Annotated in this window: 56 protein-coding genes and 3 tRNA genes (2 of these 59 cut by a window edge); 35 read left to right on the forward strand and 24 right to left on the reverse strand. The window is 54.7% G+C overall.

Annotated elements, in window-relative coordinates:
* The 9 genes from E3E37_RS01510 to E3E37_RS11630 form a co-directional block, all read left to right on the forward strand.
* A protein-coding gene (locus E3E37_RS01510) for an HD domain-containing protein (protein WP_167714496.1) crosses the window boundary here: on the forward strand, positions 1–50 show its final stretch. 571 nt of this gene lie to the left of the window's left edge; only the last 50 of its 621 coding nucleotides appear in the window; the start codon falls outside the window, past its left edge; the stop codon is at positions 48–50.
* 100 nt (positions 51–150) lie between these two features.
* Positions 151–663 carry a KH domain-containing protein gene (locus E3E37_RS01515; RefSeq protein ID WP_167714497.1) on the forward strand — a complete coding sequence of 171 codons (513 nt, stop codon included), beginning with the start codon at positions 151–153 and terminating at the stop codon, positions 661–663.
* Between the two features lie 27 nt (positions 664–690).
* Positions 691–2,007, forward strand: a complete 1,317-nt coding sequence (gene aspS, locus E3E37_RS01520) for an aspartate--tRNA(Asn) ligase (RefSeq protein ID WP_167714498.1) — start codon at positions 691–693, stop codon at positions 2,005–2,007.
* Positions 2,008–2,067: 60 nt separating this feature from the next.
* On the forward strand, positions 2,068–4,110 hold the full coding sequence (locus E3E37_RS01525; RefSeq protein ID WP_167714499.1) for a hypothetical protein: 2,043 nt from the start codon (positions 2,068–2,070) through the stop codon (positions 4,108–4,110).
* Between the two features lie 54 nt (positions 4,111–4,164).
* Positions 4,165–4,521 (forward strand): peptidyl-tRNA hydrolase Pth2, encoded by a 357-nt coding sequence (pth2, locus tag E3E37_RS01530; protein ID WP_167714500.1) that lies wholly within the window; start codon positions 4,165–4,167, stop codon positions 4,519–4,521.
* 3 nt (positions 4,522–4,524) lie between these two features.
* Positions 4,525–5,775: a tRNA pseudouridine(13) synthase TruD gene (truD, locus tag E3E37_RS01535; RefSeq protein ID WP_167714501.1), complete on the forward strand. Its 1,251-nt coding sequence runs from the start codon at positions 4,525–4,527 to the stop codon at positions 5,773–5,775.
* Positions 5,776–5,825: 50 nt separating this feature from the next.
* Positions 5,826–6,533: a phosphoglycolate phosphatase gene (locus tag E3E37_RS01540; RefSeq protein ID WP_167714502.1), complete on the forward strand. Its 708-nt coding sequence runs from the start codon at positions 5,826–5,828 to the stop codon at positions 6,531–6,533.
* Between the two features lie 5 nt (positions 6,534–6,538).
* Entirely contained in the window at positions 6,539–6,976 is a 438-nt protein-coding gene (locus tag E3E37_RS11625; RefSeq protein WP_240921881.1) for a GNAT family N-acetyltransferase, read from the forward strand.
* A 63-nt stretch (positions 6,977–7,039) separates the two neighbouring features.
* Positions 7,040–7,384 (forward strand): hypothetical protein, encoded by a 345-nt coding sequence (locus tag E3E37_RS11630; protein ID WP_240921882.1) that lies wholly within the window; start codon positions 7,040–7,042, stop codon positions 7,382–7,384.
* Here the strand turns inward: E3E37_RS11630 and E3E37_RS01550 are convergent.
* The 3 genes from E3E37_RS01550 to E3E37_RS01560 form a co-directional block, all read right to left on the reverse strand.
* Positions 7,377–8,522, reverse strand: coding sequence for a M20 family metallopeptidase (locus E3E37_RS01550; RefSeq protein WP_167714503.1), 1,146 nt, complete (start codon positions 8,520–8,522; stop codon positions 7,377–7,379). The two genes, E3E37_RS11630 and E3E37_RS01550, sit on opposite strands and share 8 nt — an antisense overlap.
* A 738-nt stretch (positions 8,523–9,260) precedes the next feature.
* Positions 9,261–9,338, reverse strand: a tRNA-Val gene (locus E3E37_RS01555).
* A 9-nt stretch (positions 9,339–9,347) separates the two neighbouring features.
* Positions 9,348–9,425 (reverse strand) — tRNA-Ala (locus tag E3E37_RS01560).
* Positions 9,426–9,685: 260 nt separating this feature from the next.
* On the opposite strand from E3E37_RS01560, the gene E3E37_RS01565 reads away from it, so the two are divergent.
* Both E3E37_RS01565 and E3E37_RS01570 read left to right on the forward strand, forming a co-directional pair.
* Positions 9,686–9,973 carry a DUF357 domain-containing protein gene (locus E3E37_RS01565; RefSeq protein WP_088864305.1) on the forward strand — a complete coding sequence of 96 codons (288 nt, stop codon included), beginning with the start codon at positions 9,686–9,688 and terminating at the stop codon, positions 9,971–9,973.
* A 10-nt stretch (positions 9,974–9,983) separates the two neighbouring features.
* Positions 9,984–10,361, forward strand: coding sequence for a DUF555 domain-containing protein (locus tag E3E37_RS01570; RefSeq protein WP_088864306.1), 378 nt, complete (start codon positions 9,984–9,986; stop codon positions 10,359–10,361).
* Here E3E37_RS01570 and E3E37_RS01575 read toward each other — a convergent pair.
* Positions 10,353–11,261, reverse strand: a complete 909-nt coding sequence (locus E3E37_RS01575) for a hypothetical protein (RefSeq protein ID WP_167714504.1) — start codon at positions 11,259–11,261, stop codon at positions 10,353–10,355. The two genes, E3E37_RS01570 and E3E37_RS01575, sit on opposite strands and share 9 nt — an antisense overlap.
* Before the next feature lie 116 nt (positions 11,262–11,377).
* Between E3E37_RS01575 and pyrG the strand changes: the two genes are divergently transcribed.
* On the forward strand, positions 11,378–12,979 hold the full coding sequence (gene pyrG, locus E3E37_RS01580; protein ID WP_167714505.1) for a glutamine hydrolyzing CTP synthase: 1,602 nt from the start codon (positions 11,378–11,380) through the stop codon (positions 12,977–12,979).
* Here the strand turns inward: pyrG and E3E37_RS01585 are convergent.
* Positions 12,976–13,866, reverse strand: a complete 891-nt coding sequence (locus E3E37_RS01585; protein ID WP_167714506.1) for a hypothetical protein — start codon at positions 13,864–13,866, stop codon at positions 12,976–12,978. The genes pyrG and E3E37_RS01585 overlap by 4 nt on opposite strands.
* Before the next feature lie 115 nt (positions 13,867–13,981).
* Between E3E37_RS01585 and E3E37_RS01590 the strand changes: the two genes are divergently transcribed.
* Positions 13,982–14,374: a 30S ribosomal protein S8e gene (locus E3E37_RS01590; protein WP_088864310.1), complete on the forward strand. Its 393-nt coding sequence runs from the start codon at positions 13,982–13,984 to the stop codon at positions 14,372–14,374.
* 169 nt (positions 14,375–14,543) lie between these two features.
* Here the strand turns inward: E3E37_RS01590 and E3E37_RS01595 are convergent, their stop codons facing one another.
* From E3E37_RS01595 to E3E37_RS01605, 3 genes are all read right to left on the reverse strand, one after another.
* On the reverse strand, positions 14,544–16,280 hold the full coding sequence (locus E3E37_RS01595) for an endo-1,3-alpha-glucanase family glycosylhydrolase (RefSeq protein ID WP_167714507.1): 1,737 nt from the start codon (positions 16,278–16,280) through the stop codon (positions 14,544–14,546).
* Positions 16,281–16,586: 306 nt separating this feature from the next.
* Complete coding sequence (locus E3E37_RS01600) at positions 16,587–17,666, reverse strand: NOG1 family protein (RefSeq protein ID WP_167714508.1); 1,080 nt, start codon at positions 17,664–17,666, stop codon at positions 16,587–16,589.
* Positions 17,667–17,728: 62 nt separating this feature from the next.
* Positions 17,729–18,535 (reverse strand): MBL fold metallo-hydrolase, encoded by an 807-nt coding sequence (locus tag E3E37_RS01605; protein ID WP_167715249.1) that lies wholly within the window; start codon positions 18,533–18,535, stop codon positions 17,729–17,731.
* A 56-nt stretch (positions 18,536–18,591) separates the two neighbouring features.
* Between E3E37_RS01605 and E3E37_RS01610 the strand changes: the two genes are divergently transcribed.
* The 3 genes from E3E37_RS01610 (at position 18,592) to E3E37_RS01620 (ending at position 21,775) form a co-directional block, all read left to right on the forward strand.
* Positions 18,592–19,407, forward strand: a complete 816-nt coding sequence (locus E3E37_RS01610) for an undecaprenyl-diphosphate phosphatase (protein ID WP_088864314.1) — start codon at positions 18,592–18,594, stop codon at positions 19,405–19,407.
* A complete protein-coding gene (gene glmU / locus E3E37_RS01615) occupies positions 19,404–20,663 on the forward strand; it encodes a bifunctional sugar-1-phosphate nucleotidylyltransferase/acetyltransferase (protein WP_167714509.1) in 1,260 nt (419 codons plus the stop codon). The genes E3E37_RS01610 and glmU overlap by 4 nt, the downstream gene beginning before the upstream one ends.
* 131 nt (positions 20,664–20,794) lie before the next feature.
* A complete protein-coding gene (locus tag E3E37_RS01620) occupies positions 20,795–21,775 on the forward strand; it encodes a DUF835 domain-containing protein (protein WP_240921883.1) in 981 nt (326 codons plus the stop codon).
* Positions 21,776–21,780: 5 nt separating this feature from the next.
* Here E3E37_RS01620 and E3E37_RS01625 read toward each other — a convergent pair whose 3' ends face one another.
* Positions 21,781–22,956, reverse strand: coding sequence for a CBS domain-containing protein (locus E3E37_RS01625; protein WP_167714511.1), 1,176 nt, complete (start codon positions 22,954–22,956; stop codon positions 21,781–21,783).
* Between the two features lie 136 nt (positions 22,957–23,092).
* Here E3E37_RS01625 and E3E37_RS01630 point away from each other — a divergent pair.
* A tRNA-Ser gene (locus tag E3E37_RS01630) sits at positions 23,093–23,178 on the forward strand.
* A 97-nt stretch (positions 23,179–23,275) separates the two neighbouring features.
* Here the strand turns inward: E3E37_RS01630 and map are convergent.
* Complete coding sequence (gene map / locus E3E37_RS01635; RefSeq protein ID WP_167714512.1) at positions 23,276–24,163, reverse strand: type II methionyl aminopeptidase; 888 nt, start codon at positions 24,161–24,163, stop codon at positions 23,276–23,278.
* 99 nt (positions 24,164–24,262) lie between these two features.
* On the opposite strand from map, the gene E3E37_RS01640 reads away from it, so the two are divergent.
* Together E3E37_RS01640 and E3E37_RS01645 are read left to right on the forward strand one after the other, a co-directional pair.
* Entirely contained in the window at positions 24,263–25,744 is a 1,482-nt protein-coding gene (locus E3E37_RS01640) for a TrkH family potassium uptake protein (protein ID WP_167714513.1), read from the forward strand.
* Positions 25,741–26,601 (forward strand): energy-coupling factor ABC transporter ATP-binding protein, encoded by an 861-nt coding sequence (locus E3E37_RS01645; RefSeq protein ID WP_167714514.1) that lies wholly within the window; start codon positions 25,741–25,743, stop codon positions 26,599–26,601. The genes E3E37_RS01640 and E3E37_RS01645 overlap by 4 nt, the downstream gene beginning before the upstream one ends.
* Here the strand turns inward: E3E37_RS01645 and E3E37_RS01650 are convergent.
* The 6 genes from E3E37_RS01650 to hjc form a co-directional block, all read right to left on the reverse strand.
* A complete protein-coding gene (locus E3E37_RS01650; RefSeq protein ID WP_167714515.1) occupies positions 26,555–27,385 on the reverse strand; it encodes a hypothetical protein in 831 nt (276 codons plus the stop codon). The two genes, E3E37_RS01645 and E3E37_RS01650, sit on opposite strands and share 47 nt — an antisense overlap.
* Complete coding sequence (cyaB, locus tag E3E37_RS01655) at positions 27,369–27,923, reverse strand: class IV adenylate cyclase (protein WP_167714516.1); 555 nt, start codon at positions 27,921–27,923, stop codon at positions 27,369–27,371. The genes E3E37_RS01650 and cyaB overlap by 17 nt, the downstream gene beginning before the upstream one ends.
* Positions 27,920–28,474 carry an archaemetzincin family Zn-dependent metalloprotease gene (locus E3E37_RS01660; RefSeq protein WP_167715251.1) on the reverse strand — a complete coding sequence of 185 codons (555 nt, stop codon included), beginning with the start codon at positions 28,472–28,474 and terminating at the stop codon, positions 27,920–27,922. The genes cyaB and E3E37_RS01660 overlap by 4 nt, the downstream gene beginning before the upstream one ends.
* A 185-nt stretch (positions 28,475–28,659) precedes the next feature.
* Positions 28,660–29,697 carry a lysyl aminopeptidase gene (locus E3E37_RS01665; protein ID WP_167714517.1) on the reverse strand — a complete coding sequence of 346 codons (1,038 nt, stop codon included), beginning with the start codon at positions 29,695–29,697 and terminating at the stop codon, positions 28,660–28,662.
* A gap of 73 nt (positions 29,698–29,770) precedes the next feature.
* Positions 29,771–31,297 (reverse strand): hypothetical protein, encoded by a 1,527-nt coding sequence (locus E3E37_RS01670; RefSeq protein ID WP_167714518.1) that lies wholly within the window; start codon positions 31,295–31,297, stop codon positions 29,771–29,773.
* The gene (hjc, locus tag E3E37_RS01675; RefSeq protein WP_088864325.1) at positions 31,287–31,688 is read right to left on the reverse strand and encodes a Holliday junction resolvase Hjc; all 402 of its coding nucleotides are present in this window, start codon (positions 31,686–31,688) and stop codon (positions 31,287–31,289) included. Before hjc ends, E3E37_RS01670 begins: the two co-directional genes overlap by 11 nt.
* Before the next feature lie 71 nt (positions 31,689–31,759).
* Between hjc and E3E37_RS01680 the strand changes: the two genes are divergently transcribed.
* The 3 genes from E3E37_RS01680 (at position 31,760) to E3E37_RS01690 (ending at position 33,861) form a co-directional block, all read left to right on the forward strand.
* Positions 31,760–32,284 carry a gamma carbonic anhydrase family protein gene (locus E3E37_RS01680; RefSeq protein ID WP_167715252.1) on the forward strand — a complete coding sequence of 175 codons (525 nt, stop codon included), beginning with the start codon at positions 31,760–31,762 and terminating at the stop codon, positions 32,282–32,284.
* A 5-nt stretch (positions 32,285–32,289) separates the two neighbouring features.
* Positions 32,290–33,084: a polyprenyl diphosphate synthase gene (uppS, locus tag E3E37_RS01685; protein ID WP_088864327.1), complete on the forward strand. Its 795-nt coding sequence runs from the start codon at positions 32,290–32,292 to the stop codon at positions 33,082–33,084.
* Positions 33,085–33,183: 99 nt separating this feature from the next.
* Positions 33,184–33,861: a TBP-interacting protein gene (locus E3E37_RS01690; RefSeq protein WP_167714519.1), complete on the forward strand. Its 678-nt coding sequence runs from the start codon at positions 33,184–33,186 to the stop codon at positions 33,859–33,861.
* 54 nt (positions 33,862–33,915) lie between these two features.
* Here E3E37_RS01690 and E3E37_RS01695 read toward each other — a convergent pair whose 3' ends face one another.
* A complete protein-coding gene (locus tag E3E37_RS01695) occupies positions 33,916–35,796 on the reverse strand; it encodes a threonine--tRNA ligase (protein WP_167714520.1) in 1,881 nt (626 codons plus the stop codon).
* A gap of 121 nt (positions 35,797–35,917) precedes the next feature.
* Here E3E37_RS01695 and E3E37_RS01700 point away from each other — a divergent pair, with 121 nt between their 5' ends.
* The 5 genes from E3E37_RS01700 to E3E37_RS01720 all read left to right on the forward strand — a co-directional run bounded on the left by E3E37_RS01700 (position 35,918) and on the right by E3E37_RS01720 (position 39,214).
* The gene (locus E3E37_RS01700) at positions 35,918–36,505 is read left to right on the forward strand and encodes an exosome complex RNA-binding protein Csl4 (protein WP_088864330.1); all 588 of its coding nucleotides are present in this window, start codon (positions 35,918–35,920) and stop codon (positions 36,503–36,505) included.
* A gap of 2 nt (positions 36,506–36,507) precedes the next feature.
* On the forward strand, positions 36,508–37,140 hold the full coding sequence (locus E3E37_RS01705; RefSeq protein ID WP_167714521.1) for a DUF2067 family protein: 633 nt from the start codon (positions 36,508–36,510) through the stop codon (positions 37,138–37,140).
* Positions 37,130–37,417, forward strand: coding sequence for a DNA-directed RNA polymerase subunit L (locus tag E3E37_RS01710; protein ID WP_088864332.1), 288 nt, complete (start codon positions 37,130–37,132; stop codon positions 37,415–37,417). The genes E3E37_RS01705 and E3E37_RS01710 overlap by 11 nt, the downstream gene beginning before the upstream one ends.
* A gap of 97 nt (positions 37,418–37,514) precedes the next feature.
* Positions 37,515–38,831: a hypothetical protein gene (locus E3E37_RS01715; RefSeq protein ID WP_167714522.1), complete on the forward strand. Its 1,317-nt coding sequence runs from the start codon at positions 37,515–37,517 to the stop codon at positions 38,829–38,831.
* The gene (locus E3E37_RS01720) at positions 38,828–39,214 is read left to right on the forward strand and encodes a ribonuclease III family protein (RefSeq protein WP_167714523.1); all 387 of its coding nucleotides are present in this window, start codon (positions 38,828–38,830) and stop codon (positions 39,212–39,214) included. Before E3E37_RS01715 ends, E3E37_RS01720 begins: the two co-directional genes overlap by 4 nt.
* On the opposite strand, the gene E3E37_RS01725 is transcribed toward E3E37_RS01720, so the two are convergent.
* Positions 39,209–40,015, reverse strand: a complete 807-nt coding sequence (locus E3E37_RS01725; protein WP_088864335.1) for a sugar phosphate isomerase/epimerase — start codon at positions 40,013–40,015, stop codon at positions 39,209–39,211. The two genes, E3E37_RS01720 and E3E37_RS01725, sit on opposite strands and share 6 nt — an antisense overlap.
* Positions 40,016–40,110: 95 nt before the next feature.
* On the opposite strand from E3E37_RS01725, the gene sppA reads away from it, so the two are divergent.
* The 3 genes from sppA to E3E37_RS01740 are packed head-to-tail and all read left to right on the forward strand — an operon-like array spanning position 40,111 to position 42,588.
* Complete coding sequence (gene sppA, locus E3E37_RS01730) at positions 40,111–41,115, forward strand: signal peptide peptidase SppA (RefSeq protein ID WP_167714524.1); 1,005 nt, start codon at positions 40,111–40,113, stop codon at positions 41,113–41,115.
* A gap of 5 nt (positions 41,116–41,120) precedes the next feature.
* Complete coding sequence (locus E3E37_RS01735; RefSeq protein WP_167714525.1) at positions 41,121–41,603, forward strand: PH1570 family protein; 483 nt, start codon at positions 41,121–41,123, stop codon at positions 41,601–41,603.
* The gene (locus E3E37_RS01740; protein WP_167714526.1) at positions 41,593–42,588 is read left to right on the forward strand and encodes an AI-2E family transporter; all 996 of its coding nucleotides are present in this window, start codon (positions 41,593–41,595) and stop codon (positions 42,586–42,588) included. Before E3E37_RS01735 ends, E3E37_RS01740 begins: the two co-directional genes overlap by 11 nt.
* Here E3E37_RS01740 and folP read toward each other — a convergent pair.
* Positions 42,566–43,384 (reverse strand): dihydropteroate synthase, encoded by an 819-nt coding sequence (gene folP, locus E3E37_RS01745; protein ID WP_167714527.1) that lies wholly within the window; start codon positions 43,382–43,384, stop codon positions 42,566–42,568. The genes E3E37_RS01740 and folP overlap by 23 nt on opposite strands.
* A 71-nt stretch (positions 43,385–43,455) precedes the next feature.
* On the opposite strand from folP, the gene E3E37_RS01750 reads away from it, so the two are divergent.
* From E3E37_RS01750 to E3E37_RS01765, 4 genes are all read left to right on the forward strand, one after another.
* Positions 43,456–44,424 carry a beta-ribofuranosylaminobenzene 5'-phosphate synthase family protein gene (locus E3E37_RS01750; RefSeq protein ID WP_167715254.1) on the forward strand — a complete coding sequence of 323 codons (969 nt, stop codon included), beginning with the start codon at positions 43,456–43,458 and terminating at the stop codon, positions 44,422–44,424.
* 1 nt (position 44,425) lies between these two features.
* Positions 44,426–45,217, forward strand: a complete 792-nt coding sequence (locus E3E37_RS01755) for an N-glycosylase/DNA lyase (protein WP_167715256.1) — start codon at positions 44,426–44,428, stop codon at positions 45,215–45,217.
* 235 nt (positions 45,218–45,452) lie between these two features.
* Positions 45,453–46,322 (forward strand): ABC transporter permease subunit, encoded by an 870-nt coding sequence (locus E3E37_RS01760; RefSeq protein ID WP_167714528.1) that lies wholly within the window; start codon positions 45,453–45,455, stop codon positions 46,320–46,322.
* 5 nt (positions 46,323–46,327) lie between these two features.
* Positions 46,328–47,245, forward strand: a complete 918-nt coding sequence (locus E3E37_RS01765; protein WP_167715258.1) for an ABC transporter ATP-binding protein — start codon at positions 46,328–46,330, stop codon at positions 47,243–47,245.
* A 3-nt stretch (positions 47,246–47,248) separates the two neighbouring features.
* Here the strand turns inward: E3E37_RS01765 and E3E37_RS01770 are convergent, their stop codons facing one another.
* Positions 47,249–48,514: a UbiD family decarboxylase gene (locus E3E37_RS01770; protein WP_167714529.1), complete on the reverse strand. Its 1,266-nt coding sequence runs from the start codon at positions 48,512–48,514 to the stop codon at positions 47,249–47,251.
* A gap of 73 nt (positions 48,515–48,587) precedes the next feature.
* On the opposite strand from E3E37_RS01770, the gene E3E37_RS01775 reads away from it, so the two are divergent.
* Positions 48,588–49,982, forward strand: a complete 1,395-nt coding sequence (locus E3E37_RS01775; protein WP_167715260.1) for a DEAD/DEAH box helicase — start codon at positions 48,588–48,590, stop codon at positions 49,980–49,982.
* On the opposite strand, the gene truA is transcribed toward E3E37_RS01775, so the two are convergent.
* The 4 genes from truA to tdh form a co-directional block, all read right to left on the reverse strand.
* Entirely contained in the window at positions 49,929–50,732 is an 804-nt protein-coding gene (truA, locus tag E3E37_RS01780) for a tRNA pseudouridine(38-40) synthase TruA (protein WP_167714530.1), read from the reverse strand. The two genes, E3E37_RS01775 and truA, sit on opposite strands and share 54 nt — an antisense overlap.
* A 243-nt stretch (positions 50,733–50,975) precedes the next feature.
* Positions 50,976–52,682: a phenylalanine--tRNA ligase subunit beta gene (pheT, locus tag E3E37_RS01785; RefSeq protein ID WP_167714531.1), complete on the reverse strand. Its 1,707-nt coding sequence runs from the start codon at positions 52,680–52,682 to the stop codon at positions 50,976–50,978.
* Between the two features lie 9 nt (positions 52,683–52,691).
* Complete coding sequence (locus E3E37_RS01790; RefSeq protein ID WP_088864347.1) at positions 52,692–54,197, reverse strand: phenylalanine--tRNA ligase subunit alpha; 1,506 nt, start codon at positions 54,195–54,197, stop codon at positions 52,692–52,694.
* Positions 54,198–54,266: 69 nt separating this feature from the next.
* A protein-coding gene (gene tdh, locus E3E37_RS01795; RefSeq protein WP_167715262.1) for an L-threonine 3-dehydrogenase crosses the window boundary here: on the reverse strand, positions 54,267–55,078 show its 3' portion. The gene runs 241 nt beyond the window's last position; the window shows 812 of its 1,053 coding nt (coding positions 242–1,053); its start codon lies off the right edge, out of view; it ends in the stop codon at positions 54,267–54,269.

Below are 55,078 nucleotides of genomic sequence, written 5' to 3' on the forward strand. Positions count from 1 at the left end.
CTGAGGAATTCGTCGAGCGCATAAGGCGCGAGATAGAGGGCGAGATTTGAACTTCTTCCTTCCCTTTCCCCCATAATAAGGTTTTTAAATGACTTCCAGAATTAAGGGTTAGCCCTTTAGGTTCATTCTTCAGGCAAGGGAGGTGAGGAGATGAAGGCGCCAATCTGTGAGGTGTGTTTGAAGACCGACGATATTCTGTGCCCGGCGGACGAGAAAAAACTTCAGGATGGAGTTATTTCCGAGCTGGATGTTAAAGTTGCGAGACTCCTGTACAAGCTTATCGGCGACGCTGACATGGAGTTTAAGAAGGCCGTCGAAGCCGGGGACCTCATAGTTATCGTGGTTGGAGAGGGAGACGTTCCGATAACCATCGGTAAGGGCGGCAAGAATATAAAGGCCCTCATGAGGGAGCTCGGCAAGAGGATACGCGTCATTGAAGCCGTTGAGGTCAAGGGAACCGACGACGTTAAGAAGCTCGCCACGGACCTGCTCTACCCCGCAGGGGTCTTTGGAGTTAACATAGTTTACAAACCCGGTGGGGGAACCTATTACAAGGTTCTCGTGCTCAACAGGGACAGAAGAAAGCTCCCCGAGAAGGCAGAGGTGCTGGAGAGCATACTCTCCCAGATAGCCGGGGAGGACGTTAAGATAAACTTCATCTGATTCCTTTTCCCCATGGAGGTTTTGAGGATGTATCGGACGCACTACTCAAACCAGATTACGGAGGAGCTCAACGGTCAGCGCGTTAGAGTTGCCGGCTGGGTATGGGAAATCAAGGACCTCGGCGGAATAAAGTTCCTCTGGATAAGGGATCGCGAGGGTATAGTTCAGGTAACCGCCCCCAAGAAGAAGGTTGACCCTGAACTCTTCAAGCTCATACCCAAGCTGAACGCAGAGGACGTTATCGCCGTTGAGGGCGTGGTGAACTTCACCCCGAAGGCAAAGCTGGGCTTTGAAATCCTCCCAGAAAAGCTGGAGGTTCTCAGCAGGGCGGAAAGCCCGCTCCCCCTTGACCCGACTGGCAAGGTGAAGGCGGAGCTCGACACGAGGCTCGACAACAGGTTCATGGACGTAAGAAGACCAGAAGTAATGGCGATTTTCAAGATACGCTCGAGCGTCTTCAAGGCCGTCAGGGATTTCTTCCACGACGAGGGCTTCATCGAGGTGCACACGCCCAAGATAATCGCCACCGCCACCGAGGGCGGTACGGAACTCTTTCCGATGAAGTACTTCGAGAAGGACGCCTTTCTGGCCCAGTCGCCCCAGCTCTACAAGCAGATAATGATGGCCACCGGGCTTGACCGGGTCTACGAGATAGCCCCAATCTTCCGCGCCGAGGAGCACAACACTACCAGACACCTCAACGAGGCCTGGAGCATCGACGCCGAGATGGCGTTCATAGAGGACGAGGAAGAGGTGATGGGCCTCCTTGAGAGGCTGGTGGCCCACGCTATAAACTACGTAAGGGAGCACAACGCCAAGGAGCTCCAGACCCTCAACTTCGAGCTTGAGGAGCCGAAGCTTCCCTTCCCGCGCGTTACCTACGACAAGGCACTTGAAATCCTCGCTGACCTGGGCAAGAGCATAGAGTGGGGAGAGGACATAGACACCGAGGGCGAGAGGCTCCTCGGGAAGTACATGATGGAGAACGAGAACGCTCCACTCTACTTCATCTACCGCTATCCCAGCGAGGCAAAGCCGTTCTACATAATGAAATACGACGACAAGCCAGAGATAAGCCGCTCCTTCGACCTCGAGTACCGGGGTGTGGAGATAACCTCCGGCGGCCAGAGGGAACACAGGGTTGACATCCTCACCGAGCAGATTAGGGAGAAGGGACTGAACCCGGCCAGCTTCGAGTTCTACCTCAAGGCCTTCCGCTACGGAATGCCCCCTCACGGCGGCTTCGGTCTTGGTGCCGAGCGGCTGATAAAACAGATGCTCGACCTCAGCAACATCAGGGAAGTCATCCTGTTCCCAAGGGACAGGAGAAGATTAACACCGTAACATCTTTATATCACCTTTTCCTTTTGGTGATTAGTTAACTACTCTTTGGAGGCTGGAGATATGAAAAAGGTAGCCGCTTTAATCCTGCTGGGTCTGATGATTCTCTCCCTGACACCTGTGGTGCACCTAGTAAAATCCGCAAGCGTGCCTGAATACGCCAGCATATCCAGCGTCTCCCTGGGACTGGGAGACAAAGCTGTTCTCGGTCCTTTTGAGGTACAGTTCGCCGATGTCAATCCCAACTGGAGCAAGATATACATCCAGGTTGACGGTCCACAGGGACCCCTCAGATACGTCATCCGCCAGGACGGATACCTCCTCTACCCGTCGAGTGCGAACGTCTACCTGAACGTGAGCCTCGTGTGGATTAGGTATGACACCAAATCCATCCTTCTGGAGCTGAAATCGCCCCTTCAGAGGGTCCTCTCCAGCAAGAACCTTGTTGTTGGTGACGAGATAACCCTACCAGAGGGCTTTCCGCAGATCAGAATAAAACTGACATCCGTTTCAGGAGATACCGCCTCTTTTAAGGTCACCATGCCCTACGGCGATATATACACGCTCACTATAGACAAGGGCTCCGCCGGTAGCGTTAGATACAAGCTGGATTCCAGCCACTCCTACTCCAACTACCTCTCCATAGAGGTTACGAACACAGTGAACAACGGTGCCACAATAAACGTCTATGTCCCAAAGGTTGCATCCACAAACTTCCAGATTGTCAAGAAGGGAGGTGAAGTGAACCCGCCGGAACAGGTCGAGACCGTCCTCCTCTACAATGACCTGCTCTATGTTAACGAAAAGCTCCCGATAACGGTTGACAACATCACCTACTACGTAAAGCTCGTCTCTACAATTCCAGACGTGGTTAAGGTTGAGGCACTCAGGGGTGACTACAGTCTTGGGACGATGCTCCTCGAGGTCGGGGACGAGCCTAAGAACGTCCCCAATGCCCCGCTAAAGCTCTCGGTTCAGAAAGTTGAACCGGATTACAAGAGGGCGATAATCAGGGTTTATGGCCCTGCCGGCTCTCAGGTGACCCCAATTCTCCGCCAGGCTAATATCATAGCCAAAATAGATGCAGTTCCGAAGGCAATATTGCTCGATGACAACCTCGTTGTCACGATAAACGTTCAGAACCTTGGAAGGGGAGACGCCTACGACGTCAGCGTCGCGGCCCCGATACCCAACGACTTTGAGCTTGTGAGTATGACCAAAACTTGGACCCTCAAGACGTTCCCGGCATTCACCAGCATGCCGGCGCTCATCTACGTCCTCAAGCCCACCAAGGTCGGAGAGTTTGAGATTGGCAAGGCCATCGTTACCTTCTACGACGACAAGAGCCTAGAAACCGGGCAGAAGAGGACGATATACTCCCCGATTCTCAGCGGCATCAAGGTCTACAATATACCTACCATAGACGTTACTGCTCAGGCTTACAATGGCACATGGGGCAACTACGTGAGCGCGAAGGTCGGTGACACCATCAAGGTTAAATTCGTGCTCTCGGCAGGTCAGGGCAATCCTGACTACGAGTTCGTAACGAACGCCACCCTGCTCCTTGACATCCCAGCCAGTCTCGACGGACAGTCATCAATAGGGATAGGGACAATCAAAGCAGGTGAAACCAAGACGGTCCAGATAGACCTAACAGTGCTCAGGGAAAACCTCACCAACATAAGGGCTACCCTCGTTTACCTCGACCCGCTCGGCAACGAGCACAGGCTTGAGCTCGGCAACCTCGTTACCATCAACAGCATCCCGCCCAAGGTGGTCATCAAGGAGGTCGAGGTCTGGCCTACTCCTGAGGAACTTCCGGGCTACGTCAACCAGACCCTTGCCAAGATGAACGACCCGGCACCTCTCGCCGAGGAGCTCAAGGGAATTGCCGAAACATACAGCCCGACAGGCAACCCGTGGAAGCCTCTCGCGATACTCCTTATCATAGTGGTCTTCGTGCTCGCTGGAGTCGCCTACAAGTACTGGGACGAGTCGGAGAAGCTCAGGGAGAAACTTGAGAGGAAGAAGAGCAGGCGCCCCGGAGGACTGCCGAAGAAGGTCGAGGAAGAGGAGAAGGAAAGCACCGAGATAACCGAACTCTGACCTTTCTTTCCTTAAATTTATAAGCCCCTTTTCTCACTCCCCTCGGGATGGGACATGTTCAGATACAAGCAGGTCATAGTCGCGAGGAAGGATTTGAAGCTCAGTAAGGGCAAGTTCGCAGTGCAGGTTGCCCATGGGGCAGTAACGGCGGCCCTGAAGGCCCAGAAGGAGAAGCCGGAATGGTTCAAGGCCTGGTTCCATGAGGGGCAGAAAAAGGTCGTTGTCAAAGCGGAGAATGAGAGGGAGCTCTTCGAGCTGAAGGCCCACGCGGAGAAGCTCGGCATTCCAACTGCCCTCATCAGGGACGCGGGCCTAACCGAAATTCCACCTGGGACTATAACCGTCCTGGCAGTCGGCCCTGCTCCGGAAGAGCTGGTGGACAAAGTCACGGGGCATCTGAAGCTGGTGTGAGCCATGGATCACCACGAGTTTTTTTCCCGGTTTAGATACCTGAGCGAGAAGCCCGGCATAGGGGGCAGGATAAAGGTTCAACCCAAAGACTTTATTGTCATTGAAGACCCGCTGCCTTCAATATTCGAGGGCCGGAAGCACGCCATCTTCCTCCTCAAGAAGCGCAGCTGGGACACCATGGCGGCAGTAAAGGAAATAGCCAAGCGTGCCGGAATAAGCTACCGCGAAGTGGGCTTCGCCGGGACGAAGGACAGGCACGCGGTAACGTACCAGTACATAAGCGTGCCGGTGGATGCAAGGGAAAAAGTTGAAGGCGTTCAGATCCGGGATATTGAGCTGACCTTTGTAAGTTACGGCCGCTTTATCAAGCTGGGTCATCTTCTCGGCAACAGGTTCAGGATAATCATGAGGGACGTTGATGAGAGGGCCTTCGAGCGGACGAGGGGGATAGTTCGGGAGCTCCGCGAGAAGGGCGGATTCCCCAACTACTTCGGCTACCAGCGGTTTGGGGAAAGGCGCGTTACCAATCACCTCATTGGAAAGCTCCTCCTTCGGGGAGACTTTGAGGACGCCGCAAGGCTCTTCCTTGGGGCCCACGAGGGGGGAATGGAGGGTGATGAAGCCAGAAGACATTTCTGGGAGACAGGCGATGTTGACAGGGCCCTTGAAGAGTTTCCGAACTTCCTCCGCTACGAGAGGGCTATGCTGCACAGGTACAAAGAAACCGGAAGCTGGAAGAAGGCATTCCTCTCGCTGCCTCTTCCGATAATGCGCATCTTCATCCACGCCTACCAGAGCTACCTCTTCAACCTGTACCTGTCGCGCAGGATTGAGGAAGGTATTCCTCTGAACGAGGCTCTGATAGGAGATATCGTCGTCCAGGTCAGGGGCGGTGTTCCCTACCGCGACAGAACCTACCGCGTTACGGAGACCAACATTGATTTTGTAAACGAAAAGATACGGCGGGGCCAGGCGATGGTTTCTGGGCCTCTCTTCGGCTTTGCGATGAGACGAGCCAGCGGATTCCCAGGCAGGCTTGAAGAGGAACTCCTGGAGGAGGAAGGCATCACGCTCGATACCTTCAGAAGGCTCCCGAAGCCCATGGCCGAGCCCGGCGGAAGGAGGGAGCTTCTCATCCGCCCTCTGGGTATGACCTACGGCTACATACCCGGCACGGGCATGTGCTTCCGATTCTTTTTGCCCAAGGGGGTTTACGCGACCAGCGTTCTCAGGGAGATAATGAAGGACCACTGATGTCCAGCAACCCTTTTATCGGGTTTCCTCAACTTTTTTCGGTGGTGTGAGTGAGGGTGAGGGCAATATCGCTTGACATAGACGGCACCATAACCTATCCTGACAGACGCCTCCACGAGGATGCCCTGAGGGCCATAAGGCTTGCTGAGAGCCTTGGCGTCCCCGTCATGCTCGTCACGGGCAATTCAATACCCTTTGCGGAGGCCATGGCGATAATGATAGGAACGAGCGGGCCGGTGGTTGCGGAGGACGGCGGCGCGCTGTCGGTTAAGGACGGACGGCTAAGGAAGAGGGTCTACCTCACAACGATGGACGAGGAGTGGATTCTCTGGAGCGAGATAAAGAGGCGCCATCCTGAAGCAGTGCTCAGCTTCTCGATGCCCGAAAGAAAGGCTGGCCTCGTGATTCTGAGGACGATTCCGGTCGAGGAGGTCAGGAAGGTTATAGCCGAGCTCGGTCTTAACCTCATCGCCGTGGACTCGGGCTTTGCCATCCATGTCAAGAAGCCCTGGATAAACAAGGGCACTGGCATAGAAAAGGGTTGCGAGATACTGGGGATAAGTCCGAAGGAGGTTGCCCATATAGGTGACGGTGAAAACGACCTCGATGCCTTCCGTGCAGTTGGCTACAGAGTCGCCGTTGGACAGGCGCCCGAGGGCCTCAAACGGGAGGCGGACTACGTAACGGGAAAAACCTACGGTGAGGGTGGAGCGGAGGGCATAATCCACATCCTGAAGAAGTTTGGCTACCTAGAGTGATGCCTATGGGGCAGGTAAAAATTAGAAAAGCAGACCTTAACGACGTCCGCGGTATCGTGTGGGTTCACACCGGCGGAGAAGACCTCGGAGGGCTGAGCATCGCTGAGAGGTACTCCCGTGGTGGGCCGTGGATGAGCGTCGAGACCTGCGCGGTTCACATCAACAATCTCCTTCTCGATGACCAGCTTGTTGCTCTCGCCGAGCTAAACGGCACAATCGTTGGCGAAGTTGAGGTCTTGTTCTCCGAGGAACGGATTGCTGGAAGGGTCAGGAAGATAGGGCACGTGGACGTTATCGAGGTTCATCCCGGGTACAGGGGCAGGGGAATCGGGAGACTTCTACTGGAGTTCGTTGAGGAGATCGCCAGAGAGCGAAAGGTCGAGATGCTGACTGTTCAGCCGGATAAAAGTGCCGAGGGAATTCTACAGAAAACTCGGCTTTAACACCGAGGTTTTCGCCGGAACGACCCTGTGGGTTCCGGCGAGGGACAACGGAAATGTGGAGCCTTGAAGCCCGCCTGGGAACAGGTTAAAGACCTTGAGCTCGTTGCGGGCCGCTTTCAGAGCTCTTACAGCATGTTTTTCTCCGCTTTTAAGGATAACATCGCCGGGATTCACTATACCATCGAATCCGGAAGAAGCGGTGGCTCATACTACGCGCTGAAAAGCCTTCCGGGCAGGGATGGTGTTGCGCTCTTACTCTGGGGCCGGATTGAGGATTTGAAAGCGGTTCTGGGCAGGGCAAAAGTCCTGGGTTTTGAACGGGTCCTGACGCTCCTGCCGGGCAACGTTGAAAGTTTTGGCGCTGAAAAGGTGGAAGAAATTAAAATACTCGCAAAGGAACTCACCTGAGGAACTCAAAGGCTAGGGCAACTTCCATCGCCGTGCCAAGGTGGAGGACGTCTTCATCGACGTCAAAACGCGGGTGGTGGTGCGGATGGATTATCCCTTTCTCCTCGTTGTAGATTCCGAGGGTTAGAAACGCTCCCGGAACCCTCTGGAGGTAGAACGCGAAGTCTTCGGCACCCATCGTCGGTTCGACGTCATCATGCCTGAGTCCGTACTTCTCGGCCACCCTCCGTGCAAACCGGGCCATTCGGACGTCGTTGACCGTTGGTGGGACAAGCTCCTCAATGGACAGCCGGTAGGAAGCTCCGTGTGCCTTTGTGACGCCTTCGAGTATCTCCCCCATGCGTCTCTGAATAAGCTCGCCTATCTCGTGCTTGAAGAACCTTATAGTTCCCTTCATCTCAACCTCCTCGGGAATCACGTTGAAAGCCGTCCCGGCGTGTATGGCAGTGACGCTGACGACTCCCGTCTCGATCGGCGGGACGTTCCTGCTCGCTATGGTCTGGAGCGCGAGTATGGCTTCCGCGGCTATTGGAATCGGGTCAACCGTCTGGTGGGGAGATGCCCCGTGACCGCCCTTTCCTGTTATCCGTGCAAGGAATATTCCCGCGCCTGCCATGAAGGGGCCTTCCCTTATGCCGATGATTCCGCGGGGAAGGTCGTGCCAGACGTGGAGGCCGAACACCGCATCCACTCCTTCCAGGGCACCGCCTTCGATCATCTTCACCGCTCCGTTGCCGCCCTCCTCGGCCGGCTGAAAGATGAGCCTGACCCTTCCGGTTAACTCATCGCTGTGCTCGGCGATTATCTTGGCCGCTCCGAGGAGCATGGCCGTGTGGGCGTCGTGGCCGCAGGCGTGCATCTTCCCGGGGACGCGGGATTTATAGGGAACGTCGTTTTCCTCCTGGACTGGAAGGGCATCCATGTCGGCGCGGAGGGCTATCGTCTTCTCCCCCTTACCGATGTCCGCTATGACACCGGTTCCAACGCGCTTTATCCTGTACCCCCATTCGCGGAGGTGTTCCTCGACTATGGCGGAGGTCCTTTCCTCCTCGTACTTGAGCTCGGGGTGCATGTGAAAGTCTCTGCGCCAGGCTATTATCTCGTCCTTAATTTTCAGCGCTTCCTCAACGGGGTTCATGTTCTCACCAGACCGGAGTATGAAAAACATCCATATTAACTTTTCGATGCTTATCTTAATGAAGCCTGTCAAAGCCAGAGGGACTCTTTTAGAGAACGGATACGGCAACCCCGCAACTGAAGACTGAACTCCACTCAAAGAGGAATCACAAACTTTTGGCCAAACTTTTCGCCAGCCAAGCAAACTTTGCTTTGCAAAGGTTTCCTCGCAAGCGCTGGCGGAAGAGTAAGTGCCTGTTCTACAATCTACATTTCTGAGGTGGGGTTTTAGTTACTTGCTCTTTGCAGGATATTTCACTCTGGAAAAGCGCACCCTCCGGGCGCGGGTAATGAAGTTGAAATTCATAGAGGGGCCGGTTTGAAGTTAAACCCCTTTAAACCTGCTTTTTAAAGAGTGCACAACTGGCTTTTTTCTCTGACGAGGAGGGTATTCTTTGATCAAACTTTGCAAAGCAAAGTTTCACCAAAGTTCGTGATTCCCCATAAATTAAACATCCAACGGGTTTTCTCCAAAGGAGCCACTTAAACCTTTGGATTCCAGAGATAGAAGACATGGGATGAGGTTCACGTTTTTTAGCGCTCCTTCGGAGCGCGAGTTAGGGCGAACCAATTCAGTTGGCCACTAAAAAGTGAATCCACAGACCGGTAGTCCAATCATGTGTGAAAACAACAACAAAAACCTCATAAAAAGGAATCACAAGCTTTTGATCAAACTTTTGCTTGGCAAAAGTTTGTTTTCTGGTGGGCCCGCGGGGATTCGAACCCCGGACCTCCACCTTGTCAGGGTGGCGTCATAACCAGTCTAGACCACGGGCCCGCCCAAGGATGGTGGACCGGCCGGGATTTGAACCCGGGGCCTCCGCCTTGCCAAGGCGGCGCTCATACCAGGCTGAGCTACCGGCCCACACCCAACAGCTCCGCACGGCCTTAAAACCCGGTTCTCATCCCTCTCCGGGCCTTACCCGTGCGGGCATTTACCTATCATCGGGCGGGCTTTATAAACTTTACGCTTGGGCTCCGTCGCCTTCGTGTCCCCTCGGGAGAGTTTTGGAGGTAAGCGCACCCACAGAGCGGCGGAACTCGTGAGTGTTGGTCTGGCGGAGGTACCTGATGGTGGGATAAGGTTTATAAGACTCTCCCCCAACCAACCGTGAGGCGAGACCGGTGGAGCGAGAGATAACCGATGAGAAGCTCCAGAAGTACTTTAAAATCACCGAGGAGGCGCTGAAGACGCTCGAAATAGCCGTCCACGAAAAGAGCCTTCTCCGGAGCGTCGCTCAGGACTTCCTCACCATGGCGAGGAGCTATTTTGAGGACGCCAAATATTATTACGAGAAAGGCGACTACGTGACGGCCTTTGCCGCGCTCAACTATGCCCACGGCTTCATTGATGCGGGCGTAAGGCTTGGAGTCTTTAGGGGAGAGGATGACAGACTGTTTGCCTTTGGCTGAGGTGGGAGCTATGGGAGACTACGTGGTTGTTTTGGAGGCACCCATTATAGTGAGGGACGTGGAGACGAGCGAGGACGCGATAAACGTGGCTGTGAGCAAGGTGGCCAAGGCCCTCAACAAGGAGAAGCTCGACTTCGTGCGTGTTGAAATCGGCTATTCCCAGTGCCCCGTCTGCGGGGCGCACTTTGAGAGCGCCTTCGTGATAGGCTCGGTTGGACTCGTGGGCATGTACCTCACGATTAAGGTCTACAACGCCCAGACCATCGAGCACGCCGAGAGAATCGCTAAGGCCGTCATCGGGAAGGCCCTCAAGAAGGTTCCCCTCAAGGTGTACGAGATAAGGGAGCTGACCGAGGAGGAAGAGGGGAACGGGGTCGAATTAGATTGACTGCTTCTCCCCCTGGTTTTCTGGAGGTGTATCGAGGTAAACCCAGAGTGCACCGAGGCTGTTGAGCAGGTATCTTGGCCCTCCTATGATGAGCATCAGAAAGAGAGTCCCGATGCCGAGATAGGTGTGGTACTGAAAGGCCATCAGGGTGTCAAGCACCGCCAGCCCAAGCCCCAGGGTGAAGTATCCCCCTGGATTGTTCCTCGCGACCCTCCATATCTCCCCTATCAGGCCGATTTCTTTTGTGAAGTAATACGCCGGAACAACCAGGGCAAAGGCGGGAGCGGCTATAAGACCGGCCATAAAGCTCCCAAGGGGTCCGAAGATCGCCATTGGTATCGCTAAGAGTATCAGAACCAGTACCAGCACGATGAAGACCAGTATCTCCGCGGCAACCAAGGCGGGGATTGCACGGAGGCCCGATAGAAGGGCTTCTTTGAGTCTCCTTCCGTTTTCCCCCGCCAGCCCAACTGCGAGGTCCACCATGGCGTAGCTGAACCCCAGAAACGAGAGGAACGCGAAGATTACAAAGATCACAAAGGTCGGTAGTTCCTCCCGGAGGTTCCTCTTTGCCCTCAGGTACTCGTGATAGGTGTCCTCGTAAACCCGGAATCCATCCACCGTTACTGTTCTCTCACCGGGCCGGTAGTACTCATCGTTGCACTTCATTCCGTGTGAGCCGAAGAACGAGGGGTCTGCATCAAAGACGTCGTGGCAGGTTATGGCTTCGTCTTCCTTTACCATGCGCTCTCTAATCTCTCTGACCCTTGAGTAGTCCCTGAGAAAACCGTGGATGAACGGGAATGGCAGGACGTAGGTCACCAGTAACGCTATTGCGAGCAGGGCGAGGAACTTCCTACTTCGAAGTGTTTCGAATACATCAACACCGCCAGTTCCCATAGTTACATCGGTAAATAGTACTAACGTGAAGCCTTTTAAGCTTTTCTCCACAGCCACCAACAAAGCTTTTAAGCACTCACCAATCAACCAACGACATAACCGGTGGAGGTTTTGCCATGACAAAGTTCATATTCGTCACTGGTGGTGTCGTCAGCGGTCTCGGAAAGGGCATAACCAGCGCTTCCCTCGGAATGCTCATGAAGGCGCGCGGTTTCAGAACCACCAACATCAAGATAGACCCCTACCTCAACTACGACGCGGGAACGATGAACCCATACCAGCATGGCGAAGTCTTCGTCCTCGACGACGGTGGAGAAGTCGACCTCGACCTCGGCAACTACGAGCGCTTCCTTGACACCAACCTCACCTTCGACCACAACATAACGACCGGGAAGGTCTATTCCGCTGTGATTGAAAAGGAACGCCGCGGTGATTACCTCGGTGCCACCGTTCAGGTTATTCCGCACATCACCAACGAGATAAAGGAGCGCATAAGGGAGATAGCCCGTGACCATGACGTCGTTGTCGTTGAGATTGGTGGAACAGTCGGCGACATCGAAAGCATGCCCTTCCTTGAGGCGGCGAGGCAGATGCAGCTTGAGGAGGGCAGGGATAACGTTGCCTTCGTTCACGTCACCTACGTGCCGAAGCTCCGCGTTGTCGGCGAGCAGAAGACCAAACCGACCCAGCACAGCGTCAAGGAGCTTCGCTCCCTCGGAATCCAGCCCGATGCGATTGTGGCACGCTCTGAGGATCCGCTTGAGGAGGGTGCGAGAAAAAAGATAAGCCTCTTCACCAACGTTCCCCCCGAGGCGGTTATAAGCGCCTACGACGTCGAGGACACCTATGAGGTTCCGCTCATGCTTGAGAAGGAGGGCCTTGCGAGGTACCTCACGAGGAGGCTCGGCCTTCCGGAGAGGGAGCCTGAGCTGGAGGATTGGCGCGGGATGGTGGAGAGGTACAAGTCCCTGAGGGATACGGTTGAGATAGCGGTGGTTGGCAAGTACGTCAAGCTCTCCGACTCGTATCTCAGCATAAAGGAAGCCCTGAAGCACTCCAGCGTCGCCAACGGTGTCAAGGTCAAAATCCGCTGGGTAGAGGCGGAGGACCTTGAAAATCATGGAACAGGACTCCTCAAAGGCGTTGACGGCATAATAGTCCCCGGTGGTTTTGGAGCGCGAGGGACCGAGGGCAAGATGCTGGCCGTACGCTACGCGAGGGAGAACGACATACCCTTCCTTGGAATATGCTTTGGCTTCCAGCTGACGGTCGTTGAGTTCGCACGCAACGTTCTCGGACTGAAGGGCGCGCACTCGACCGAAATTGACCCCCAGACCCCTTACCCGGTCGTTGACCTGATGCCAGAGCAGAGGGGCCTCGACAAGCTCGGCGGAACGATGCGCCTCGGTGCCTATCCCGTTAAGGTAAAACCCGGAACCCTCGCGAGGAAGCTCTACGGAAAGGGGCTCATCTACGAGCGCCACAGGCACCGCTGGGAGGTCAACCCCGAGTATATAGAGAAGTTCGAGGAAGCCGGCCTTGTCTTCAGCGGAATAGCTGGCGATGATGAGAGGAGGATGGAGATACTGGAACTCCCGGGGAGGAGGTACTTCATAGCGACCCAGTTCCATCCGGAGTTCAAGTCAAGGCCGATGAGCCCGGCGCCGGTCTTCAGGGGACTTGTGGAGGCAGCAAAGGAAAGGAAGTATGGGGATTAGATCTCTATCCCCAGCTCTGCCAGCTCTTCGTCAACTTTTTTCAGTTCTTCCATCCTCTGGATTTCCCTGTAGAACGCCACCCCTCCTGCCCAGACAAACATATAGAGCAGGGCATCAAAGGGTGCCTGGAGAAACGCTGAAACGTAGGGGGCAACGTTTTCGGGAAGTGCCATCTGGGTCACAAAGGCTATAGGACTCGCCACGGTTATGATGGCGAGAACCCCGACCCCGAGGAGAACCCCAAAGCCCGTGGTGGAGAGGACGTTCCTGAATGCCACCCCGAACGCCTCAAACGCCGCTCCGACGTTTCCCCGGTCCACATAGAATGGAATCGCCAGAGTCGAGAGACCGAGGGTAAAGGCCAGGACGCCCAGCATCAGGAGCAGGCCGAGGAACACCAGTACGATTCCCGCCGGCATCATGATGACTCCCAAGACTATTGGAATTGCGGCGACTGATATGAAAACTATCATTATGAGGCCATAGATGAAGTTTATCAGGATCACCCCTGGAAAGTGTTTCAGCCCCTCCATCAGGATGCCGGCCAGGGAGTATTCCTTGCCTTCAATCTGCATGAAAATTCCTTTCGTGACGCCGTATTCGAATATTGCCCCCACTATAATGGCTACGACGGAGTATATGGCAAGCCCCTTTAGAATCTCCACGAGCATGTCCATTGTGTCCTCGCCTATTGGAGTTCCATACTCCTCGATGATAACGTTCCCCCTCTGCATGCTCGTCTGATTGTACTCGTAGCCGATGTCGCTGGGAATCAGGTACGCCCCCAGCGGGGCCATTGTGAGGCTCATGAGTAGCACGAGCAGGTAGAGCTTCTTATTCTTGATGACGAGCGAGAATGCCTCTGTGAATGCGTCAATCGCTCCCATGCCACCACCCAACGGAGTAATGGGGGTAATGCTTTAAAAATCCTTCCAGAAAAGCTTATAAACGAACCCCCCAAAGTGGCGATAGGTTGAGTATTAAGCTCATGAGGTGAGATAAATGGCTATATGGCAGGGAAGGTCACTCAAAAAGCCCTCAGGCGGAAGGATTATCCTCGCTAGGAAGAAGAGGAAGAGGGAGCTTGGAAGGGAGCCGGCTTTCACCAAGGTAGGCGAGGACAGGGAAAAGAAGAAGATAATCAGAACCTACGGCGGCAACAGGAAGGTTCGCCTCATCGAGGCCCTCTACGCCAACGTCTTCGAGAACGGCAAGGGCAGGAAGGTCAAGATAATCAGCGTCGTTGAGAACCCGGCCAACAGGCAGTACGTCAGGAGGAACATAATCACCAAGGGCGCCATCATCGAGACCGAGGCCGGTAGGGCCATCGTCACCAGCAGGCCCGGCCAGGACGGCGTTGTAAACGCCGTTCTCATCAAGGAAGAGAGCGCCTGAGTTCTTTTCTTAATTTACCATACGATCGGGAGTATTGAGGGTGTCCCCCATACTCAGTAAATAAAGGGAAGGGGTAGTTTTTAGATCCTTGAACACCGGACAGTACTGCAGGTTCATCCTCCTTGAAATCTTATGGGCTCGAAGCGGTTATAAACTGAAACTGGGTATCTCAAAGCTCCTTTTTCCGCTGTTTGGTGAATATCCTGACGAGCGGCACTATGAGCATGAACACGCCTGTACCACAGGTTGCAGAAGTCTCTTCTCCTCCATCTCCCGGTGATTCAGTGGAGTGGGAGGTCGTTGTCTCGTGAACATGTGACGAGGCGGTAGAGGTAGTAGTTGATGGGGGGAGTGTTGTCGTTGTGGGACTTTGAGTTGTGGTTGAAGGTTTGGTTTCTGTTCTGCTCTCTGTCTCGACTGGAGGCTTCTCCTCGAACTCCTCAAGCCGCCATCTTTCCTTCAGTTCGAGAACGGCTGTTATATTGGGTTTCGTACCTTTAAATGCTGCAGTAAAGTTTGCAGTCATAAGCATGTACTTAAACCCGTACTTCCTGCTGGGTTCTATGAATGTATTCTCTGGAAATTCGTTGAAGGTGGTTATCAGAAGCCAATCCGGATTGCTGTCCACAGCCGCTTTGAAGGTGTACTGATAATATTTTCCATCCATTCTCGGTTGGAAGTGCCCTTCCCTTCCGGGAATGTGTCTATCATCGTATCCTGGGGATATCGTAGCGGCCCATATCCGTGGTTTTGGGGTTTCCTCAAGGAGGGGGTAGGTCTTGCACTGGATGAAGGCTCTTGGATACACCTTTCTCAAATCCAGATTTATTGTGGCGTAGGTGTGGAGACCATCGAACACTTCAAGATACTTCGGGTTGAGGGTGTTGGCTATGTATACCCCCTCGTATCCTTCCTCCCTGAGATCTTCGAATATTTCCTTCCACACCTCTAAAGGCGTGGCTCCCGCGGCCCAGACAAATATAACCGGCTTCCCCCACAGGTGGAAGTACCGTTCGTCGCTTCCGTAGGTTCTGAAGAAGTACCTGAGCATGTCTTTAAGCTCGTTGGGAGGACGGGGTTTTCCGCCTCCACCGAGGGATTCGAGATATATGGCTACTTTGAATCCTTCCTCGGCGGCAATGGGGAGGATCTTTTTCAGGTTTTGGTCAGTGTAGGTTCCCTCTCCCCACCAGGAAACTATGAAGCCGTCAATACCTGCAGCCTTTGCAAGTTTGATGTGAGCTCTTATCGCGCGGGGGTCCGAAGAGGAGTACTTCCCGAGAAGCGGAACATCTATCAGCGCCGGGTCGCTGTCCCATTGTTCGGCTCGATACCAGGGGTAATAGAAAGCCCACACCATTTTTGGTATTCCGTCTCCGCTGGGAAGGCTTAGGGGGCCATTCTGTTTGATTTTTTCGCAGCTGACTGGAAATTCTCTAAGGTTTGTGGAATCATTTTGTATTGACCCCGAATTGTTGAATTCTCCAACAGGCACAGGAGTCTCTGAGTTTATGTTTACAATCCGTACATATGAGTATCCAATATCCCCCTTCTGTATTTTTAGCGTTAGTCCTTCGCATCTTGTGAGGTTTATTATGAGGGTTATGTTTGCTTTCACAAGTGTCATGTTGAATGGAGATTTCGTTATACCAACCTTGTTTCCACTATGCCAGACTCTAAGCCCTGAACCGTCCCCCTGGAGAACCGTTATTTTGGAATTTAGAAATTCAACTCCGTCGGATGATATTGTTGTCCAGTCAGAAGTTGTCACGATCGTCATGACGATTCTGTAAACCTTCGGTCCGTTATCAATGCTGTCACTCGCATGGGTGTAGTGGGGGCTAATGAAAAGGGCCTGCACAACTATTAAAATGACAAGGAGGCGGAGGCTTTTCAGTGTTTCCATCAGGATACACCAATCATAATTGTCAAACTTTGACTATTTTACGTTTTCGTTTTTATTCATTTCTTTCCCCAAAAGCTATCTCCGCAGATCCGCAGGATATCCGCTGATCCGAGTTGTACTCCCTGAGCTAATCGTTGCTTTCACCAATCGAGTGCCAAGGTTCTCCAACCTCTTAAGAACGCCCAGCTTTGACAGTCCCACATACCCCGTTATCTTGCCGCTCCTCCTTTAGAACTGGAAGAAACTCAAATATTTCCTGCAGGTATCCTCAAGGAATCCCCGGCGATCGCGAAGAAAAAGAATGTATCAGAGCTCCAGCTCTTTCCTGTACTTCCTCAGCTCCTTCTCCATTATCCTCCTCGCCTGCTCCTCGACCATCGGCTTGACGAGCTCTATGACGCGCTCCTTCAGCTCGTCCAGACCTTCACCGTTAAGCGCCGAAATCCGGAGTGGGTCAAGCCCCCTGGCCCTTACAAAGTCCTCCACCTGCTTAACCTTCTCCTCGTCCGCTATGTCCACCTTGTTGAGGACCACAATGAAGGGGAACTCGCCGAACTCTTCGTGTATCTCCTCGAAGAGATGCATCTGCTCCTCTATCGGGTAGCCGCAGTACTCGCTGGGGTCGAAGATATAAACGATGACCTTTCCGAGGTGCTTCAAGGCCAGAATCGCCTGCCTCTCGACCTCGTTCCTCTCGCTCAGCGGCCTGTCGAGAAGGCCGGGCGTGTCTATGACCTGGTACTTGAGGTAGTGCTCCTCGAACTGGCCGACGTTTATGCCCTTGGTGGTGAAGGGGTAGCTCGCCACCTCCGGCCTCGCGTTGGTTAAGGCCCTCAGCAGGGTGCTCTTTCCGACGTTGGGATGACCTGCTATGACGACCGTCGGAAGCTCAAGGTCAACGACCGGAAGGTCTTTGAGAACGTTCCTGGCCTGGTTGAGGTACTCGAGGTCGTCGGCGATGTCCCTGAGGACGTCGGCAACCCTGCCGTAGAACTGTCTCCTCAGCTTGGCTATCTCCTCCGGGTCCCGCTCGTACCGTATCTTCTCAACGTAACGCTGTTCAAGGTTGCGTATCGTCTTTATCGCCCAGTTTACCCTCGCAAGGGAGCGGTGGAACTGGTCGCGGTCAACGAGCGTATCAACCAGCTCCCTGTAGAAAGCGGGCAGCTCCGAAACGCCGGGGGTCCTATCGAGGAGCTTCCTGAGGTTGTCCCTCACGACATTGGAGACGGTCCTTACCCTCAGCTCCTCCCTCTGCCTTGCCTTGGCTCTCGCGCTTCCCCTCGGCGTGAAGGCCGAGGCAGCCTTTTCGGCCCTCCGAAAGGCCTTGTCGATGAGCTCGTCAGCGGTAAGCACCGTTGGCATCTTCTCGAACGGGTTCTTCATCTCTCTCACCTCTCATCTTATCTCGCGGTGGTTAGCTTTTCGGCCGGGTATTTAAAGGTTCGCTAAAGCTCAATGACTTTCCCAACGTGGAGCGGCTCTATCCTCCCGCCGAGAATGGCCTTCAGGTAAGCGTAGGAATCAATCCCGGTGCAGTGGCCGGCGTAGAGTTTTTCGGCGTCAATTCTCTCCGCCACCTCATCCAGCACCTCTTTCTTCGCCCCGATGAGATGCAAACCTCCGATGAGAGCTTTAACGGGTTTTCCGCTAACGTCCTCCGCGTGCCACGCTATGTTGAGCATCCCCGAGTGACCGCAGCCGGTGATGACCGCCACTTCGTTCCCGAGATCAACTATCAGCGCGATGTCGTCGGGAACAGGGTCTTTTGTGAGCCTCCCATCCTTTTCGACGTAGCCAACCGCCCTGTCCCACGCCCGCCTGAGTATCTCTCCTGAACTCCAGAACCCCGGTGCGAACTCGAAGGGCTCTTTCCTGAGAACGAACTCCGCACCGAGCTCCTCAAGCTCCTCCCTGCTGAAAGGTATTCCTATGTCCCGCTTCCTGGGTTTCAGGGCTATCCTCTTTCTGAAGATCTCGGGGTGTCCTATAACCTTTAGCGGCTTCGTTCTGGCTTCGAGGAGTGCCTTCATCCCGCCGGTGTGGTCGTAGTGGCCGTGGGTGATGAAAAGGAAGTCTATGCTGGAAGGCTCGATTCCCAGCTCTTCCATGTTGTGGAGGAGCACGCTCCCATCTGTCCCTGTATCAACGAGAACCCTCTTCTCGCCGTGCTCCACGAGCGCCGAAAAGCCGTGGGCGCCAAGGAGACCCTTTTTGAATCCGGCATGGTTCTCGTACACAATGGTCAGCTTCATAACCATCCCTCGAAAAGTTTATGTTCTGGGGAATTAAAACCCTTGGTGTGGTTGCCATGGTTAGCATCGGTGAATACATAGCTCCCCTCGTTTCAGGCATCGTCGTTGCGCTCTCATCTTGGCTTTCCATCAGTCCCGAGGGGTACTTCGTCTCAAACCTTCTTCACAGCATTGACCCGGCCTACGTGGATTACCTTGTGCCCGCCTACCTGGGGGTTACCTTCGCGGTTCTCTTCTACTTCAAGGAGAAGATAGCCCTCGGTTCCCAGAACGCCCTCCGGAAGAGTTTTGACTCGGACACAAGGTACCTTCTCTACGCCGCCATCTTCACGGTTCTCCTCGGTTACCCCATACTAACCGAGGTCAGGGACGTTATCGGCCCCCGAACCTCGGACATGGTGAACGCCGCCATCGGCGTTGTGATAATCGTTCTGGGTCTTCTCGCCGGCACAAAATCGGAGGCGCCGTTCAAGGGGCTGGAGAGCCGCATCCGGGAGGAAAAGGGGGAGGCCACACTCCTGGATGCAATGATATCCGGCCTCTCGCAGGGGGTTACGCTCCTCAGAGGTCTTTCCAGGAGCGGACTGGTTCTCCTCGGTCTTCTGTGTACAGGCATAAGCGTGAAGCGGGCCCTTGAGCTGAGTTTTATCGTGGCTCCCATCTACTTCGTCATGAAACTTGCGTTCCTCGGCGGCTGGGAACCGGCGCTCCCGGTTTCGCTGCTGTTCACCGCCTTCCTTGCCGCTTTCGTCGTCAGCATAGTGACCATGAAAGCGCTCGTTACGCTCTCCGAATCCATAGGTAGGAGGGGTTTTCTGATCGCATTTGGTTCAGTCGCTGTCGTTGTTTACCTGCTGGGGGTGATCCTGTGAAGGCAGTCGTTCTCGCAGCCGGAAAGGGTGAGAGGCTGCGCCCGCTGACCGATGACAGGCCAAAGGTCGTGCTCAAGGTGGCCAACAGGGCGATAATCGAGTACGTGCTTGAGAACCTCGATCCCTTCGTTGATGAGTTCATCCTGGTCGTCAGATACGAGAAGGAGAAGCTGATCAAAGCCCTCGGGGACGAGTTCAACGGAAAGCCCATAACATACATCGAGCAGCTCCCCGGAGACGGAACGGCGAAGGCCATTGAATCCGTGGGTGAGATTATCGAAAACGAGGAGTTCATAGTGGCAAACGGAGACATATACTTTGAGATAGACGGGGTAAAGGAGCTAGTGAGTGTCTTCAGGAGGGAAAAGGCTGACGCGGCCCTGCTCGTCAAGGAATTCGACGACCTGAGTCACTTCGGCAAGGTTGAGGTTGATGGGAACGCGGTCATGGCAGTGAGAGAAAAGCCCGGGAAGGTTTCTGGTTACGCAAACCTTGGGGTCTACATATTCAAACCTGACATCTTTGACTTCATCAGGAAAACCCCGGTCAGCGAGCGCGGGGAGTACGAGATAACCGACACGCTAAACCTGATGCTTGAGGCCGGAAGGAAAGTAGCTTACGCCGTCTACTCCGGCTACTGGAACGACGTTGGTAGACCCTGGAACCTGCTTGAGCTCAACGAGTATCTCCTCAAGAACAGGCTCAAGCACAGTATCAAAGGTATCGTGGAGGAAGGGGCAACGATAGTGCCTCCGGTTGAGATAGGCGAGGGAACGGTGGTGAGGAGCGGGGCATATATAATCGGTCCCGTGAAGATAGGCAGGAACTCCCGCATCGGGCCGAACTGCTTCATAAGGCCCTACACAAGCATCGGCGACAACTGCCACATAGGCAACGCCGTGGAGATAAAGAACTCGATAATCATGGACCACAGCAACGCGCCCCACCTCAACTACGTTGGCGATTCAATAATCGGGGAGAACACCAACCTTGGCGCCGGAACAATCACCGCCAACCTGAGGCACGACAAGGGCACGGTGAAGGTTGAGATTAAAGGGAAGCTTGAAGACTCGGGGAGAAGGAAGCTCGGCGCGATAATAGGACACAACGTCAAGGTCGGAATAAACGTGAGCATCTATCCCGGCAGGAAAATAGGGAGTAACGCTTTTGTAGGCCCAGGTGTAATAGTTGACAGAAACGTTCCAAGTGGCAGCCTCGTGGTGGTGAAGCAGGAGAAAACGGTGATGACGAGATGACTTTTCATAATCCTGTTTCATACATCAACTTCTTTTCTAGATGGGTGTTGTTCTTTGCCGTGTTTTATAAAGCATATCAAACGCGGGAAAAAAGCTGGACACTCCTTACCGCCGCTTTTTTCATCAACGCCTTGGACGTTGAAAGTTATATATTCACGCCCCTGGGAATCGAGATAGCCCACGACGCGTACAGAATAGCCTCCAAGATACCCAACTTCTTCATGGCGATGCTTTTAATCTGGGGTGGTCTCCACCTTAAATACAGCACGAGCAAGTTCAAGCATGTAGTTGCAATCTCTGTGATTCTAGTACTGTCCTACGTGTGGCTGTTCCTTCTGGCGGCAAATGTTTTCCATGACAACTTTCTTATCGAGTCCACTTTTCCATCCTTCCTCTACGGTATGGCCCTGATTTACTTCGGCATGGTTCTTAGGGAGAAAGAGATATCCAGCCGCGGTATAGACTCACTGTTTCCTGTAGGATTGATGCTCTTGGGTGCCCTAAACCTAACGTACCCCTTCACCCGCTATCTTCATTGGTTCACACCAGTGGGCTTCCTTCTTGGTGCTCTCTTCCGCATCATGGCCGCTGTGGGAGCGGTTAAGTTCGTGTTCATACCGTTTCCACCGGCTAGGATTCCGGCAGTTGGAAGAAAGAACATTCCTCCGGGTGCATTTTTATGTCCATCCAGGGAAAAGGTCTCGGAAAAATTTGGGGCGATAGAGGAGATACCGAGTCTGCTGATGGTAACTCGGGAAAGCCTGGACTCAATCGTGGAGGCCGTTCATCCCAATGCCCTTGTCTTTTGGGTTACCCGGGTCATGGAGGGGCAGATACACCAATCTCCTGAGATATACGCGATAAGCCCAACCAAGATAGACATACTTACTGACTTGATAGCCAAGGCCGTTGAGAGTGGCTATAGGGTTGTCTACATAGATGCCGTTGAATATCTGATAGTGGAGAACGGCTTTGAAAACGTCCTCAAGTTCCTTCTCAACGTCAAGGACCACGTTCTCGTTGCAGGTGGAACGCTGATCCTGGTAGTTGATCCTGGAACGCTTGACAGAACCCAGAGAAGAATTTTAGAAAGGGAATTCCCGGGGGAATAACCCCCTCACTCAAGTCCCATCTTTTCAAGGAAGCGCTTGTAGTAGCGGGTGTCCTTTTCAAGCTCCGCCTTCTGGAGGAGCTGCCTCTCAATGGCCCTGAGTGCGTCGTGGACTGCCTGTATGGCGCCCCACGTTTCCCCGGTTGCCACGAACACTCCCCTATCAGTGACAACGCGCATCCTGGCCTGGTAGAGGTGCACCCCTCTAAAGCGCTCGTTGAAGCGCCTGATGTAGAGGTAGATTATGCCCTCCTGACCAAGGAGGTCCTCGTAGCCGTCAACGAAGCGCTTTACGTCCTCGATTATTCTCTCCCTCGTGAAGTCACTGAGTACGTCTGCGTCTCCACCGAGCTGGAGGTAGAAGCGAGCCTCCTTCTCAACCATCCTCGATATGGGCAGGAGCATGTCCTTGACGGTGAGGATTCCCCTTACCCTGTTGCCGTCGTCAACGACAACAAGCCCATCTATGTCGTTGTCCATCATCGTCTTGACTGCTTCCCTCAGCGTTGCCTCGGCGGGTATCGTTATAACACCCCTAATCATGACATCACGGAGCTGCATGCTGAAGGGCGGTATCTTCTCACCGGCTACTTCACCGTACTGGGCCTTGAATCGGGGCTTGATGAACCTGATTATCAGGTCGTGCAGGGTAACGAGGCCCTCAAGCCTTCCCTCCTCGTTGACAACGGGTATTCTCGAAATCGCATGGTCGCGCATCGTTGCGAGCGCCTTCGCGACCGTGTCTTCGGGTTTCAGGGTTATAACGTCCTTTGTCATGAAGTCCTCAACTTTCTTTTTTCCAAACTCCTCTTTAACGATCCTGTTGAGGAGCTCCATATCGCTTATAACGCCTATGATTTCAGCCTTGCTCTCCCCGACTGGGAGGGAGCGCAGGTCAACCTCAATCATGAGCTTGGCGGCCTTGCTAAGGTCCTCATCCGGCTTTATAACGGGAGCGGTCTTGTAGACGTCCCTAACCTTGGCTTTGGTTGGGTCCCACTTGAGGTGGGAGCGTACTATCAGGTCCTGGGTCAGGACTCCCTTGTACAGGTTTCCGTCGAAGACCAGAATAAGGTCGGGGTCTTCCTTTTCAAAAATCCCGATCGCCTCAGAAAGCGGGGCGTCGATGTCTATTTTCTGGAACCTGTCGGTCATAACCTCCTGCACAAGAATACCGACCATTTCTGCCACCTCCTTTTCACTTATTATTAGGGCGGCCGATAATTTAAACCTTTGCAACCGGGGACTTTTAGTTAATTAAGGTTAATAAATTTTTCGCGGAAAGATTTATAAAACTCCCCCGAGAACACCCAATCGCGCCGGGGTAGCCTAGCCTGGGAAGGCGCGGGACTCGAGATCCCGTGCGCTCTGCGCACCAGGGTTCAAATCCCTGCCCCGGCGCCAAACTGCCGAGCCCGCAAGGGTTCCATTCCCTTCCTATCAATTCTGATGCCATTCCCTCAACCTGAGGCCGTTAAAGGAAAGTTAAAAGAGAAGAGATTCAGGTTGTTATGTACGCTCCATCCTTCTCGACTATCACCGTGTGCTCGAACTGGCTCACCAGCCCGCCGCGAACCTCCCTTAGTATCTGATAACTGTAAATCGCCCCAACCCTGTCGAGCTGTGCCAGGGCGAGTTTGAGCTGACCCTCCGGCATGAAGCCCTGAAGCCAGCGGTAGGCGAATGGGAGGCCGTTGTACTCCTTCTTTATATGCATGAGAAGCCTCCTGGCCTGGGCCATCCTCACCGGTCTGTCGCGAATGTGCATGAATATGAGCGCCGGCGGAACCTCTATGACCTGTCCTGCACCGGTGGTCGCGAAGGGCTCTATCGCGATGACGTCCCCCTCCTTTAGGACGTAGCTGTCGTTGGGCCGGTATATGTTCGGGATGCTCACTCCTGCGTGAAGCTTATAGCGGTCTATTTTATGGCCGCTGAGGTTGACTATTGGATTAAAGCCGTAGCCGCGTATGGTCTCCTCTATTACCTTCCCAATCTCGCTGATTTTGACCCCCGCACGTATCACGCTTATGGCGTTCTCCAGTGCTTCCTTGGAGGCGGCCATCAGGTCGTCTTCTTCCATTCCCACCCTGAACGTTACGGCGGTGTCTGCTATGTAACCGTCCACGTGGACGCCGAGGTCGAGTTTGAGGTAGTCCCCCTCTTTAAGGACGCTATCATCGCCCTTGTACGGCGTGTAGTGGGCGGCGATTTCGTTTATAGATAGATTGCACGGAAAAGCGGGTTTTCCGCCGAGCTCTACTATGCGCCTCTCCACGAACTCTGCGATGTCGTATAGCTTTGCGCCGGGCTTTATCATGGTGGAGACTTCCTTCTTTACCTGGCGTGCTATCTCCCCTGCCTTTATGAGTGCCTCTCTCTCGTCCACTTTCTATCACCGCCATAAGAAGGCCATATTACCCCTTAAACCTTTCCACTCCGGGAAAAACCTTTTATTTAATGCAGACCCTACCTCTACGGTGGGCCCATGCTAGAGCTCAGGAAGTACATAAACATCTCCGACGACATCTTCGTGGTTAAAAATCTCATCGGGGCAATCCTGCAGGGCGTTGGTCTGGCGTACCTCTTTCCGGTATTGCTCGTATGGTTCTATCCCGATGAAATCAACTACGTCGTGTACTTTGCCCTCCCCGGAGTGTTCTCCATTCTGCTCGGCGCGTGGCTCGCGAGGCACATGGGTAAGGTTGAGGACGTCAATCTCAGACAGGCCATGGTCTCGGCTGCCTTCACATGGCTTTTCGCTTCGTTCATAAGCGTTATACCCTTCATATACATAGCCAACATGTCTTTCGTGGATTCCTACTTCGAGAGCATGAGCGCATGGACCGGAACGGGCCTCACCATGATGAGCAACCTTGAGAGTTACCCGCGCATACTTCTTTTCTGGCGCGCGTGGATGCAGTGGCTCGGTGGAATCGGTATCGTGCTGGTCGCGCTGACAGTTCTCATCCGCCCTGGCGTTGCGGCGGCTAGGCTCTACCGCGCCGAGGCGAGAAGCGAAAGGATAGTGCCCAACCTCGTGAACACCTCGAAGGTTATCTTCCAGATATATCTGGTTCTCACGCTGGTCGGCGTGTATCTCTACTACATTAACGGCATGCCCCTCTTCGATGCCGTTATACACTCCATGACAGGCCTTGGAACGGGTGGTATGAGCAGTCATGACCTGAGCATCGGCTACTTCAACAGCACCTCCATAGAGGCCGTCACGATATTCCTCATGATAATGGGTGCCGTCAACTTCACGGTTCACTACAGGATCTTCAGGGACAGACATCTCAAGCCCTTCTTCGAGGACGTCCAAGTTAAGTACATGTTCATCTTTCTACTCCCCGCGATAGCGGTGATAGCCCTGGGCCTCGCCCAGGTTGGAGATGGTATAGGAGAAGCCCTCCGGCAGGCGATTTTCCACTCCGTTTCTGCCATAACATGTACTGGATTCGGAATCGCGGATCTGAGTAAGTATCCGGAGCTTGATAAGTTCATCCTGGGCATTCTTATGGTCATCGGCGGTGGCGCGGGAAGCACCGCGGGTGGTATAAAGCTCATCCGCGTTATACTGATGTACGAGAGCCTCAAGTGGACCCTCCAGAGTGCCATACTTCCAAAGGGTGCCGTCATCAAGAGGAAGGTGGGCAACTACCTGTTCAGTGAGGAGGACATCCAGGAAGTTATGAGCTTCACGATGACGTACTTCGCATTCCTCCTCATGGGCACCCTCTACCTCATGATTCGGCTTGGAACTGGACTCGCGGATTCATTCTTTGAGGTCGCCTCCGCCCAGGGCAACGTTGGTCTCAGCGTGGGGATAACGTCACCCACACTGCCGGTTGATCTCAAAATCCTCCTCATCCTTCACATGTGGATTGGAAGGCTGGAGATATTCTCAACCCTCGTGTTCATTATAAGCGTGTTCTTCCTCGCCCCGAGGGTGGTGACGAGGAGATGAACATCATAAGCGTGGAGAACCTTAGCTTCAGGTACAGAAGGGCGAGTGAGTACTCGCTGAAGAACGTGAGCTTTGATGTTAGACAGGGGGAGCTCCTTGGGATAATCGGACCGAGCGGGAGCGGGAAGTCAACGCTCTGTCTGACCCTTAACGGTATAATTCCCAACTCAATAAAGGGTGACTTCTCGGGTGATGTTATAGTCAGAGACCCAGAAACCGGGGAGGAGTACAACACCAAAGAAACGCCCGTGGCGAAGCTTTCAACGCTCGTCGGCCTTGTCCTCCAGAATCCAGAGAGTCAGCTCTTCAACATGACCGTCGAAGAGGAGATAGCCTTTGGCCTTGAGAACCTGGGGTTTGACAGGAACGAGATACTCAGAAGGCTCAGATGGGCGCTGGAGGTGACCGGGCTTAGGGGACTTGAGAGAGAGTTTCCGCCCAACCTGAGTGGGGGACAGCAGCAGAGACTGGCCATAGCGGCTGTCCTGGCTATGGAGCCGGCTGTCCTGGTTCTGGATGAGCCGACGTCTCAGCTCGATCCTGTCGGACGGAAGGAAGTCCTGGGACTGGTTTCCCTCCTCCGTAAGGAGCACGGCATCACTGTAGTTCTGGTGGAGCACCACACAGACTACATCCTCCACTTCGCCGACAGGGTGCTTGTGATGGCAGACGGGGAGATAGTCCTTGAGGGAACCCCAAGGGATATAGCTGACGAGGCCGAGACGCTGAAGAGACTGGGTGTAAAACTTCCCCCCAGCCTTGAGATATCCCACGAGCTCAGAAAGAGAGGGATGATGAAGGTGCCGGCCATCACTGAGGAGGAGCTTCTCTCCGGGATAGAATATCCTCCAGGGTGAGCGCCCTCCCAAGGAGGGTGTATTTGAGGTCGTAGAGCTTGAGCATGAGCTCAAATCTGGCGTCTGGGTCCTCCACATCATCGGCGATTTTGAATGCCTCGTCAAGTATCTTCAGGGCCTTCTCCCTGTTTCTCTCTCCCTCTACCTCTGCGAGATAGTAAAGGGCCATCGCTCTGTGAAACGGGCTGGAGATGTGGTCAATTATCAGTCTTGCCCTGTGGACGTCGCCAGTGCGATAGAACATCTCGGCAAGATGCACTAGCACGACATCCAGCTTCTCCGGTTCCCGAACCATCTTCATAGCGTAGCCCGCCTTCCTCAGCAGACCCGCGTTTACGAGCCCCATGAGGATGTCACGGAGTATATCGGCGCTGTCCTTGGCGAGGTTTATCGCGGTTCGCAGGGCTATGTCTCCATTGAGCTCATCGTTGAGGTAGTAGAACAGAACAGCTAGGTCTCCCAGGAGTATGGCCCTGTAGCGGGGATTGATGAGAGAATTGGCGAGGGGTATCAGTGCTTTGACCGTTTCCCTTATGTATTCGAATTCTGAATCCATACCCTTTTCCGAACGCCTCAGCTCAACCAGTTTTTTCATGATCGAGCGCAGAATAATCCTCAGCGCCAGAAACCTGTTGGATTCCGTTTCGATCTCCTCAGCTAACTCCACCGCCCGGTTGATTTCTCCAATCCCTGTGAGGCCTTCTATCTCTTCGAGAACGTCCAGTTCGGATCTCTTCCTTCTTTTCTCACCCAGAGATTTGAAGAACTCATCCAGCTTTCCCATGCTCCACCTCCCTTTCAAGCATTAGCTCCAGATAGGAGCGTCTTTCGAACCTCTCAACACCAAGGGACTCCAGAATCTCGTGGAGTATCTTCACGGTTTCTTCTACTATCTCCTCCCTATCAGCCAAGGCCTCAATCTCTATGAACTTCCCGAGGCCGTTCACTTCGTCCAGGTCTATTATGATGCCCTTGTCAACGTAGTACTTTTCCCGGGTCTTCTCTATGGTGAGGACTTCCTCGAACCCCAGGCTTCTGAGTATCTCCGTGTGCTTGTCGGGATCGCTTATCGGAACCTCGATTTCCTCCCGGGTCTTTGAGTTCCGGTCAATCTTAGGCCCTTTGTACGTGAGAAATGCCTCAAAGTGTCCGTTGAAGCGCCTTATCCTTATCCTGAGGGCCTCGTCGGTTTCGGCGAAATCCCTGCACGGATGCCTGAAGTATGTGTCCTCGTGATACTCCTTCCGTATCAGCTTGAAGTTCTCCCTAACGCGCTCAAACACACTTTCATCGGCGTATCCCTTAACCTCAATCTCTATCATAACCCCACCTCCAGGTTTTTCTTGAGCCTGCTGAGGCACACCGGGCAGTAGAAGGGTTCTTTAATGTCCGTGTCGATGATGGAGTTGGAGAAGTGCATAACGCACCGCTCATCCGGGCAGTGGCCCAGGCCAAAGACGTGTCCCAGTTCGTGCATGGCTTCTTTGATTGTTCTCTCGACGAAGAGCCTCTCGTCCGGGGCATCGCCGTAGAATTCGGGCCTGAGCCTGAACGTCGATATAACCGCCGCCCCAAGTCCGGCGTGTGCAAGGCCGAAGATGAAGTTCAGTCCCTCCTCGTATAGGTCGAGGGCGGTTATTCCCAGGACGGCGCGCGCTTTCCTTTTTCTCCCGAGTTCGGAAAGAGGGAGCAGAAACTTTCTCCCAAGGTACTGACGTCTCCGGGGATTGTAAGCACTGGAAAACATGTCCTCGGGAAGCACGTCCCCCACAGTAACAGAGATGCCCAGGGAAGCGTAGTAAGAACCCACGAACTCCCTAACCGCCTCAATCAATGGTTCCTCGACGTTTCCTATGGGTATGAGGAGTATCATCCCCCGCACCTCTCCGGGGGTTCGGGCCTCCGTTAAGGCTTGCACGGGCCATGAAACCTCCCCATCCAGGGACGAGAACCAGCCCGGTGCAGGCTCTTTCCTCACCTCGTCCACCATCATTCAATTCGTCTTGGGGAAGAAAAACCTTTCCAAAGGGAAGAAGAGAATGGGAGAGAAAAAGTCGCTCACGGGGTGAGATCCATCTCGCGAAGCTCCTCGAGGAAGTGCTTGGCGAACTCGATGGTCCTGTCAATGTCCCTGATGTCGGCGGTCTCGACCTGGCTGTGCATGTAGCGTATCGGTATGCTGAGGACGGCCGTTGCAACGCCCTCGCGGTTTATCTGCATTATGTTGGCGTCCGTGCCGGTCGGCCTCGGGCTGGCCTCGACCTGGAGCTCTATACCGTACTTCTTGGCAACGTCGTCGGCGAAGGCGCGAACCTTGGGGTTGATGTTCGGCCCGACGTCCATGACCGGCCCGCCGCCAAGCTTCGGAACGATTTTGCCCTTGTCGCCGACCTGCTTGGCGAAGGTGACGTCCATCGCTATGCCTATCTCCGGGTCGATGGCGTAGCTCGCGACGCGAGCACCCCTCAGCCCGACCTCCTCCTGAACGCTCGCGACGAAGTAGATATCAGCTTCGTGGTTCTCGACCGCTTTAGCCGCCTCTATCATCGCGTAGAGGCAGACCCTGTCGTCGAGGTAAGGAGTAGCTATCCTGTTCTCGGTGAGCTGGACGAAGGCAGGGGCGAACTCTCCAACCGTGCCAACGCGGAAGCCGAGCTCCTCGGCCTCCTCCTGGCTGTCGGCGCCGACGTCAACAACTATGGTGTCCCAGTCGGCGGCCTTCTTCCTGTCCTCTGGCTTCTGGAGGTGGGGAGGTATGTGGCCGACCACTCCAAAGCGCTCGCCCTTCTCGGTGAAGAAGCGAATCCTCTGTGCCACGAGGGTTCTCGGGTCGACGCCGCCAACGGGGACGACGTGGAGATAGCCCTCCTTGTCTATGTGGTTGACCATGACACCTATCTTGTCCATGTGAGCCGCTATCATTATCCTCGGCCCGCTTCCCCTCTTGTGCGCTATGACGTTGCCCAGCTTGTCCACTTTAATCTCGTCCACGTGGTCTTTAAGCTCCTCGATAACGACGTCCCTTATTCCAAGGAACTCGTAGCCGGAAACGCCCGGTGCTTCCACAATTTTCCTTAGCAGTTCAATGTCCACCATGGCTTTCGCCTCCTTTAGATTTCCGTCTGAATGTATCCGGCCGTGTTAATAAGGTTTACGAAAGAAAAGGGGGTCATCCGAGGATGACCTGCAGGTAGGCCTCCTCCTCGGGTTCCAGGTGCTCTATCTCCCACACAACGGTTCCGTCCCCGATTTTAGCCTTACCCTTAGTGGCCCTGACCTCTATCGCGTTGACGCCCTTCTCGAACCTGAAGTTGTCGATTCCCCTCAGCCTGGGTGCCTTTACCTTGACGAAGTAGTACCTGTCGAGCATCTCCTCCTGCACTATCGGCCTGAAGAACGCGGCATACGATGTTCCGGCCAGGAGCACGCCCGCAACCAGGAGTATGGCCGCCAGCGGCCCGTAGTTCCTCGGTGGCTTTGCGGGGATGGTCGTGGTGGTCGTTGGAGGTGCAGTGGTGGTCGTCGGCGTTGGAGTTGGGGTGATCGGTTGCGTTACCTTCACGCTGGCCTCATCGCCTATGTACCTGCTGCTCTCTGCCCGGAGCATTATCGTCCCGTAGCCGGTCTTTTTGAGGTCCACTTTTGCAAGCCCGGAGGCGTTGGTGATTGAGTAGTCCTTGCCGAGGGGCCCAGAGGCGGTGACCGTTATGTTGGGAACGGGGTTTCCGGCTGAATCTACAACCCTCACAAGGAGAGTTTCGTTCTCCTGAGAAGCGCTTATGAACAGCTTCCTAACCTCGACGAAGGTCGTCACTATCCTTCCATCGAGGTTCAAGACGACTTCGTAGGTTCCGGGCTTGTCCACAAGGTACGAGACGGTTCCTCCGTCGTCGGTTTTGAAGGGTATCCCGTTTATCTTCACGTCTATGTCCGGAACTCCCTGGCCGTTTTCATCGTAAACGTGAACGTATACGGCCCCGTCCTTGAAGTATGCATCGTATCTCAGGTTCCTCTGGTACACCCTGAACGTTGCCGTTTTGCTCTTGAAGCGTCCGCTGAAGTTTGCCCAGAAGTACACGGAGTAATCGCCGACCTTGGGCCGTGTGAGCTTCACGTCCTTTATCCAGCTCTCGCCCGGTCGTAGGTATATCGTGGTAACGAACGTTTCCAGAACACTGCCATCGCGGGTGAGCGTATAGCCAAGCCGGCCTATTATGACGCCGTTCGCCTGGGAGGTCATCTTCAGTCTCACGGTGACGTTGCTACCGTAGGTGTACTCCTCGTTAACGTCAATGCTGAGTGCGTAGTCCACAAATGTCCTTACCCTGACCGTTACCTGTGCCTCGGAGTAGCTGGAGCCGACCCTTGCCACGAGGGTCAGGTTGTACCTTCCGGGGTCCAGGTTGAGGATTTTGATGGAAATCGTGTCCTGAATCGTTTCGTTCGGCCCGATGGGATCTCTTATGACCTTGCTCCCGTAGAGAAAACCCTCGGCTGGGCCGGTAACGTACACAGTGACGTTCGACACAATTTGATTCCCCAGGTTTCTGAGCTGGAACGGGATTATTATCGTGTCTCCAGGAACACCCGTGAAGTCATCGTTGAGCGGGACTATTACGAGCGGTGATTGGGCGCTCACGTGCGGAAGAAGAACCGGAATCAGGAGGATTATCAGCGCTATGCCCTTAGCCTTCACCCTTTATCACCCCTTCGAGGGACGTCTGCCTTCCGATAACCTCGTCAAAGGTGAGGTACTTCTTTGTCTGCAGACCCACCTTATAGTTTTTGCCACTTTTTTCCAAGTTTTCAGGGAGGAAGAAGCGCCAGCCGTTGTTCACAAACTTGACCGCTATGACAGGTCTTGCGCCAAACTTTTCGGCGAAGGAGACGAGCTTCTCGTAATCCTCACTGGTGAAGTAGAGTCTCTCGCCCCTAGTGCTCTTCACCTCTATGCAGAGGTGGAGCCTTCCGTTGCCGGCCACTATGTCGACCTTCTTGCTCCCGGCGGAGCGCACCACTGCAAAGCCCGCCCTTTCGAGCATCCTTATAAGCTCCCTTTCCGCGCTGGCACCCCTTCTGTACTTCATTGCACTCCCTCATCCTATATTGCCCGGTTAGGTTTATAAGCTATGTCGAGGAGTTAAGGCCGGTGATGGACATGGCGATTTATGAGTTGGCCGGAAAGAAGCCTAAAATTCACGAGACTGCTTTCATTGATGAGACCGCCTCGGTCATAGGCGATGTGGTTCTTGAGGCGAAGACGAGCGTCTGGCCGTCTGCCGTTCTCAGGGGGGACATAGAGCAGATCTACGTGGGCGAGGGGTCAAACGTCCAAGACAACGTCAGCATACACACCTCCCACGGACAGCCCACGATAATCGGCAAGTACGTTACCATCGGCCACAACGCCGTCGTTCATGGTGCGGAAATAGGCGATTACACCATCATCGGGATGGGGGCAATAATTCTGGATGGTGCCAAGATAGGCAGGCACGTCGTCATAGGGGCCGGTGCACTCGTCCCGCCAGGCAAGGAGATTCCCGACTACAGTCTGGTCGTCGGCGTTCCGGGTAAGGTCGTCAGGCAGCTCAGCGAGGAAGAGATAGAGTGGACCAAGAAGAACGCCGAGATATACATAGAGCTCGCCGAGATGCACCTCAGCGGCAGGAAAAAGATTGAGTGATGGTCATGATTTCCCGTCTCCTTTCCCACGTTCCCCACATTTTATTCAAGCCCGTTTACGACATCTACGAGGGCTACCTTCTGGATAAAGTTAAAGGAGGCCGCATCCCGAGGCATGTCGCCATAATAATGGACGGGAACAGGAGATGGGCGAGGAAACTGGAGAAACCACCTTGGTACGGGCACCTCTTCGGCTCACAGAAGCTTGAGGAGATACTCGAATGGTGCCGCGAGCTCGGCATAAGGACGCTGACGGTTTACGCGTTCTCCACCGAGAACTTCAAGAGAACCCCCGAGGAGGTAAACGCCCTCATGAACCTCTTCGAGGAAAAGTTCAGGGAACTTTTGGAAGACGAGAGAGTTCACAAGTACGGTATCCGGGTGAACGTCCTCGGGCGGAAGGAGTTGCTGCCGGAAAACGTCAGAAAAGCCGCCGAAGAGGCCGAAAAGGCCACCAGAAAGTACAGCAACTACACCCTCAACATAGCCCTCGCCTACGGCGGGAGGAGCGAGATAGCCGACGCCGTGAGGGACATAGTCCGGGACGCCCTGGCCGGGAAGATTAAGCCGGAGGACGTTGATGAGGAGCTCATAAAGGATTACCTTTACTACCCCAACATGCCCGACCCGGACATAGTCATAAGAACCGGCGGCGAGGAGAGGATAAGCAACTTCCTTCTGTATCAGATTGCTTACAGCGAGCTCTTCTTCGTTGACGTCTACTTCCCCGAGTTCAGGAAGATAGACTTCCTCAGGATTATCCGCGAGTACCAGAAGAGGCAGAGGCGCTTTGGAAGGTAGCTTTCAAGCATCGGGGCAGCCCCTACCGAAACGACCCTTTTTAAAATTTTCCGCTAAAGCTTATTAACGTTGGGCGCGATTTCCTCACGGTGGTGATTAATGGCCTACGGTGAGCTTAGCCCGAGGATCAAGAAGGTCTATGCCCAGGTGAGATATCTGGATGACTATCACTGGGAGATAAACGGTGGAAGGATAATCGGGCTTCACAAGAAAAGCAACGTCAGGGTCACTATAGACGTTGCCGACAACAGGGAGCACGCCGAAAGGATGGCCGAGGAGGGAACAGGTGAGGGAATAAGGATAATCGCCATACCCGACAAGAGCGTGTTCTTCGTCCACAACGGCGCCTTCATACTGACCTACCGCTACCTGAAGGCGACCCTCGCGGACATAAACGACCACATAGTCTGGAGCGGCTTTAAGGTCGTCGAGGACGGCGGCAACCTCATCCAGGAGGACTTCTACGAGTACCTTGGAGGGGCCTTCATCAACCACATCAAGAACAACATGCTCGCGGGCCAGGACTACATCTTCTGGCAGTTCTACAAGTGCGAGAGCTGCGGCAAGTACGTTGACGTCGAGAGCCTTGAACGGCACCTCAAGGGGCACGGTATAAAGCACCACGAGAAGAGCGAGGAGCGCTACGAGGTCTTTGAGATAAACTTCAGGGACGGTAAAATCTACGACAAGTATGGCAAGGAGGTCAAGCTCGACCAGTTCAGCGAAGAGGCGAGGGACTTCATCAACGAGATAACCTCGGGTATGAAGGGGGCTTAGACAGGCTTTTCATAACTTTTCTCAGCTGTGTAATTGAAAAGAGGGAGAAGAAAATCAGCCCCTGAACTTGGGCCTTCTGCTGAGGAGCAGCGGCAGGGGCCTCGGCCTGTAGGGGAAGCCTTCCGTCTTCTGCCTTATCTCTCTGATGAGGTCCTCCAGCTGCATCTCGACCTGCCTTCCGTCGCTCCTCCTCCTGACAGTCACCGTACCCTGCTCCTTCTCGTTCTTGCCGACAACGATTATGTATGGAACCCATTCCTTCTCGGCCTTTCTTATCTTCTTGTTGAGCCTGTCGGAGGTGTCGTCCACGTCGACCCTAATCTTGGCCCCCTCAAGCTTCCCTGCCACGTAGAGCGCGTAGTCGAGGACCTCGTCACTGACAGGAATAACCCTTACCTGTATCGGGCTGAGCCAGAGCGGGAAGGAAGGTTTAACTCCCCTGGCCTGGAGTTTGGCCTGCTTCTCAAGGATGGCGTACATAACGCGCTCTATGGCTCCGCTCGGCGAGCAGTGGAGTATGAGCGGGTAGCGCTCCTTGCCCTCCTCATCGTAGTATGTTATGCCGAAGCGCTCCGCGTTCTCAACGTCAATCTGAACGGTGCTCAGGGCTGCAGCCTTGTCGAGGTTGTCCACGAAGTTGAACTCGAACTTGAGTATGAAGTAGAAGAACCTCTGCTTCCACATCTCTATCAGGACGGGCTTGCCGATTATCCTTGCCAGCTCGACGATGAAGTCCCTGTTCTCCTTCCAGAAGTCCTCGGTGAACCTTATGGCAACCTCGTAGTCGTCCGGCGTGAGGCCAACTCCCCTGAGAACCTCCATGCTGAGCTTGTACTGCTTCTTGAACTCGTCCATCGCCTGTTTGAGGTCCCTCGCAACGGTGTGCATATCGGGCATCGTGAAGGCCCTGAGCCTTCTCAGGCCCGAAAGCTCTCCGCTCTTCTCCCTCCTGAAGGAGTATCTCGTCAGCTCGTACATCCTGAGCGGGAGGTTGCGATAGCTTATCGTGGCGTCCTTCTTTATGAGGAACTGGCCGAAACAGGCAGCGAAGCGGAGGAAGAACTTCTTGTCGCCGCTCTTGACGACGTACTGTCTAGCGGGGAAGCGGTTGAGGTACTTCTCAAGTGCCGGGTGCTCGAAGTCGTACATTATCGGAGTCTCGACCTCCATCGCGCCGTACTCTATGACCTTCTCGGTGACGTACTGTTCAAGCAGACCCTTTATCAGGCGTCCCTTCGGGTAGTAGCGGAGGTTTCCGGGATCGCTTCCAGGTTCGTAGTCCACCAGCTCCTGCTCGAGCATTATCCTGACGTGGGGCGGCTCCCTATCAGCCACCCTGCTCTTGCTTATCTCGTAGTTGGCGAACTTCCGGAGGTTTTCATGGCCGGTGAAGTCGAACTTGTCCACCTCTACCAGCTCGCCCTCGGGCGTCAGGATGTACCAGTAGCTCTTCAGCTCCTCCTCCTTCTCAAGGGCTATGTTGCGCTCCTCCTTGCTGACCGCCTCGCCGCTCGGGACTATCGTCCTGCTGAGTTCAGCGAGCGGGTGACCCTTACAGGAAAGCCTGAAGGCCTTGTAGTAGCCGAAGGGTGCCCTCTTAACCTCAAAGCCCTCCTCCCTCAGCCTCTCTTCAATCCTCTGGAGAACCTTCAGCGCCACGTCCGGCTTGGCCAGCTCGCTGCTGAGGTGCGCGAAGGGATAGACGAATATCCTGTTGGCCTTAACCTGTGATGCCACGTCTTTTATCTCGGCAATGGCCTTTTCGACGACTTCCTCGGGGTTGGATTCGTCAGCCTTTTCAACGCTCATGAAAACGGCCAGAACCTCCTCAAGCCTGCCCTTCTTCTGCTCCTCGCTTATCGGCTCGGGGCTCTTAAGGGCCTTGTCTTTTACCTCGTATTCCAAATAGTCGCTGTGTATCAGAAGCATTCTCATCCCTAACCACCACCATAGGCTCAATTGGAATTACTAAAACTTTTCCCCCGGCCTTTATAAATTCTCCCCAGATGGCAAAGACTTAAAAAATCCTGGCTGGAACTTTCATGGAGGTGGGAGAATGGATGAAAAGAGAGGCGTGAAAAACGGTGATCTGGTTCTTCCCGGGGACTACCTTGGCGTCATTGAGGAGTACTTTCCCGGCGAGGGTGTTAAGGAGGAGAACGGTGAGCTTTATGCAATAAGGGCTGGGAAGGTAAGGATAGACCCGGACAGGATGGAAATCAGCGTTGAACCCGTGACTGATACTCCGCCTCTGCCGCAGGTTGGTGACGTTGTTATAGCCAAGGTTATAGAGGTAAAGCCCCAGGCCGCGATAGTCCAGCTCATCAAAATCGAGGGAAGGAACGACAGGGAGATAGCGACGTCCAAACTCGCGGGAATCCATATCTCCCAGGTCAGGGAGGGTTACGTGGATGGTATGAGCAGCGAGTTCAAGATAGGCGACATCGTCAGGGCGAGGGTTATAGCGAACGAAAAGAGCCCCATCCAGCTCTCGACCAAGGGGCATGATTTGGGTGTTATATACGCCCTCTGCTCCCGTTGCAGGGCGCCGCTCGTGAGGCGCGGCGACAAGCTCATCTGCCCGCGCTGCGGTCACGTCGAGACGAGGAAGCTCTCCTCCCTCTACAGAAAGCTGAAGGTGTGAGCATGGCCAGGGCGAAGAAGGTAATAACGATTCACGTCCGGGACGACAGGGAAAAGGAAGAGTTCCTCAGGGAGCTTCAGAGGCTCCGCCTCCCTGCGTTCATCTACGTCCACGGTAAGCTCAACGACCTTAAGATAAACGTCCAAGGAACCAAGGAGGACATCAGGGAGGCCATCCGCAGGATACGGGAGATACACAACCGTGTCAGGGCCAAGCTGTATCCGGACAGGCGCGGCCTCTACCGCTACACGATAGACGACCTACTCCGTGAATCCGGAGCGAGCGTCTCCACCCCGATACTCGTGAAGACCCTTGAACTCCTGGGTGAAACCGTTGAAGTGAGGGAGGGCGAGCTGATAACGTCCATGCCCTGGGAGGAAATGGTCTCTCTAACCGGAACCTTGGGTGAGTACCTTTCGGACGTCTCCCTTCAGACCACCAGGCAGATAAGGGAGGTCATCCTTCCGGCGGCGGTTCTCAAGGGGCTTGACCCCATGGAGGTCATTGACCTGCTCGTTGAACTCGGCCTCGCGGAGTGGAAGGAGGATAAGTTTAAATACGAACTGGTGAAGAACAAGGAGCAGGCGCTGGAGATACTGCTCAAGCACTTAGAGGGTGAGGAAAATGAGGATTGAAGTCATCAAGCGTGAGGAAAACGTCCTTGAGTTCTACCTTGAGGGGGAGGATCACACCTTCGCCAACCTGCTCAACGAGGTGCTCCACGAGAACAAGCACGTCACCTTCGCGGGCTACACCATAGAGCACCCGGTTCTCATGGCCCGGAAGCCGAAGTTCAGAATCGTCACCGACGGCAAAGTGACGCCAGAGAAGGCCCTTGAAGAGGCCGCTCAAAAGATATTCGACAGGGCAAGGGCCGTTCTTGATGCTTGGAAGGAAGCCATAGGCGAGTGAGTTCCCTTCTTCCCTTTCCGTTTCTCGGTCCAAAACCCTTAAATGCCGGACTCTTCTAACTCTAAGTTGAAATCAATGCCCCGCCGGGGTGGAATAATTGGAGCGTTCGGGTTACGTGCTGGGGGTCATAATTCTGGCCGGCCTATCAATAAGGCTAGCACTTGCACCGTATTCGGCTGGCAGCGACCTCGCCCAGTTCTACGGTTTCGCTGGGACAATGCTCGAAAAGAAGGCGTGCTTCTACTCCTACGCGGATGCCATCGGCTTCTGGGACAAGGGCTGGCCGTACCCCTGGCCCTACGTCTACGGTCCGGTCATGGCTTACATCCTTGCCCTCCTTAGGTACGCTGTGAATGGCTCCGTCAGGGCTTTCTGGAGCGGTGGAAGCTACCACGTTTACGTTGACCCAACCTGGGCGTTTTCGGTCAAGCTGGTTTTCCTACTCGCAGACACCCTCGTGGCGGTTCTTCTGTACCTCCTCCTGCGGGAGAGAAGCCAGAAGCTCGCAATCCTCGGTGTTGCCCTCTACTACCTCAATCCAATCACGATACACGTTTCCGCCGTTTACGGCATGTTCGATGGGCTTGCACTCGCTTTCTTCCTCCTCGGCCTGTACCTCTCGCGCAGGACTCGCGTTTCCTACGCCCTCTACGGATTTTCCCTGGCGGTTAAACAGACGCTCGTATTCCCGGCAGTTCTCTCGCTGTGGGATGCCGTGCTGAGGGGAAGAAAGGCCGCCCCGCGTATTGCATTCTTTCTGCTCGGCGGCCTTCTTCCCTTTCTGCCCATGATACTCCTCTGTCCGTCGAGCCTGGGGGCGCTACCCGGTTTGATGAAGGGACTGAACGTCTCATACACCCTCCCGCTCTCCTACAGCATGAACGGGGTTTCGAGCCTCGCGACTTACATTCACCTGACAAAAGGAAGCGATACCCTCCCGGTTCTCCAGCACTGGTACGTTCCATCCCTTCTGCTCCTCGCCCTGGTTTTCATAAGACACTCTTTCAACAGAAACCCCGCCATCTCAGCCGCCCTCGCCTACGCCGTCTTCGTCTCAACCTACTGGCGCGTCAATCCGCAGTACCTCGTTCCCCTGGTGGCGTTCATGATACTGCTGGCCGCACTTGAGGATGGTGTGATTACGATCCTCTCGCTGTTTACCGCGGTGTACGCGGGAATCTGGCCGGTAATGCAGCCCTCCTCATTCTGGTTTCATGTTCATATGGAGAACCCAAACTGGACGCTCGTTCACATCGTTGACTCGCTGACGTTCAGGGTTTTCACCGATGGGCCGTACGTTGCCTACAGCATCGGACTCACCCTCCTTCTCTACGCGGTGATACTCACCGCCACGATTCCGTACCTCAAAAACCTTAAATCCTGGCTGGCGGAGAGGGTTCGGGTGAGAGCTTGAGGTACGAGAGAAACTTCACGGACAAAGGGCTTTCAAAGTTCGGGGATTCACTTATCAACTTCGTATTCTCACTCGCTTTGAGTGAGTACCTGGGGAAGCCCACAGGGGAGAGGGTTCCCAACGCGTCGCTGAGTATAGCGCTCGAACTTTCCGGGCTGAGACACCTTGTCCCGCCGAGAACCGACAAGCACGGCAGGGGCGACATAGCGGAGGCGATTTTCGCCTACGCCTGGCTGGAGGGCAGGATAACCGTTGAGGAAGCCGTCGAGATTTTGAAGGAGAACTTCACAGGGGACGTTACACACTTCTCAAGGAGAAAAGAGGCAATAGGAAGGGCCTTCGCTGAAGTCTTCAAAGTGATAGGGGAGAGGCTGGGACTATAGGCTGGTCAGCAACTCTATTAACCCCTGCTTTGTAGGGACCTTTGCGAACTTCTCTGGGTCTTTGACCTTGAGCAGGAGCGGTACCTCGCCGAAGAGCTTGAGCACCTTTCCAAAGGGTATGCTGCCCTCCCCGGGGAGAAGGTGAAGGTCGCCGACGCCGTAGGCGAGGGCATCCTCGGGTTCGACCTGCGGGAAGAGCTTGCCGAAGTTGTCGTGTATCATCAGGATTACCGTCTTGTCGGTTCCGAGCTTGACGTCCTCCAGCAACTTGTCCGCGTCGCCCTGGGCGCTGAGAAAGGCGTGGGCCACGTCGAGGGCGAAACCAACGTTTTCCCTGTCCACGTTATCAACCACGTAGAGCGTGTCCTTGACACTGAAGGTGTTCTCAAGGGCTATCTTTATGCCAAATGGCCCGACCATATCGGCGAGCTGCTGTATGGCCTCTATCTCAAGGTCAAGCCTTCCGGTTCTACCGCTCTGCATGACGATTACCTTGGCACCGAGCTTTATCGCCACGTCCGCCATGGCCCTCGCGACGCGGAAGTGTCTCGTGTAGTAGATGTGGTCCCGCAGATTAACGGAAGTGGGCATCCTGACCAGGTAGTCAATGCCCACACCGCGGAGGGTCGTTTCTATGTTTTTGAGCTTCTTTTCAATGACGACGCCGTTCATTATCAGCCCCAGGGTGTGGGGGAATATCGAGACGAAGTCGTAGTTCTTTATCTTGACGTCGGCCAGAACCGAGGCGAGGGTCTTGTCCTTGGTGACGAAGTGCGGGTAAATCGTTACGCCTATCTCCATGCTATCACCTAAGGAGAGAGTTGAGCGCTGGATATAAAAGCTTACCGAGGGACAGGGTTTAAAAGTTTGGGCTGGAGATATAAGTGGGTGAGCGAATGAGGGAAAACATCTGGAAGTACATTGCTGCGGTTCTGGTACTCCTTCTCGCGGCCTCTAGTGTGGCGGTTCTTCTGCTATACATGCAGAACTCGGAACTGAAGGGTTATCATCCATCCAACGTCACGACCACCGTTCTGGTTCAGGGCCCCAACGTTACATGCAACACCACAGCGTACATGCTCCAGATAGACGAACTTCAGCGGCAGGTTGACTTCCTGAAGGCCCAGCTCCGGGAACAGAACATGCCGGAGGGCAACGCAACGATAGCGGTGGTGCCAATCTTCGGCCTCATAGACGACTACACTGCCCTCAGCGTGATTCCAACACTGAGGGAAATCGCCAAGAATGACTCCATTGCGGGCGTTGTTCTGTGGATAGAGAGCCCCGGCGGCTACGTTGGGCCCGTCAGGGAGATATACTCCACCGTCCGGAAGCTCAACCTGGTTAAGCCCGTGGTTGCATACACGGGTGGCATAGCGGCCTCAGGAGGGTACTACATAGCCGTCGGTGCGGAGGAGATAATAGCCGACCCTCTAGCGGAGGTTGGGAGTATCGGCGTTATCTACGTCCACTACAACCTCCAGCAGAACTACGAAACGAACGGGATAAAGGTCGAGGTCTTCAAGACCGGCCCGTACAAGGACATGGGCGCCGAATGGCGCGGTCTAACGGACGAAGAAAAGGCCATGATAACGGAGATAGTTGATACGTACTTCCAGGGATTCCTTCAGGCTGTGAGCAGCGGCCGGAATATGGGCCTCAACGAGACGAGGGAATACGCCACGGGCAGGACGTGGTTCGCCATGAACGTTACGGGGAGTCTGGTGGACGAGACCGGCGACCTGGACTACGCGGTCAGCGTGCTTGAGGACATGCTCAACGTTTCCAATCCGAGGATAGTCATTTACAAGGGTTCAACCCCCTCGGACTTTGGAATATTCGGCAGCACGGCCCTCCTTCTGGATCCGAGATACGTTAGCGCGTACATAAAAACGGGGTGAGGGGCATGCTCTGCGAGGAGAAGCTTGAGGTGTTTGAGAACGGCTTTGAGGACGGAAAGTTCAAGCTCAGGGTTGAGTTCTATGGAAGCGATGCCAGGAGGCTTCTCCTTGCCATCATCAGGGAGCTGTACCTGCCGGACTACGGCGAGGACTACGTCTACCCATTCGAGTGCGCCAAGGAGTTCTGGGGAATCTACATGGACGCCTCGGAGATAACCGCCAGCGATTTCAGGCCGAACCCGGTTAAGTTCATCAACCGGAGCGTTCTTGACAGGCTGGAAAAGGTCCTGGAGGAGACGGGCGCGCCCAAAGAGGTCAGGGAGGGCATAGACTTTGAGAAGGCAGAAATCCACAGGCTCAAGAAAGGTTTATTAGCCCTTGGGAAGAACTTCATCCTTGACGAGGGTACCAAAACCCTCATAGTCTTCAGCAAGCCGAGCGCAAGGGAGCTGGTACTGAGATACCTGGGGATGCTGGATGGAGCTTGAAGCTGGGATTTGGATAGCGGTTTCGCTCATAGTTCTTTACCTCGTATGGGAGACGGTTAGTCCGATCCTTTCTCCGATAATCCTCGCGGTGACGCTGGCGTACATACTCTACCCCCTGCACGAGAGGCTGGCAAAGAAAACCGGCAACAGGGTCTCGGCATTCACCATGACGGCCATGCTAACTGTCATCACCTTCCTCTTCATAATCGGCTTCGCCCTCTGGATAAACGACGTAAAAAGCTCGCTCGCGCACTACATCAACGCCTTCTTTGAGTGGCTCCTCACCTGGAATCTCCCCTCCGCTGTCTACGAACTCCTTCAGAAGCTCGCAGAGGATATACCAAAGCGCTTTGAGGAGTACGTTCTCGGCTACACGTACTCCCTTCCCAAGCTCTCCCTTCAGGCCATAGTCATGGTCTTCGCATTCTACGGCATGCTCATAAACGCCAGGGCCATCAGGAGGGAGGTATATTCTCTCCTGCCGCCCGAGAACAGGGAGCTCGCGATAAAGCTTCTTGAAAGGGCAGGTGAGACGCTCCACAACCTCCTCCGCGGCTGGCTGGCTATCAGCATCCTCAAGGGCGTCTTCACCGCCGGTGGGTTCATCCTCTTCGAACTCGCCAAACCCGGAGGAGCCATAGCCGCGGGAATATTCACGGTTATCTTCGAGCTCCTTCCGGTTTTTGGGGGCTGGGTTGTCTGGCTTGCCGGGGCGATCTACATGCTCAACAGCGGTAACGTTGTCGGTGCCGTAGTGTTCGCCCTCTACGGAATCGTCTTCATATCACCTCTACCAGACATACTCCTGAGGCCCAGACTCGGAACCAGGGAAAGGGGCGTCAACGCTCTCATCTCGCTCGTTGGAATCTTTGGCGGCTACCTGGCCTTCGGCTTCGTGGGGATAATAATCGGTCCGGTGGCACTCTCATTGCTGGCGACGCTCGTCGAAGAATGGAAGGAAGTCAAGGTGAAAAGCGCCGGATGAAGGCGGCAACTTTAACCGCGTCGAGGGTCTCCTTGACGTCGTGAGTTCTGACGATATGTGCCCCCTTGAGGACTGCTACGGCGGTTGCCGATAGGCTTCCCGGGAGCCTCTCAGCCGGGTCTTTTCTGCCCGTTATCGCTCCGATGAAGGACTTTCTCGACACTCCAACGAGAATCGGCCTTCCGAAGATTTTGAGGGCCTCCAGGTTGGCTATTACCTTTGAGTCCCACTCGTACCACGGCGGCCACTCCGGGCGGAGGAAGCCTATCGCGGGGTCTATGGCGATATCCTCAATTCCGTGCTTCTCAGCTATGACGAGGCTCTCCTGCAGGAAGTCCATGACCGTGTGAACCGGGTCGCTGAGGTTTCTGACCTCCCCGTGGGCACAGAGAATTGCTGGAGCCCCGTACTCTTTCGCCACCTCTGCCATTCCAGGGTCGCCCTTGAACCCGGTGACGTCGTTTATGATGTCCGCCCCGGCTTTGAGAGCCTCCTCTGCGACCCTCGCGCTCGTCGTATCTATGCTTATCGGGACATCAACGTGGTCGCGTATGGCTTTAATCGCCCAAACTGCCCTTCTAATCTCCTCCTCTATCGGTATCTGAGTTTCAAGATATGGCGCCGTGGACTTTGCCCCGATGTCAATGAAGGAAGCACCCTCTTCAACCATCTTCACCGCGGTTTCGATAAGCCTTTCCTCGTCGTTTCTGACGCTCCCCTTGTAGAAACTCTCCGGTGAAACGTTGATGACGCCCATTATCCTTGGTTCGTCCAGCTTAACCCCCGCGAACTTCATGGTTTCACCTCCATGATAGAATGGCCGCTGGATATAAAAGGGCTTTCACCATTCCAGATCTGGTGATGTTCATGATAATCCGCACTCCGAGGAGACTACACCTCGGCCTCATAGACCCGTCGGCCACATTGGGGAGGCGCTTTGGGAGCCTTGGCGTCGCCCTCGAAGGCGGCTACGAGATCAAGCTCATCGAGAGCGATGGTCTGGAGATAATCGCCGAGGGGGAGGACCGGGACACTGTGGAGGCGGTGGTAAGGAGGATGAACTCCGCCTACGAGACGGGGGTTAACTACATCGTTGAGGTCAGGAGGGCTATCCCAAGACACGTCGGCCTTGGCTCCACGACCCAGCTGAGCCTGGCGGTCGCTGCTGGAATAGCGAAGCTCAGAAATCTGAAAGTTTCGATTGAAGAGCTTGCAAGGGTTCTCGGCAGGGGAAGGAACGGCGGGGCCGGGGTGTATTCCTTTGCCTACGGCGGGTTTGTCATAGACGGCGGCGTCAGGAACGGCCTTCCCCCCCTCATATTCCGGGAGAACTTTCCGGAGGAGTGGGCCTTTCTGCTGGTCATTCCCGAACTCAAGCCGGGTCTCGACGAGGAGGAGGAAAAGCCCGTGATGGCGAGCGTTACCGGAAGGGCAGATGTGGCGATGGAGATAAGCCACAGGATCCTCCTTGGCCTCCTGCCCGCTTTGAAGGAGAGGGACGTAAAAACCTTCGGCGAACACCTCTCCGCGATACAGCGGCTCGTGGGAAAGCACTTCGAACCGTACCAGGGCGGGGAGTTCAGGGAGGACGTTAAGCTGGTACTCGACTTTCTGGCGGAGAAAACCTACGGCCACGGCCAGAGCTCCTGGGGGCCAACGGTTTACGGGCTGATACTTCGGAGTGACTTCGGGAGGCTCAGCGCCGAGGCCCGGGACTACCTCAGGGAGCACGGGATAAAGGCGAAGGTCGAGCTCGGCCTTCCGAACAACACCGGCGCGGAGATAATCGGGGAGAGCGCGTTCCTCGAAAGGTTGATAAGGTCCGTGGGTGGTTAACGTGACCCTCGACAGGTTCATCAGGGTGAGGTACAGGGCCGACGAGGAAAAGGTGGAGGCCCTCAGGGAGATTCTAAGCGAACTTGGCCTCGACTGCGCCAGAACCATCGAGGAGCGGGTTGACCTCCAGTTCGATGCGCTGAGAAACCTCCACGGGAACCTGAAAAACGATGAGCTCTTCATCAAGCTCGTCATTGCGAACTCCATCGTCAGCTACCAGCTGAGCGCGAAGGGAGAGGCATGGTGGTGGGAGTTCTCCCGTTATTTCTCCGAGAAGCCACCGGGGGGGAGTGTATTCAGGGCCTATTCCGCCTTCCTGCCAAATTCAAAGACGAACAGAAGGCTAACAGCGGGAAAGCTCAGGCGGCTGGAGAGGCTTGAGCCCTTCCTTGATTCCCTCTCCCTGGAAGACCTTAGGGACTACTATTTCAACGGGATGGAACTCCTGCGCGACGAGCTCGCGAAAACGCTTGGCTCAAGGAAAAGTGCCAAAACGGTGGTCTTTGCTGTCAAGATGTTCGGCTACGCCGGCAGAATTGTTTTTGAGGAGTTCGTGCCCTATCCAATGGGCATCGAGATACCCGACGACGTGAGGATAAACGCCTACACGAAGCGCTTCACGAATGAGCCCCCGGTGAGCTTCTGGAGGAGAATCGCGGAGGAAACCGGTATTCCACCGCTGCACATCGATTCAATACTCTGGCCGGTTCTGGGGGGACATGATGAGGTTCTCACGCGGCTGAAAAAGTACTGCACGAAATGGAAAGAGGTTCTAAGACTCGCGAACCTCTAAATTTCCGCCGGTTCAGCCCAAAGGCTTAAATACTCCGACGCCAATAATACCTCGAAGTTCGATGCATCGGGATGAAGGGTATGCTTGGGGACCTTATAACTCGAAATAGGATCCCAACTGGCAACCCGATATGGACTTCATGGCTTCAACTCGACAGGCAAAATTTTTATACTCCTCGGGTTAGTTGTAATCGAGTGAGGGAATTCACTCCGACATCACAATAGGGGGTATTGGTATGCTTTGGGGATTTCAGCTTGAGTTTAAACAGAGCCTTCGAACTAAGAAACTGTGGGTAATACTCGGTGTGATGATGCTCCTCTACGTGCCGAGCCTTTACTTGCAGAAGTCCAGCGGCATGGACATCGAGACAGTCCAGCAGGCGATCTCCATCCTCATCAGCAACATCAACGGGCTCGGCGGATTTTTCATTGCAATCCTTGCCCTTCTGATGGGTGCCACGGCAATAAACAGCGAGATAGAGAAGGGAACGCTCCGCGTTGCCATGAGCAAGCCGATAACGAGGTTGAGCTATATCGGCGGCAAGTTCCTCGCTCACACGGTGGTCGTGTTAATGGCACTCCTCCTCACGACCCTCGTGGGAATAGCGGGGCTTGTCTGGCTGGGCGCCCCCCTCGGCGGCCAGCTCGTCACGGATTCGCTCCTCCTCAACGCCCTCCTGCTCCTCGCCATGGTGCAGCTGATAGCCCTCGGCTACATAATCTCCACCACCGTGAAGTCCTCCAGCACGGCGCTCGGAGTGGCCCTCGTGGTGATGTTCGTCTTCTTTATGATAATGCCGGCCATAGTCCAGTTCATGGCGGCTAAGGACACGATAATAAGCGAGCACCCCGACTGGGAGGCCTATCGGGAAAAGAGCAAGGAATATCAGACCAAGTATCTCTTCTATGTCCCGACAACCCAGATAGACGTCATCGTGAGCGACGCCACCAAAGTTACCGGTGGTGTGAACAATCCGCAGGTGGAGTACATTGGAATCGGTGGTGCGATACGGGAGAATCTCACTAACCTCGGGATACTCGTGGGTCTCACCTTCCTCTACCTGGCCCTCGCCTTTCACCGCTTCCTCCGCATGGACCTGAGGTGATGTCAATGATAAGGATTGAAAATCTCATCAAGGTTTACAAGGACGTTCGCGCCCTCGATGGGCTTAACCTTGAGGTGAAGCCGGGTCAAGTTTACGGTTTCCTCGGCCCCAACGGTGCCGGAAAGAGCACGACAATACTCAGCACGCTGGGCCTCATATTCCCCCAGGAGGGGAAGATTCAGCTCTTTGACTTCGAGGTTTTTGCCGACGGAAGATTCGACGAGAACCAGCTCGTTGAGGCAAAGAAGAGAATAGGCTACATGCCCGAACACGCCACCCTCTGGGATTTTCTCACCCCTGTCCAGACCCTTGACATCATCGCCGACGCCTTTGGAGTCCCAAAGGCAGAGCGGGAGAAACGGATAAGGGAACTCCTTGAACTGGTCAACCTTTGGGATGAGAGAAACAGGAAGGTCGGCAAGTTCTCGAAGGGCATGCGGCAGAGGCTCCTTTTAGCTCAGGCGCTCATCAACGACCCGGAGCTTCTTATCCTCGACGAGCCGATGACGGGTCTTGACCCTACCGGCATAGCCGAGTTCAAAGACATCATCAGGGAGCAGAAGAGGGCTGGAAAAACTGTGTTCTTCTCCAGTCATATACTGGCGCACGTGGAGGAGGTCTGCGACACGGTTGGGGTAATAGTGAAGGGCAGGCTCCGCGTCGAGGACAGTCTGGAGAACATCAAGCGGGAGTTCCTGAGGAAGGCCGGCTACACAATTCTCATAGAAACCAACGTTCCCGTGGACTGGAGCTCGTCTGAGTGGAGGGTTACACCGCTGGGCGAGAGAAAATACCGGATAGTGGCTGAAGAAGATGTCAGGGAGCAGGTTCACGACTTTGTGGCGAATCGGGGCGCAAAAATACTCACCATGCAGGTGAAAGAACCAAGCCTCGAAGAAATATTCCTCAAAATGGTGGAGTGAGGGCTAGAGGCTGGCCCTCTCGAACTCCTCCTTCCTGTCAAGTGGCTTGGTGGCATCGATGCCCCACTTCGCGGTGAGGCTCTTCTCCGCGGAGGGATCGAGGGAGCTTCCCCTCGCGTTTGGGACTATCACAAGGTCCCTGTCCGCCTGGAAGCGCGTCGCTATCGCCCACTCCACCTCTCTGTCGTCGTATATGTTAACGTCTTCATCGACAACTACCACGTGCTTCAGGCTCGGGTGGCCGGCGAAAGCGGCTAAAATTGCGTTCTTCCCGTCGCCGTCGTGCTGTTTGGTTATGCTGACAACGGCGTGAAGCCACATCGCCCCGCCCTCCGTGAGCCTTACCCCGTGAACCTTGGGGACGACCCTCTTGACGCTGGCGTAAATCTGTGGCTCCTTCGGCAGGCCCATCAGCATGTAGTGCTCGTAGCCACCGGGAAGGAGGGCGTGGAAGACCGGTTCATCGACGTGGTACATCTTCTCGAAGACCACCAGCGGCTGCTTCCTGACGTAGTCGTACGTGCCGGTTATGTCCACGAAAGGGCCTTCATCGACCAGCTCGGGGGTTATCCTCGCCTCGAAGACGAACTCGCTCTCGACCGGAACAGGGATTCCACCGAGTTCGACGACATCGATGGGCCTTCCAAAGGCGAGCTCGCTCAGCTTTGACGCTATCTCAAGCTCGCTGACGCCGTAGGCTACGCTCGTGGCTCCTGCAAGGAGGAGATGAACCGGGTTCCCGACGACTATCCTCACCTCAAGCTCCTCTCCGTGCTCCGCTTTGTCCCTCCACATCGCGTAGAGGTGCCTGGGAACGAGCCTGATTGCGGCGGTTTTCTCGTCCCTGACCATCATCCTGTGGAAGGACATATTGGTGAAGCCGTTCTCGTCCCTCGCTATGACCATCGCAGAGGTAAAGTACTGGCCGCCATCCTTCGGGTAGTACTTCGGGATGGGTAATTCCCCGAGCGAGAAGTCAGCGGTTGAATTTGCCATGAATGGCGCGTCCTCAGCGTTCCTGTATGGTGCGGGGTTTTCCATGGCATCGGCTATGAAATGGATGAGCTTTTCCTTCTCGATTCCCAGGTAGCCTGCTATCCTTTCCCGCGTGCTCCATATGTTGCCCGCAACGGTCCAGCCGTCCACGTCCCCGAAGAGAACCGGCCTGTCGCGGTATTTCAGCAGATACTTGGTTATCCCGAGTTCTTTGCTCACGGGCTCTTCCACGATGACTGTATCCTCAAAACGTTCGATGATTTCCCTCAGCATTCTACCACCTTAGATGGGTGTTCCAAAAGGTCTATAAAGCCTTTTTCCAAACTCCCGATGATTGGCCATGCCTATGGTAGTCCTTCGCATCCCGGACGGTTCGGCATTGGTGAAAATCGAGAAGGCTGACCCCCAGATTTACTTCAAGATATACGAGCTTCTGAGCTACAAAAAGGACTTCGGGAAATGGGAGAAGCCGGAGAGCCTCTACGACCCCTACGAGAGAACTTTCCCAGTGGGGGTTCTTCCGCGGGTTAAGAAGTTCCTCAACTGCAAGGGTTATCGTGTGAGGATTAAGGACGAGCGGCAGGTCAGGGGGATAAAGCTCAACTCCACATGGAACGAGAGCTATGTCATGCGCAGGTACCAGGAAAGGGCGATAAAAAAGGCCCTCAGAGAGAAGATGGGCGTTCTCTCCCTGCCGGTAGGGAGCGGTAAAACCGTTGTGGGTCTTAGGATAATCCACGAACTCGACCTCTCGGCGTTGATAGTCGTCCACACAAAGGAACTCCTTTACCAGTGGGCGGACAAGGTTAGGGAGGTTCTCGGCGTCGAGCCGGGCATAGTTGGGGACAACAAGTGGGACGAGCGCGGGGTTACCGTTGCCATGATACAGACCCTTCTATCGAGGGGTGCCGAGAAGCTCCAGAACGACTATGCCATAGTGATGTTCGACGAGTGCCACAGAACGTCCGCCGCCGAGAAGTTCTATCAGCTTGGACTCAGCCTTCCCCAGGTCTATCGCTTCGGCCTCTCCGCAACTCCATGGAGGCGCGTTCGCGGTGAGGAGATAAAGATTGAGGCCGTCGTCGGTCCGACGATATTTGAGGTCAAGGCCGAGGATTTGATAAAGGAGAGGTTCCTGGCAAAGCCACGCTTTGAGATAATAACCTACGAATCGACAATGCCGTCATTCAGCGAGCGTTACAAGGAGCTGTACGAGGACATGATAATGAACAACGATGAACGGAACAGGGCCATAGTCAGGAAGGCCGTCGAGCTCGCCAAAAGGGGACACCGCGTCCTCATCGACGTAAAGCGCATAGAACACGGCAAGATTCTGAAGGAAATGCTTGAGAGGGAGGGGGTAAAGGCTGAGTTCCTCAGCTCCCAGAGCCCCAACAGGTGGGAGATACTGGAGGCTTTTAAAGAGGGCGAGATTCCTGTCCTCGTTTCCACCCTCCTGAAGGAGGGCGTTGATATACCAGAGATTTCGGCGATAATCTTGGCCGGCGGCGGGAAGAGCGACATAATGACGATTCAGACGATAGGCCGTGCACTGAGGCCGAAGAGGGGCATGAAGGCGGTTATCGTTGATGTTCAGGACGATGACCCCCTGCTCTTCACACACTTCATCGAAAGGCAGAAGGCGCTCAAGCAGTACTACGGCATGTACTACGACAGGGAGATGGCCTCAAAGCTCGATGAGAACGTCCCCAAAAAGGGCCGCTCTCGTAAGCGCTCTTGAGTAGCGCTCGAAGATATCCCTCTTCGCCTTGTTGAGGCCCCTTTCATCCCCTTTGAACTCTATTCCCTCGTAGGTTATGTTCCACAGGATTAGGCCCTCAGGCCTCGCCGGAGGCACCTTTTTTCCGTAGTTCCCAGCGAGCATCTCCTCAACTTCCCCCGGCTCCATGAGACCCAGTCCGCAGAGGCGGATTGCGTTGACTATCCTTCTCGCCATTTCCCACAGGAAACTTTTGCCCTCAAGCTCTACAACGTAGTAGCCGTGACGCCGGTTTATCTCAACCCGCGTCAGTTCTCTCACGGGGTCTTTTCCGGGTTCCAGCCTAGCAAAGGCGGAGAAATCGTGTGTCCCTGTGAATATGCGGGCACAGTCAATCATGGCTTCCTCCCTGAAACCCTCGTCTATCAGATAGTAGCGGTAGGTCTTTGATTTTGCCCAGAAGCGCGGATGGAAGTCGTCCGGAACCTCCGCAACGCCGAGAACCCAGGCATCACGGAGATGGTGGTTGAGAACCTCGGCGCGGATTAGGTGGGGCTTGGCCGAGACGTCGAAGCTCACAACGTTGAAGAACGCGGAGACGCCTCGGTCGGTTCTGGAGGCTCCCTTGAAGTTTGAGCTCTCGGCGTTCTCTATCACTCCAAGCTTTGATAGAACCTTTATCAGCTCCCCTTCGACTGTTCTAACGTCCGGCTGTCTCTGAAATCCGTAGAATGCTGTCCCGTCATACGCTATCCTCAGGGCCATTCTCATAGTTGGAGAATCTGCCGGGGGATATAAATGCCTTTTCCCGACGGAACGACGGCTTCTTTTACAAATGTAAATGCTGATTTTGAATGGGATTCAATGAACCGTTGGAAAGATTGATAAAGGGCGTCTCCTACCCTCAATTGGAGGTGAGATTATGGCTGAGATAGTTGACATGGAGATACTAACCAACGTCACGAACTTTGAAATAATGTGCACACTGCTTCAGAAGGGATTAAAAAAGGAGGATTAAAGGTAGGGTTCCCTGTAGAGCGGCCGTAGAAACAGCTCAAAGGCCGCCACAGGCATTTCTATTCCCCAGTTTTCTAGGACTGCGGGGTGGATTTCGCCGATGATGCCGATTTCTTCTCCGTTCACAGTGATTCTCCCCACCCTGCCGGGGATGAAGCTCGGGTGCTCAACCTCTTCCAGCTCGTACTCAAAGCCCAGGTGCCGCATAGCACTTTCGAGTATCTCCTTGGCCTCGGTGAAGGTTACGCGCGGGTGGGCCAGGGCAACGGCCAGCTTGCTCTCGCTCACGGTCTTTGTCTCTCTGGTCTCGTCTATCAGCGTGACCTTTCCTACCTCGAATATCTTCTGCGGGTACTCCTCGTGGGTGTTCTGGCTCAGGAAGTCGAGAAGGCTCGGAATGAGCCATCCCCTCAGGGCGGACCACTTGGGGCTTATAGGGTTCTCTATCTCAACCAGCTCCGCGGGCGGATTGTTGAAGTGGTTCCTGCCGTATTCCAGGTTCATTTTGTCATACTGGGCCTCCCTGTTGGTCAGGTTAAAGGTCATGACCTCCTGCAGGCCGAAGCCAACCATCAGCTCTCTTACCGCGTCCTCAAACTCGATAAACTTGTCTCCCCTGCCCTGAACCGCTAACTTCGGTTCCTCCGGCTCTATCTCGTTGTAGCCGTAGGCTATGAGAACATCCTCCAGAACGTCGCGAGCGTGCATTATGTCGTCGCGGAATGCCGGGTAGAGCAGTTTCACCTTCCCATCAGCCAGCTCGACATCGTACATCATACGCTCTAGGAGGTTCTTCACGTCTCCGTCGCTTAGCTCCAGCCCGGTAAGCCTTTTGATGTAGTCCAGCTCGACCTCAAAGGACTTCGGGGTCAGGTCGGGTGTCTCGATTTCGAAGTCCGGATAGACCACCTTCACGCTCTTTATCTTCCCACCGCGCTCTGCCAGCGCCGTGACAACGACGTTTAAAGCCAGCATTATCCTCTTCAAATCCCACCCGGTGACATCGACGAATACGTTTCTGGTTTCGGTCGTCACCCTTCCGGTTACCTCGGAGTTAATAATTGGCGGCATCGAGAGGACTTTTCCTTCGCTGTCCACGAGGAGCGGATAATAGGGTTTGTCCTTAATCAGATGCCCGTACTCCCTGCCTTTCTCGTGCTTTTCGAGGATTTCCTCAAGCGTAAGCTCTTCGTCAAAGCCGAGGGGGACGAACTTCTCGCTCTTCTCTGCCGCGCGGTAGTAGATCGGCGGTTTCACCTTGTCGAAGTCGAAGATGCCTATCGCAACTTCCCTCCTTCTCCTCCCGAAGGTGAGGGCGACCTTCTCCTGGAGGTTGATCATCTGCTTCAGCGCCTCCTCGTCGAGGTGCAGGCCCTCAACTATGGCGTAAACACCGTAGGGGCGGATGTCCTTCAGTTTCTCGTCAACGTAAACGGTAACGTCGCTCTTCTCGACCTCATACCTCGGCAGGCCTTTTTCAAGGCCAATGGCCCAGCGTATCTGCCTCGCTATTCCCTCGGCGCTCCACAGGTCGGGCCTGTTGGTGTCCTTTGAGTCGGCCTTGAAGTAAACCTCACCGCCCTCCTCCCAGACGTCGTCCAGCTCGCATTTCGCGTAGAGGAATAGGTCCTCCCATTCCTCGACGGTGAAGCTCTTTCCGATGAGCCTCTCCAAATCCCGCTTTGACACGTCGAACTTCGGCATGCTATCACCTCACCACACCAGCTTGGCCTCCCTGAGCCACCTCAGATCGTAGCTGAAGAGATAGCGAATGTCATCTATGCCCAGCTTGAACATTGCCAGCCTGTCTATTCCAATCCCCCACGCTATGACCGGAACGTCAACTCCCAGAGCCTTTGTCATCTCCTCGCGGAAAATTCCGGCGCCGCCGAACTCCACCCAGCCGAGCTCGGGATGATAGGCGCTCATCTGAACGCTGGGCTCGGTGAAGGGGTAGTAATCCGGCAGGAACTTGACCCTCTTCGCTCCCGCTATCTCCACCGCAAAGCGCTTGAGGATCCCGAGGAGGTGCCTGAAGTTCAGCTCCTCGCCGACGACGAAGCCGTCTATCTGGTTGAACTCTATGAGGTGCGTCCTGTCGAGGACGTCCGGACGGAAAACGCGCTGGATTGTGAAGTACTTCCCGGGAATCTCAACGCCCTTTGCCAGCTGTCTCGCGTCCAGGGCTGTTCCATGCGCTCTAGGCATCAGGAGCATCGCCCTCTCTGGCGACCAGACGTAGCCCCATCCCCTGGAGCCGGTGTCTCCCCCGTGCTCGTGGGAAGCCCTTACCCTTTCGACCAAATCTCTCCCCGGCAGGCCTCCGCTTTTCGGGTACTTGAGCTGGTACGTGTCAGTCCAGTCCCTGGCGGGGTGGTTCTGGGGCTGGAAGAGCGCATCGAAGTTCCAGAACTGCGTCTCGATGAGGCTGTCGACCGTCATCTCTATGAAACCCATCTCGATTAATCTTCTTCTCAGCTTGTCAAGAAAAGCCCTGTAGGGCTGCTTCTTTCCGGGATAGAATCTTCTGACAGGGGCTTGAATATTGAATCGCTTGAACTCGACTTCCCTCCACTTGCCGGACTTTAGCAGCTCCGGGGTGAGTGTTGAGACTTCCTCTTTAAGTTCAAGGCCCTTTCTCACCAGCTCCTCTCCCTCGGGGGTTATCTCCACGAACCTCTCGGTTGTGGTGTCTTCCTCTGCTATCTTCCTCCTCTTGAGTTCCTTGGCAGGAACCAGTTTCTCAACTTCGTTCAGAGGGACGATTCCTCTCTCGGCGAGGAGCTTAAGAGCCTTGTCGATAGGCCTCTCCCCAGCTTTCAAGCCTTTTTCGGTGATCTCAAGGACGAGCTTTCCGTTCTCCTTTCTCACCGATGCCCATCCTTCCTTCCTAAGAAGGCCCACTATCGGCTTCAGCTCATCCTCGGTGAGGACATCCCTTAGGTCGTCAAGGGTTATTCTTCCCTTCTCCCTCAGAACGGCCAGCGCCCTCCACTCGGGAAGGCCTATCTCCACGTATCTCCTTCCGGTTTCGGTCAGCTTCGCTATCCTTTCGCTCCTCTCTTCGAGCCTCGCCAGCCCCTTGCTCTGGAGTCCAAGGACGGAGCGCATGACCGCAACCTGGTCAAGGCCGGTTTTCTCCACGAGTTCCTCGAATCTGACCCGTTTAACCTCGCTGAGCCTTATGAGAGTGAGTTTTTCCTGGTAGCTTAGTTCCATAGGGCCACCTCCCTGGGTTGAGTTTGAGGAGAGTTACTTAAGAATTGCGGTGAAAGAAAAGGAAATAGATCAACCCTTGTTAGGGAAGAACACGACCTTTCCAGTCTTGCCGGCGCGCATGAGCTCGAAAGCTTCCTCGAAGTCATCGAAGCCCCTGTACTTATGCGTTATTATCGGGTCGAGGTTGAGCTTGCCGCTCTGGATGAGGCTTGAAACCGTGTACCAGGTCTCCCAGAGGTGCCTTCCGGTTATGCCGTGAACCTCCAGGGCCTTGAAGATTATCAGGTTGTTCATGTCAAGGGTAACGTCCCTCGGGAAGAGACCGAGCAACGAGACCCTTCCACCAGGGGTGGTGGCTTTGAGCCCCTGTTCAAGGGCCTTCGGTGCCCCGCTGAACTCCAGGAAGACCTCAACACCGGCACCGTCGGTCACGTCCATCACGAACTTAACCGGATCCTCCTCGAAGGGGTTGACCACGTAGTCGGCACCGACCTTCTTCGCCAGCTCCCTCCTGAACTCGCTGGGTTCGCTCACTATGACTGGATAAGCGCCGGAGGCCTTGGCAACCGCAATGCCGAGGAGACCGAGGGGGCCGGCGCCGGTTATTAGTGTGCTCCTTCCGGCTATCGGTCCGGCCAAAACCGTATCAACCGCATTACCGAGCGGCTCCTGGAGGGTGGCGTACTCGGGCTTCATGTCTTTTGGGTTCTTCCAGGCGTTCTGGGCAGGAACTATGGCGTACTCCGCGAAAACACCGTCCATGTCAACGCCGAATATCTTGGTGTTCTGGCAGACGTGGTAGCGGTTGTGCCTGCAGGCGTAGCACTTACCGCAGACGATGTGAGTTTCGGCGCTTATGTAATCGCCCTCCTGAATAGTAT

The sequence above is a fragment of the Thermococcus sp. ES12 genome (genome assembly GCF_012027515.1).
GTDB classification, from domain to species: domain Archaea; phylum Methanobacteriota_B; class Thermococci; order Thermococcales; family Thermococcaceae; genus Thermococcus; species Thermococcus barossii.

What these genes read in the sequence shown, in the direction of transcription:
- E3E37_RS01515 (WP_167714497.1), top strand. Translation starts at nt 151, where the DNA reads ATGAAGGCGCCAATCTGTGAGGTGTGTTTGAAGACCGACGATATTCTG.
- aspS (WP_167714498.1), top strand. Translation starts at nt 691, where the DNA reads ATGTATCGGACGCACTACTCAAACCAGATTACGGAGGAGCTCAACGGT.
- E3E37_RS01525 (WP_167714499.1), top strand. Translation starts at nt 2,068, where the DNA reads ATGAAAAAGGTAGCCGCTTTAATCCTGCTGGGTCTGATGATTCTCTCC.
- pth2 (WP_167714500.1), top strand. Translation starts at nt 4,165, where the DNA reads ATGTTCAGATACAAGCAGGTCATAGTCGCGAGGAAGGATTTGAAGCTC.
- truD (WP_167714501.1), top strand. Translation starts at nt 4,525, where the DNA reads ATGGATCACCACGAGTTTTTTTCCCGGTTTAGATACCTGAGCGAGAAG.
- E3E37_RS11625 (WP_240921881.1), top strand. Translation starts at nt 6,539, where the DNA reads ATGGGGCAGGTAAAAATTAGAAAAGCAGACCTTAACGACGTCCGCGGT.
- E3E37_RS01550 (WP_167714503.1), bottom strand. Translation starts at nt 8,522, where the DNA reads ATGAACCCCGTTGAGGAAGCGCTGAAAATTAAGGACGAGATAATAGCC.
- E3E37_RS01570 (WP_088864306.1), top strand. Translation starts at nt 9,984, where the DNA reads ATGGGAGACTACGTGGTTGTTTTGGAGGCACCCATTATAGTGAGGGAC.
- E3E37_RS01575 (WP_167714504.1), bottom strand. Translation starts at nt 11,261, where the DNA reads ATGGGAACTGGCGGTGTTGATGTATTCGAAACACTTCGAAGTAGGAAG.
- pyrG (WP_167714505.1), top strand. Translation starts at nt 11,378, where the DNA reads ATGACAAAGTTCATATTCGTCACTGGTGGTGTCGTCAGCGGTCTCGGA.
- E3E37_RS01585 (WP_167714506.1), bottom strand. Translation starts at nt 13,866, where the DNA reads ATGGGAGCGATTGACGCATTCACAGAGGCATTCTCGCTCGTCATCAAG.
- E3E37_RS01590 (WP_088864310.1), top strand. Translation starts at nt 13,982, where the DNA reads ATGGCTATATGGCAGGGAAGGTCACTCAAAAAGCCCTCAGGCGGAAGG.
- E3E37_RS01595 (WP_167714507.1), bottom strand. Translation starts at nt 16,280, where the DNA reads ATGGAAACACTGAAAAGCCTCCGCCTCCTTGTCATTTTAATAGTTGTG.
- E3E37_RS01600 (WP_167714508.1), bottom strand. Translation starts at nt 17,666, where the DNA reads ATGAAGAACCCGTTCGAGAAGATGCCAACGGTGCTTACCGCTGACGAG.
- E3E37_RS01605 (WP_167715249.1), bottom strand. Translation starts at nt 18,535, where the DNA reads ATGAAGCTGACCATTGTGTACGAGAACCATGCCGGATTCAAAAAGGGT.
- E3E37_RS01610 (WP_088864314.1), top strand. Translation starts at nt 18,592, where the DNA reads ATGGTTAGCATCGGTGAATACATAGCTCCCCTCGTTTCAGGCATCGTC.
- E3E37_RS01625 (WP_167714511.1), bottom strand. Translation starts at nt 22,956, where the DNA reads ATGGTCGGTATTCTTGTGCAGGAGGTTATGACCGACAGGTTCCAGAAA.
- E3E37_RS01640 (WP_167714513.1), top strand. Translation starts at nt 24,263, where the DNA reads ATGCTAGAGCTCAGGAAGTACATAAACATCTCCGACGACATCTTCGTG.
- E3E37_RS01645 (WP_167714514.1), top strand. Translation starts at nt 25,741, where the DNA reads ATGAACATCATAAGCGTGGAGAACCTTAGCTTCAGGTACAGAAGGGCG.
- E3E37_RS01650 (WP_167714515.1), bottom strand. Translation starts at nt 27,385, where the DNA reads ATGGGAAAGCTGGATGAGTTCTTCAAATCTCTGGGTGAGAAAAGAAGG.
- cyaB (WP_167714516.1), bottom strand. Translation starts at nt 27,923, where the DNA reads ATGATAGAGATTGAGGTTAAGGGATACGCCGATGAAAGTGTGTTTGAG.
- E3E37_RS01660 (WP_167715251.1), bottom strand. Translation starts at nt 28,474, where the DNA reads ATGATACTCCTCATACCCATAGGAAACGTCGAGGAACCATTGATTGAG.
- E3E37_RS01665 (WP_167714517.1), bottom strand. Translation starts at nt 29,697, where the DNA reads ATGGTGGACATTGAACTGCTAAGGAAAATTGTGGAAGCACCGGGCGTT.
- hjc (WP_088864325.1), bottom strand. Translation starts at nt 31,688, where the DNA reads ATGAAGTACAGAAGGGGTGCCAGCGCGGAAAGGGAGCTTATAAGGATG.
- E3E37_RS01680 (WP_167715252.1), top strand. Translation starts at nt 31,760, where the DNA reads ATGGCGATTTATGAGTTGGCCGGAAAGAAGCCTAAAATTCACGAGACT.
- uppS (WP_088864327.1), top strand. Translation starts at nt 32,290, where the DNA reads ATGATTTCCCGTCTCCTTTCCCACGTTCCCCACATTTTATTCAAGCCC.
- E3E37_RS01690 (WP_167714519.1), top strand. Translation starts at nt 33,184, where the DNA reads ATGGCCTACGGTGAGCTTAGCCCGAGGATCAAGAAGGTCTATGCCCAG.
- E3E37_RS01695 (WP_167714520.1), bottom strand. Translation starts at nt 35,796, where the DNA reads ATGAGAATGCTTCTGATACACAGCGACTATTTGGAATACGAGGTAAAA.
- E3E37_RS01700 (WP_088864330.1), top strand. Translation starts at nt 35,918, where the DNA reads ATGGATGAAAAGAGAGGCGTGAAAAACGGTGATCTGGTTCTTCCCGGG.
- E3E37_RS01705 (WP_167714521.1), top strand. Translation starts at nt 36,508, where the DNA reads ATGGCCAGGGCGAAGAAGGTAATAACGATTCACGTCCGGGACGACAGG.
- E3E37_RS01710 (WP_088864332.1), top strand. Translation starts at nt 37,130, where the DNA reads ATGAGGATTGAAGTCATCAAGCGTGAGGAAAACGTCCTTGAGTTCTAC.
- E3E37_RS01725 (WP_088864335.1), bottom strand. Translation starts at nt 40,015, where the DNA reads ATGGAGATAGGCGTAACGATTTACCCGCACTTCGTCACCAAGGACAAG.
- sppA (WP_167714524.1), top strand. Translation starts at nt 40,111, where the DNA reads ATGAGGGAAAACATCTGGAAGTACATTGCTGCGGTTCTGGTACTCCTT.
- E3E37_RS01735 (WP_167714525.1), top strand. Translation starts at nt 41,121, where the DNA reads ATGCTCTGCGAGGAGAAGCTTGAGGTGTTTGAGAACGGCTTTGAGGAC.
- E3E37_RS01740 (WP_167714526.1), top strand. Translation starts at nt 41,593, where the DNA reads ATGGAGCTTGAAGCTGGGATTTGGATAGCGGTTTCGCTCATAGTTCTT.
- folP (WP_167714527.1), bottom strand. Translation starts at nt 43,384, where the DNA reads ATGAAGTTCGCGGGGGTTAAGCTGGACGAACCAAGGATAATGGGCGTC.
- E3E37_RS01750 (WP_167715254.1), top strand. Translation starts at nt 43,456, where the DNA reads ATGATAATCCGCACTCCGAGGAGACTACACCTCGGCCTCATAGACCCG.
- E3E37_RS01760 (WP_167714528.1), top strand. Translation starts at nt 45,453, where the DNA reads ATGCTTTGGGGATTTCAGCTTGAGTTTAAACAGAGCCTTCGAACTAAG.
- E3E37_RS01765 (WP_167715258.1), top strand. Translation starts at nt 46,328, where the DNA reads ATGATAAGGATTGAAAATCTCATCAAGGTTTACAAGGACGTTCGCGCC.
- E3E37_RS01770 (WP_167714529.1), bottom strand. Translation starts at nt 48,514, where the DNA reads ATGCTGAGGGAAATCATCGAACGTTTTGAGGATACAGTCATCGTGGAA.
- E3E37_RS01775 (WP_167715260.1), top strand. Translation starts at nt 48,588, where the DNA reads ATGGTAGTCCTTCGCATCCCGGACGGTTCGGCATTGGTGAAAATCGAG.
- truA (WP_167714530.1), bottom strand. Translation starts at nt 50,732, where the DNA reads ATGAGAATGGCCCTGAGGATAGCGTATGACGGGACAGCATTCTACGGA.
- pheT (WP_167714531.1), bottom strand. Translation starts at nt 52,682, where the DNA reads ATGCCGAAGTTCGACGTGTCAAAGCGGGATTTGGAGAGGCTCATCGGA.
- E3E37_RS01790 (WP_088864347.1), bottom strand. Translation starts at nt 54,197, where the DNA reads ATGGAACTAAGCTACCAGGAAAAACTCACTCTCATAAGGCTCAGCGAG.